Here is a 56608-nt window from a genome sequence, read left to right on the forward strand (position 1 = left end):
CGTAGGCTTCGCACACTTCCTTAGGCACTGGCAGCTTGGCCAGGTCTTTCAGGGCGATAGCAGCGGCGATCTTCATTTCTTCGTTGATGCGCTTGGCGCGAACGTCCAGGGCACCACGGAAGATGAACGGGAAGCCCAGTACGTTGTTGACCTGGTTCGGGTAGTCGGAACGACCGGTAGCCATGATCACGTCGCTGCGAGTGGCGTGCGCCAGCTCTGGCGAGATTTCCGGGTCCGGGTTCGAGCAGGCGAACACGATCGGGTTGGCCGCCATCGACTTCAGGCCTTCCGGGCTCAGCAGGTTCGGGCCGGACAGGCCTACGAACACGTCGGCACCGTCAAGGGCGTCAGCCAGGGTGCGCTTGTCGGTAGCGTGGGCGAACTGCGCCTTGTACTGGTTCAGGTCGTCACGGCCAGCGTGGATCACGCCGCTGCGGTCGACCATGAGGATATTGCTAGCGCCCGCGCCCATGCTTATAAGCAGCTTCATGCAAGAGATGGCTGCAGCGCCAGCCCCCAGGCAGACGATCTTGGCGTCCTCCAGCTTCTTGCCGGCGATTTCCAGGGCGTTGATCATGCCGGCCGCGGTAACGATGGCGGTACCGTGCTGGTCATCGTGGAACACCGGGATGTCGCACTGCTCGATCAAGGTGCGCTCGATTTCGAAGCACTCAGGGGCCTTGATGTCTTCAAGGTTGATGCCACCGAAGGTGATCGAAATGCGGCGAACGGTGTCGATGAACGCTTGTGGGCTTTCCGATTCGACCTCGATGTCGAACACGTCGATACCGGCGAATCGCTTGAACAGAACACCCTTGCCTTCCATCACCGGCTTGGAGGCCAGCGGGCCGAGATCACCCAGTCCAAGGATGGCGGTGCCATCGGATATCACCGCGACCAGATTGCCCTTGCCGGTGTACCTGTAGGCCAACTCAGCATCACGAGCAATTTCACGTACTGGCTCTGCAACACCTGGGCTGTAGGCCAAAGATAGGTCCCGGGCGGTGGCGGTAGGCTTCGAAAGCTCTACGCTGAGTTTTCCTGGTCGTGGCTGGGCGTGGTATTCGAGAGCGTCGTTTTTGAGACTCATTGCAGCATCCTAAAAGGGTCTGGCCCCGAGCATTCGGCTGCGCAGACTTGTTTTATTTTTATCAGGAGTTGCCGCGCAAGGACGCTACAGGTGTGCGTGGCACCCGTGTCACCCTCACGCGGCAAACGAGGTGCTTAGAAGATTCGGTCGCTTTTCGCGTAGTGTTCAACTACGTCGATCAACGCTTGGTGAACAACGCTGTGGTCTTGGGTGACCAAGGCCGTGTCCAGCTGGTTCATATACTCCAGCAGCTGGCGGTGGTTTCGTCTGGCGAAGTCAGCCTCTAGCGCTTGGTCTTCATAGATGAGCACGTATGTGCGGCAGAACCCGGCAATCAAGAACGCTGCACAGGATTGGAATGGCTCATTTTGGATGATGGCTTCGCAATGAGCGTTGGCGTGTTTGAACGAGTCGGTACCTGGGAGAGCGGCGGCGAATCGTTGCACCATTTCTGAAAAGTTCATGCTTACCTAAACCTCTTGTTGCTGCACTAAGCACGGTCAGCGCGGGGAGTGAAAGAAAGCCGCTGGCCACGTACCGAACCGTCTACCGCTGTCCCGTCCCACACACGCTCGCCATTTACAAAAGTGGCGACGATGCTCGAAGAAAATGCGGTGTCATCGAAAGGCGTCCAGCCGCACTTGGAAAGCACCTGATCATTGGTTACGTAGTGCGGACGCTGAGGGTCAACAAGAACCAGGTCCGCAGCGTAGCCTTCACGAAGGTAGCCGCGGCGGCTTACGCGGAACAGCTCAGCCGGCGCATGGCTCACGACTTCAACCAGTCGTTCGAGCGTCAGCGCTCCTTGGAATACACGCTCCAGAGCGGTTTGAAGTGCATATTGGACAAGCGGAATACCTGATGGCGCTTGGCTGTAGTTGCCTTGCTTCTCTTCAAGCAGGTGCGGCGCGTGGTCAGTCGCCAATACGTCGAGGCGGCCTTCAGCTAGCGCCCTCACGATGGCATCCCGGTCACGGGCAGTCTTGATGGCCGGGTTGCACTTGATCAAGAAACCGAGACGGTCATAGTCGTGCTCGGTGAAGTGCAGGAAATGCACACAGGTCTCAGCGGTAATGCGCTTGCTTGCGATTGGCCCTGGTTCAAACAGCTCAAGCTCTTCTGCGGTGGAGATGTGCAGCACGTGGAGCCGAGTACCGTGCTTGCGCGCCAACTCAATGGCCAGCCGAGTAGATTTGATGCATGCCTCGCGTGAACGAATCAGCGGGTGCTCTCGGGCTGGAATGTCGTCGCCGAAGCGCGCTTTGGCTTTTTCCAGTTCCGCGTTGATCATCGGGGTATCTTCACAGTGCGTGATGATCGGCACCGGGGACACACGGAAGATCTCGTTCAACACGTCTGGGTTGTCGACCAGCATGTTACCGGTCGAGGCGCCCATGAATACCTTCAGGCCGGGTGTGCTGGCCGGGTCGATGTCACGAATTGCGTCCAGGTTGTCGTTGCTTGCCCCCATGTAGAAGGCGTAGTTGACAACACTCGAGCCAGCCGCAATATCGTACTTCGCTTCCAAGGTTGCACGATCCAGCGCGGCTGGCTTGGTGTTCGGCATTTCCATGAAGCTGGTGATACCACCCGCTGCACAGGCGCGAGACTCACTGGCGATGTTAGCCTTGTGGGTCAAGCCAGGCTCCCGGAAGTGCACTTGATCATCAATCATTCCCGGTAACAACCACAGCCCAGTAGCGTCGATCAGTTCCTCTCCGGGCAGCTGTTCTAGGGCTTCGCCGATGGTATCGATGCGACCATTTCGCACTCGAAGATCACCGACCCAACGAAGTCCTTCATTGACCAGGGTTGCATTACGGATCAGCCAAGCGTTATCTCGAACGGTCATGGTTTCAGCTCCAATGTTGAGTGATACAGCACCTCTGTCGCTGCCAGGAAGTCGTCCAACCCCATCGCCTCGTGAGGGTTGTGGGACCCATGCTGGTTTCGGATGAAGATCATTGCGCTAGGGATGCCGACGTTTGCGAAAACCGCTGCGTCGTGGCCAGCACCACTAGGCGTGAGAACGCCTTTCCAACCCTTATCACGGGCTTGTCGAACGAAAACGTCCGTCCAGGGACCATGCATGGCGGCGGGGGCGGTATCGATCCGGTTGTCAAACTCGAATCGAACTTGGCGAGACGTCTCGATTGATTTGGCCTCGACCAGCGCAGCCGAGTAAAACGCCTTGAGCGTGTCATGATGCAGGCTGCGCATTTCGAGGCTGAAGCTGACTTCGCCTGGGATACGCGAGACAGCGTGGTGGGCAGCATTTGTACCCAGGGTACCAACGGTAACCACCAGGTCGCGCTCCGCCGCGACGTATTCACTCCACAGCTCGTCAATTCGAGCAACGAGCTCACTCACGGCAAATACGGCGTCGTGGCGGTCTTCGCGCGCGACGGCCCCCGAGTGGCCGTCTTCACCTAGGCAACGGACTTGGTTATGGCGGAAATTTCCGCGAATGCCGGGAACGATGCCCAGAGCTTGCCCCATACGTTCCAACGACTCGGCTTGCTCAATGTGGATTTCAAGGTAGCCGGCAAATTGCGAGCGATCGATAAGCCACTCTTGGCGCCGAATTGCCTCAAGGTCTGCGCCCACCGCCTCCATGGCTTCAGCAAGCGTGCGCTTGCTAAAGCGGTTGGTAAGGCAAAGGTCCTGATCAGTCAGCCCACCAAACAGCGCTCGTGATCCGATGTACGACTTGCCGTACCAGGCGCTTTCCTCGCCTCGCAAGCCGATTACACGAATGGGTCGCGCCGTCTCTACTTTTTCCTGGTCCATTCGGCACAGGCAAAGCAGACCCGCCACAACGCCGGCCAGCCCATCGTAATTACCACCTTGCGGGACGGAATCAAGGTGCGAGCCATACCACAAAGCAGGCTCACCATTGTCGCTCTTGCGTTTGAAGATCACGTTGCCAGCGCGGTCAGGCCCCACATCAAGACCATGCGTCAAAGCGAAATCGCTCAGGTAAGCGATGGTGTCGTTTTCGCCCGGGCCGTAGCTTTCACGAGTGATGCCTTCGTGGGGATCACGAGACAGTGATGCGACATCGTTGAACAGCTTTTCGGCCTGCTCACGCCATTGGGCAGTCATGGCAGGGCTCCGAAGGGTTCTGCAGGCGAGTCATCCAGAGCCCCGATCAGCGAACTAATAGAAGAAACACCTTTACGCTCACAGAAGGCCGCCAACTCACCCACCATCGTGTTCATGGTCTTGGGGTGAAGGAAGGTGGCCGTACCCACCTGAACAGCCGATGCGCCGGCATAGATGAACTCCAGAGCATCATCGGCCGTGGAAATACCACCGCAACCAATGATTGGGATTTCCAGAGCCTGGGCGCACTGATAGGTCAGACGCACCATCAGCGGTCGAATAGCGGCACCTGAGATACCACCCATGAAATTCCCGAGCCTTGCACGACCACGCTCGATGTCGATGGAGAGCCCGAGCAGCGTGTTACCGACCACTACGGCATCAGCACCGGAGTCTTGCGCAGCCAGGGCAACCGGTACGACTTCACCAGCATTAGGGGTCAGTTTGACCCACAGGGGGAGGGAGGTGGCCTGCCGCATCAGTGCGACAACATTACGTGTACTTTCGGCCTGCATGCCAAACGACTGGCCGTGGGCTTCCAGGTTGGGGCAGGAAATGTTGGCTTCGATACCCGCCACACCCGGCACGTCACTCAGCCGGGCAGCCAGCTCGGCGAAGCCTTGAGCCGTTGGCGCCGAGATGCTCACGATCAGCGGTGAATCGAAATTCCGGTAGAAGGGAACGACCTTGTCGATGAACAGATCTGCACCCTTACTTGGGATACCGATCGCGTTCATCATCCCGTCCGCCAGCTCACAAACGCGTGGCATCGGGTTTCCGGTTCGCTTATCCGAAGTGATGGTCTTGGTGACCAAGGCGCCAAGTTGGTTGAAATCCAGCAGGTGGATCAGCTCCTCTGCGAAGGTACCCGAGGCTGGCATTACCGGGTTTTTCAGGCGCAGTCCGCCCACTTGTACGCTGAGATCGATCATCACACCACCTCCGCCAGGTCAAATACAGGGCCTTCAAGGCATACCCGCTTACCCACCCTGAGCCCGTCGACTTCGAATACTTCGACGCAGCACTGGCACATCCCTAGGCCACACACCATTTGCTGCTCAAGTGCCACTTGGCCTACCAGGCCAAGCTCTGCGCTGAGCTTTTTCAGCAGACGGGTCAGCCGCTTCGAGCCGCAGGTAAAGAGCGCGCTGGTCTTTTCACGAGCGATGATTTGTCTGAGCAGGTGCTCCAGTTGGTCTGGTGCACTGCTGCCGTCTTCGTCCAGGACTACCTGTACGTCGGCGCCGAGCGAGGCGAATCGCTCACGCGAAAGCAGGCTTTTTTCGCTGCGGGCACTCAGCACGGCGGTCAGTCGGATACCCAGCTGATGCGCAGCTTCCGCCAGTGGTGCGAGCGTTGCCAAGCCGACACCGCGAGCCACGATGATCATGTGATCCCAGGAAGAGTCCAGGTCAAATCCCTTACCCAGTGGGCCCAGAATCTCCAACGTTTGCGCTTCGCGGAGTGTTTCCAGGCCGTAGGTGCCTTTGCCGGTCACCTTGTACAAGAATTCGACCTGACCCTTGCTGGGGTCTGCCTTGTAGGTGCTCATTGGCCGGCGGAAGTACGGTTTGTTGTCGCCTTCGTTTGGGCACAGCAGGTTGAAGAACTGCCCCGGCAGCGACTGGCATGCAGCACCGTCGGCTTGAAGCACTAGGCGCTTGTACTCATCGTTGACCCATTCGTTGGAGATGACGACCGCCAACGTGTCGTTAGGGGGGGTGATGGCAGTGGCCTGGCAGCAACCGGAAATCACGTTCATTGTGGGTGGCCTCGCATTTGTCTAATTTTTTATACAGCATGGTCAATAGAAATTGCCGCCTCAGTGTTGAGGCGGCGGGTAACTCGGTGTTTCAGGGATTGCGTGAGTTGAATCTACCGCAGTCGATTTATTCTGTCTAATTTTTGATACGAATCAGGCGAGGCAGGCTGATAGCCGGCTTCGATGATTAAGCCGGCTGAGCCTTTTTCAGCTGTTCACTCTGACAGGCAGGAAGCAGAAAGACCGTAGCGGCCATCGCCACGACGTAAAGCGACGAGAGCAACATGATCGCGGCAGTGAAGGAGTAATGAAGTGCTACCGCCCCCACAACTAATGGACCGAACCCGCCCGCAGCACGGCCAATGTTGAACAGCACGTTCTGGGCCGTGGCGCGTATCTGCGCCGGGTAGAGATCAGAGATCAACGCCCCATAACCGCCGATCATACCGTTCACAAAAATCCCCATGATCGCGCCGGCGAACAGCATGACGGTCGGGTTATCAAGGTTGGCATAAGCAATGACCATGATCGCTGCGCCTGCTTGGTAGAGCAGGAACATCTTCTTGCGGCCAAAGCGATCCGCCAGTTGGCCGAACAGCCAAATCCCGAATGCCATGCCCAGCACAGTGACTGCAGTCCAAGTACCAGATGCCATGAGCGAAAAGCCGAATTTCTTGGACAAGTAGCTGGGCATCCAGATCATCAGGCCGTAGTACCCAAAGTTCTGCACAGAAGTCAGGACCATCACCCCAACACTGGCCTTGGTGGTCTGCCGGTCTTTGAAAAGGTCAGTGAATCGCCGAGCAAACGGAACAGGATCAGCTGCAGCCTTCACGAACTCAGCCGGCTCACTCATCGTGTGACGGACAATCAAAGAAACGAAAGCAGGCAGCAAGCCGACCAGGAACATGCCACGCCAGCCGATGTAAGGCAGAAGCAATGGTGTGAGAAGAGCCGCCGCAAGAACACCGGCTTGCCATCCCATGCCCACATAAGAGGAGGCTCGGTTGCGCCGGTGTGCCGGCCAGGTCTCGGCGATCAGCGCCATGCCGATACCGAACTCACCACCCAAACCGAAACCGGCGAGGGTCCTGTAGATCAACAGATCCCAATAGCCCTGAGCGATTGCGCAGAGCCCCGTGAAGATGGAGAAGGTCAGGATGCACAGGGTCAGCATTCGAACCCGGCCATAGCGATCGCTCAATTGGCCAAATATCAGCCCGCCTGCCACAGCTCCCAATAACGTCCAAGTCACCAGCGAGCCGGCCTCCGATGATGTCAGCGCAAGGCCGATCGTAATCGCAGGCAGCATAAACCCGAGAATCAGTAAGTCGAAGCCGTCCATTGCATAACCCGTCACACTGGCTATCAAAGCCTTGCGCGGTGACGCATCCTTTTTTTGAACCATGTCGGACGAAGCCATCATGCTTTACCTCTTGTTTTTGTATAGTTTTTTAGACGACCTGACAGAGGGACTCGCCAGACCCGCCACCTGCTGGCACCTCAAGGGCTGACCACAGGTTACTGCTAGCGCCGGCTTTTGTCTAAATATTTAGATTTCACGAAGAGCCCGAAACAGCGAATGCACTAAAGGTGCCATTCGAGGTTGATGGAAAGTGCATCGACATCAATCCCATCGCCCGTGCGGTTGCCGAATTTGTTCCGCCAATACTCGTATCCGGGCCCAACCCAGAACACGTTCTTCTTGGCCCCGACGAGCTGACCTGCGTCGACCATCAAGGAGGTACGCATCAGTTGCTCATCTGCGGTGGGGTTGTTGCGGTAGTCATCACCCTTTTCAGTGTTGTAGCTGTAGAAGCCCTGGAATTTCATCGGCACACTGCCAACCGTGAACGGGACACCCCATGTCAGGTTCAGTTGGTAGAAGGGGTCGAACAGCATCGATGAGTGGTTCCCGGGTAGGTCACAGCTGTCTAGGCCGCAGTGGTTCCATTCCCGTGCGTAATACAGGCTCAGGTCGAGAAAACCCGCCGGCAGCGCAAATTTGAGGGTTGGACCGATCACCACCATTCGCTTGCGTGACTGGAATGCGTTGTTCTTTGTATTCCAGTCAAAACCCAGGGTCAGCGCGACATCCTTGACCGGGCCGAAGGCCAGGGGCTTATCGAAAATCCGGCCGTACTGCAGTTGATTGCGATAAGTCAGGTAGATTTCGGTGGCGCCACTGTCGCTGTCCTTTTTGGGGTCATTGTGATCTGACTTGAACACATCAAGGTTCGCAAATTGCTGGCCTAGCGCGTAGGTGCTGACATGGGTGAGCTGGACGATGTGCTTAGCCACGTCTTTCTTTTTGCCTGGGTCGGAGAAATGACTGCTGTAGCGATATCCAATGAAGGTATCGCTGAACGCTGGGGGTTGAGCTGCCATGACAGCTGGGGTCAAAAAAAGGGCGAGTACGGGCGCGCCGATTCTGGTCTTCATTACCGAAGCTCCAATCAGAGTGTTGTTATTACGCGTTGGGCAGGAAAAAACTGCCTAGCTGTCAGGTCCTAGGACCAAAGCCAAGCAAGCAGGCAAGGAAGTGCTACAAAACGGTGCGGAGTGTGTGCTGAGATACCCAGCCGCGGGTCGGCGCGAGGGGAGTTGAGTAGACATGAGCCGGCCTTTTTTTGTATTTTTTAGACGAACAACTTCACCTGTCTAAATATTGATACACTTGCAGCATGACTTCGTCAAGCCGATCTGGTCGGACACGCGACTCATCCAATAATGATAAGGATTCTCATTGAACCAGATTGATTACCAAGCAATCGGCGAACGTCTCAGGGCTTTTCGAATTGGCCGTCAGCTGAATGCCGATCAGGTTGCAGAAAAGCTCGGCATCTCGCGTGCTGCGGTTTATCGCCTCGAACTCGGCAAAATCGTAAAGCTCGAAACGCTGGAGCGGTTGGCGGAGCTGTTGAAGGTCTCGCTGACCAGCCTGCTGGGTTCAGACACGGAGTACTTCGACAATGCGCTGGGTTACTTCGAGCGCATGAGGCAGCTGGAAGCGAGGTCCAGCAGCATCATCTCCTACTTCGATCCGTTCTCTTATCTCCTGACAACGCCTGAGTACTCTGAGCTGTTCAAAACGATGCTCTACGAGGCCAGGCCTCGGGTTTTCAGCGGTGCTCAAGAAGCGATGGAAGACCAGATACTGAGTATCCTGGACGAGCGGAAATCCACCTTCTTCCGCCAAAAATTCGAGGTCAAGTCCATCGTCGGTCTGCGCCAGATCGAGCGCTATTTGCACATTGGCCTGGTAGGTCGTTTGGACTTACCGCCCAGTGTTCGTATGGAGCGGGCTTTGCTCGCCCGCCGAGAGATCGAAAACCTGATCAGCATCGTGGAATCGAACAGCGATCATCCGAACATCTATCTGATCGACGAAGCGCTCCCAAGCGCCACCTTCCAGATCTTCGAACAGAAAAACACAAGCTACGTAGCAGTCAGCCCCTACCGACTGGGCGAATTGCCCAATCTGCATGTAGGCATTGCTAGCGTGACGTCATCGGCCCAGGCGGTGGACATGTACAAAGCCATGTCTACCGACTTGTTGAGCCGAGCATATTCAGGCCGAGACGCTATGAGGAAGCTCCAGCAGCTGCTGGCAAAGTTGTAACTAGACGTGCGTCGCCCTGGCTTTCCTGGACACTTTTAAGCGACTGATTTTGGTCGTTAGCCAAGCTCGGCAAACGGCCACCTCAACGCCCAGAGGAAGTCAGTCGAGCTAAATCGAGGCTTCTGGGGCACGTATCTGATACCCGGCTCGGTTGCCCGGCGCCGGGTGGATTTGGGGAACGGGCATAGCCCACCAACTTGGCCCAAACATACGTCCGGGCCGGTGATGATTGGTGTTGACCGCTGCCCAAGGCCCCACTTACTTCAGCGGCACGTAGATATCCGTTTGCCACTGCTCCAGCGGCGTTTCCGGGTACACGCTCAGGTACTGGAAGAACAACGGATGGTCGCGCAATTCTTCATTGCTCGATGGCAGCCAGTCACGATAAAGCGGGTAGATGGTTTCGCCGATGTAGTCAGGCGAGCCGATATGCCGGATCACGGCGCAACGCCCGGCCGGGATGACCCGCTCATGCACGGCGAAATCGTTGGGCTGCACAGCCTCATCAATCTCACCGCAAACGGCAAAGCGAAAAGCGTCGGGCGGGGTGGTGTCGGGGTTGTCGTAGGGAATGCCGAACGTGCGGCTGCTGGCCACCGGCGACTGGCCGCTGTGCATGCGCCATTGGCGAAAACGCGCGACGCTTTCGCCGACCAGGCCGGGTGGCCCTCGGTGCTCGAGCGCGGCTACGCGGGTTTCGGCGAAATCCACGATACGGATCTGCATGGTGATACTCCTGGAAAGGTGTGGAACAACGAATACCGCACTCCAGGCCTGCCAGTTCGGCGCCTTGGCGAACACGCTGGGCGCCATGCCAAAGGCACGCTTGAACGCTCTGGAAAAGGCTTCGGGGCTTTCGAAACCGGCGCCGAATGCGGCTTCCAGGACGGGCATTGCGGGTGAGGCGACCAGCTGGTGCGCCGCGCGTCGAAGCCTCATCAGTTGCACATACCGCGAAACCGGAATGCCCATGTATGCCGTGAACTGCCGATGGAAGTGAAACGCCGAGAAGTTGGCGATGCGGCTCAGGGCATTCACCGACAGGTCGCCTTCAAGGTGGCTGTCGATGTAGGCAAGCACGGCTTGGAACCGCTTTGCGTAGGTAGGGTTGTGCTGTGAGTCAGTCAACGAACGGAATCTCCGGAAGGTGCGGTGAGCGCTAGCATCCGTTGTTCAGGCATCGAGGTGCCTAGCCGTGATTGCTCAATCGGGGATTGTCTTGACCATGCCGTGGATGACGCCAGTGTGGCCGGGTGTACCGCGCTACCGGCCAGTTAAGCAAGTTGGGCCGCAAAAGCGGCCCCTGTAACGCTAGCTGACAGGTGGGTCAATCCACCCGCACGAACTCGTTCTTGGCCATTTCACTGCCGCCGACGGCTTCCAGGCGCTTGCCGCCCTCCAGTACGCGCACATTGATCAGTGCAAGCCCGTCCTTGTTGCGCGCCGTGACCACATCATCCTTGCGCTCCCACTCTTCGACCTTGACCTTGCTGCCATTGGCGATGATGTAGTCCTTGGAGAACTCCCACTTTTGCTTGGGGCTTTTGAAACCCATCACCGTGGTGGTGGCTTCGTAAGTCCCTTCCAGGGCGTCGTTGCCGCAGCCGGCCAGTACAAAGAATGGCAGCGCTGCGAGTACCAGTTTGAATGTACGCATGTGATTTCCTTATCGGTTGGTTTTGATGGTGAGAGGCATCATGAAGGCGGAGTGCCTGTAGCAGGTCCATGGACATCCGCATGGGCGCTACGCCGCGGGATTATACAGACCGGGCCTGATCAGCAAAGTTGCATGCACCCGGGTGCTTGAAACCTTGACGAAGTTGTCTGGGCTGGTGGGGTAGAGCAGCCGTGTTTTTCAGGCAAGGCTGCAGGGTGAGTACCAGGGGGCCGCGGAATCGATGTGAACGTGTTTCTGCTTCTTGGGCAGGAACGGGGTATCAAGTGTGCCCAGGGCTATCGAAACCCAGTCGGCAAAATCACCTTGGGACCGTGACCAGAACAAGCTTGAGCCGCACGCGACGCAAAACTCGCGCACTACCGTCGGTGAAGAGGCGAAGGTCTTGATGTAGGTAGCACCGCGTAGTATTCGCAGCATATTGCGCGGCACGCTGCCGTACGAAGCGAATGCGGCGCCATGACCTTTACGGCATTGGCTGCAATGGCAATGGCTCACTGCCTTGGGTGGGGTGAGTAGCAGGTAACTGACCGCTGTGCATAGGCAGCTTCCTTGGTATACCTCTGTCATTGGTGCTTCCGTGCAGGAGGAAAACGCCAGCCTAAACGCCCAGGCTTGATCAGTCGACTGGCCATATCTGACGTCCATCGTGCAAAGGGTGCTTGACCCTGAAGTGGCTGTAACCCTCAGGCTGGTCGTTAGTTTGCCTCTACTAGGAATTCATCATGGACAACCGTATTCCTCCGCCCCTGGTTGCAACCCTGTTCGGTCTATTGGCGTGGTTCGCGGCTCGACACTTACCGGGAACCTTGGCGGTGACTGCCGAATGGCGCATTGGCCTGGCGCTCGTGGTATTGCTAGTAGGCGTAGCTGTTTGCCTGGCCGGCGTGCTTTCCTTCCGTCACGCACGCACCACGGTGAACCCGCTGAAGCCTGAAACAGCTTCGGCATTGGTCACCGGGGGCATCTACACATATACACGCAACCCCATGTACCTGGGCTTCGCCACAGCCCTGATAGCTTGGTCAATCTTTCTCGCCTGGCCGCCAGCACTGCTAAGCGTGCTGGGCTTCGTAATCTATATGAACCTCTTCCAGATCGGCCCGGAGGAACGGGCCCTTGCCAGTCGTTTCGGCAGAGCGTTCACGCAATACTGCAAACAGGTAAGGCGTTGGCTTTAGAAAACGAAACATCTGTCAGCCGAGGCGAGTCCTTGATGAGGTTGAGCCTTTTTCGTGCATCCGGTCAGTGCTGCGCGCTATCCACTGCGATGCCTTCGCCGGATACCTGGGTGTAGCGGGCACTGCGATCGGCAATGGCGTAATGAATCAACCCGCCCAAACCTGCCCCAAAGAACCACGAAAACTGCGACAGCGTATCGAACGCCGGCACCAGCGCCAGCACGATGGCGATCAGCGCAGCCGGGATGAACGCCGCTACAGCGCGCAGGTTGACCCCACGGTTGTAGTGATAGGCAGCCTCTGTACTTTCGCTGTACAGCTGCGGCAGGTTTACCCGGCTGCGGCGAACCAGGTAGTAGTCGGTGACGATGATTCCGTACAGTGGGCCGAGCAGGGCACCCAGGCCGCCGAGGAAATACACGATCACCGACGGGCTGTTATACAGGTGCCAAGGCAGGATCAGCACCGCGATGGCGGCGCTGAGCAAGCCGGCGCGGCGGAAGTTCAGCAGGTTCGGCGCGAGGTTGGCGAGCACGTAGGCCGGGGCGACGAAGTTGGCCATGATGTTCACCGCGACGGTGACGATCAGGAAGGCCAGGCAGGCCAGCACCAGGCCGGCGGTGTTGGGGATGGCGGCGACGATTTCGGTCGGTCCCTGCACCAGCTTGCCGTCGATGCTGAACTGCGCGCCGGCCAGTACCACGGCGATCAGCGCGAAGCCGAGCATGTTCACCGGCAGGCCCCAGAAGTTGCCCACGCTGATGGTGCGACGGTCTGGGCAGTTACGGGTAAAGTCGCAGAAGTTGAGAATCATGGTGCCGTACAGCGAGACCCACAGCGCGGCGGCGCCGAGCACTTTCAGCCACATAGTCGAACCGGTTGGCGCGTTGCCGCTGGACCATGAAATCGACAGGCCACTGCGCCAGTACATCCAGCCCGCCAGGCAGGCAAAGGCGACCAGAATGATCGGCCCGGTGATGGACTCGAAGCGGCGCACCATCTCCATGCCGTAGGCAAAAATCGCCACCTGCACGCACCATATGCCTAAGAAGGTGATCCAGCCCAGCGTCGACAGACCGAGGATCGAGTTCTGGTCGTAGGCTTTGAGGTCTGGAGCGATGGCGGTCAGCAGCACGCGCAGCACGACCGAGGCGAGGTAGGTTTGTATGCCGAACCAGGCGATAGCGATCACCGCGCGGATCAGTGCCGGGATCTGCGCACCATGAATGCCGAAGCTGATACGGCACATGACGGGGTAGGGCAGGCCGGTCTTCTGGCCCATGTAGCCCGACAGGTTCATCAGGCCGTAGATCACCAGCGCACCAAGCGCGAAGGCGGCGAGGATCTGCGCGCCGCTCATGCCCAGTGCGAACAGGCCGATGGCGAAGGAATAGTTGGCGATGTTATGCACATCGTTGGTCCACAGCGCGAACAGGCTGTAACGCCCCCAGGTGCGATTGGCCGCGCGGGTCGGGGCAAGGTCGGCACTGTACAGACGCGGGCTCAACGCCAGCTGATTGGGCTCGGCCGTATCGGCGGGGAGAACATCAAGCTGACCAACATCGGAACGTGAAATCGACGCCATCGGGACTCCATGATGGTTGTGTACTTTTATTATTGAATTTGTATACACACAAGATTCATACCAACCCACGCGTTCGGTTGAGGCCAGCCTTCTATAGCCTTCATTCGGCATTTTTGCGTGATACGCCTCGCCGAGAAGTGGGTATTTTGTGCACATTTTTTGTGCAAAGTTGTTACCGCACGCGCCAGGCGGGGATGCTTACCTGTTCACCAGGTTGAGCTGACGCGCTGAACGGGTGGCTTTCAAGGGAATGTTCGGACTAATCTGCCAGCAGGATTCTATGGGGGCTTTTCGATGTCGCATGTATCGCTCGGACTGGGTCTGTTACTTGCCGCTGCCTTGGTCGAAGCAGCCCCACTGCAGGTGCCCACCCCGGCCGCACTGAGGAGCCAGCTCGAAAGCCTCAAGCCTGGCCAGTTTCTCTGGTACCCGCAGGTTTCGCCGGTAGGGCCGGTGACCGTGGTGGTGAGCCTTACCGAGCAACGTGCCTACGTCTATCGCAATGGCATTGCCATTGGCGTCAGTACCGTGAGCAGCGGCAAGCCAGGCCGGGAAACCCCCACCGGGGTATTCAGCATTCTGCAGAAGAAGGTCGAGCACAAATCCAGCCTCTACAACAGCGCGCCGATGCCCTATATGGAGCGCCTGACGTGGGACGGCATTGCCTTGCACGCTGGCCATCTACCGGGCTACCCCGCTTCGCATGGTTGTGTCCGGTTGCCGATGGACTTTGCCAAGAAGCTGTACGAAGTCACCGGTTTCAGTTCGACGACTGTCATCGTTTCCGATACCAACAGTGCGCCGGTGGAGGTCTACCACCCCGGCGTGCTGGCGCCTACGGTCAGCGATGGCAAGGCCCAAGGCCCGCTGGTATTGAACAACCAACAGTTCTGGAACGACCCAGACCCGACGGCTGGGCCACTGTCGATCCTGATCAGCCGCGCCGACTTGCGGGCCTACGTGTTCCGCGGTGGCCAGTTGATCGGTTCGGCGCCGGCACTTTCGGCTGAAAGCGGCCAGCATCGCAGTGGCATGGCGGTGTATTCCCTGTTGCAAAAGCCATCCAGCTTGGCACTCGATGGCGGGCTACCCTTACGCTGGTCAGTGGTGGGCTTGAGCAACCCGGAGTATGGAAATACGCCTTATGAACAATTGGGGCAATTGAACATCAACCCGGAATTTCGCCGTCATCTACGAGCGGCAATGGACGTTGGCACGATGCTGGTGATCACCGACTGGGCGTCTACTCGGGATACCCGCAGCAATGGACAATTCACGGTGATCAGCACCGAGGGCAGTGAAGAATCTAAACCATTGGTCAAGAAATGATCGGCAATCTTCAGTAAATCAAGCAAAGTAGCGGTTTTTGGCTGCAAACAAGGCAGATAAGACACGTTTTCAACAGGGTACCCTATGTCGATGTTTGAACCTTTGCGCGGAGCCGTCCGGCTCTCGGTGGCCAGTATTGGCCTGTTTTTCTTGAGCGCCTGGCCTGCTGCCTACGCGCAATCTCTGCCTAGTGCTGCCGAGCTGCAGCAGTTGGCGCCGAACGCCAACCTGTCCACCTTGGCCCTGGCCCTTACTGCCTATTCATGCGCCAGTCACAACGACGCGAACAAGTTGCTGACGGTGATCGATTACTCCAAGGCCTCGCGTGACAAACGCCTGTGGGTGTTCGACCTGCGGGCCCGGAAACTGCTGTTCGAAGAGTGGGTCGCCCATGGCAAGAACAGCGGCGCCGATGTGCCGACCACGTTCTCCAACGCGCCGAACAGTTACCAGTCCTCCATCGGCCTGTATGAAACCGGCCAGACCTACAGCGGCAAGCATGGCCGCTCGCTGCGCCTGCAAGGGTTGGAGCCGGGGTTCAACGACAACAGCATGTCGCGGGCAATCGTGATGCATGCCGCCGCGTATGCCGACCCCAAGGTCGTGCCCGGCCTAGGGCGCCTGGGGCGCAGCCAGGGCTGCCCTGCCGTTCGGCCGGCCATTGCCGGCAAGCTGATCGAGACGTTGCAACGCGGTAGCTATGTGTTTGCCTATTACCCGCAGCAGAACTGGCTGAAAACATCACGTTTTCTCAACGCACAGAGCTGCCCGCTGGCAAATCAGTCGCTCGCCAGCAAGTAGAGGCAACGGTGGGTAGTTACTGATTACCCTTGGCCTGTTGCTCCAGGTGCACCTGCAACGTCGGATCGATTTGCAGTGCGCTGGCCAGTTCGTCCAGGTAGGCCCGCTCTGCGGGCTGCTGGTCATCCACCAGCATCACGCTAGCCAGGTACATTTCGGCAGCCATGGCGGGGTCTTGGGCAGACTGTGCCACCTCGGTTGCATCGAGTGGTTTGCTGACCTCCTCATCCAGCCATTGCTGCAGTTGCGGGTCGCTGGTGTGGCGTTTGATTTCGGCGTAGATCAACTGTTCTTCTTGCTCGTCGATGCGACCGTCAGCCTTGGCTGCCGCGATCAATGCGCGCAGTACCGCATGGCTATGGCCTTCGGCTTCGGCGCCCGACAGTTGATCGACCGTACGCATGGCCTGTTGCGGGGCGGCTGCCTGGCTGCGTTGCCAGCTTTGATAGGCCTGGAACGCCATCATGCCCAACGACGCCAGCGCGGCATAATTGGTGCCACCCGCAGAGCGGCCCTGGGTAGAGCCAAGCGCGCTGCCGCCACCCAAAAGCCCGCCCAGTAAACCACCAAGACCGCCAGCGCCACCCGTTGCACTGCCGCCGCCAAGCAGCCCTCCCAGCAAGCCGCCCAGGCCGTCTTGCGATGCCAGGCCGCCGTTCCCTTGTTGCGCTCGCGAGCCTTGTCCGGCGCGCAGCAGCTGTTCGAGTAGATCAGTCGTGTTCATGGCACCGCCCTCGGTCGGTAGTCGTTGCCCAGACAAGCAACGATAGCCCCCTCGAGGCGAACTGCCATGACCGTTTGGCAGACTTGGCCCAGAAGGGCCAAGGTCGGGTCAGGCACCCATATGGCAGGTGCTGCAGCCAGGGTACTGGCTCAGCCTCTCATCACTTCGTCCAATGCCTGCTCAAGGGTGCTGACCGTGCGCTCGATATTGTGCAGCTTTTCGAGCCCGAACAGGCCGATGCGGAAGGTCTGGAAGTCGGCTGGCTCGTCACATTGCAACGGAACGCCGGCGGCTATCTGCAGGCCGTGATCGGCAAATTTCTTGCCGCTCTTGATATCGGCATCATCGGTGTAGCTCACCACGACGCCCGGTGCCTGAAAGCCCGATGCAGCCACGCTCTTGATGCCTTTGCCAGTCAACAGGGCGCGCACCCGATCACCTAGCGCCTGTTGTTCCGCGCGGACCTTGTCGAAGCCGTAGGCTTGCATCTCGTTCACCACGTCGTTGAACCGTGCGAGCGAATCGCTGGGCATGGTCGCATGGTACGCATGCCCACCTTGCTCGTAGGCCTGCATGATCTGAAGCCACTTTTTCAGGTCGCAGGCAAAGCTGCTGCTCTGTGTGTGCTCGATGCGTTCGAGGGCCAACGCGCTGAACATCACCAAGGCGCAGCAAGGTGAGGCGCTCCAGCCTTTTTGCGGTGCGCTGATCAGCAGGTCGACCGCGCACTTGTGCATATCGACCCAAATCGTGCCGGAGGCGATGCAGTCCAGTACGAACAGGCCACCCACTGCATGCACGGCATCGCCGACGGCCCGCAGGTAATCGTCGGGCAGGATAATCCCTGATGAGGTTTCAACGTGGGGCGCGAAGACAATCTGAGGCTTGTGCGCCTCAATTGCCGCCAGCACTTGCTCCAGAGGCGGTGGCGCGTAGGCCGCCTGGCGCCCCGTGTCGACCGGTCGGGCTTTCAGCACCGTGGTGGCCGCTGGGATGTTGCCCGTATCGAGGATTTGGCTCCAGCGATAACTGAACCAGCCGTTGCGTATCACCAGGCATTGCTGGCCAGTGGCAAACTGGCGCGCAACTGCTTCCATGCCGAATGTACCGCTGCCCGGCACTACCGCAACAGCCTGGGCGCCATAGACCTGTTTCAGGGTCTTGGAAATGTTCTTCATCACGCCTTGAAATGCCTGAGACATGTGATTGAGCGAGCGGTCGGTGTACACCACCGAGTACTCGACCAGCCCCTCAGGATCAATACTGGAGTAGAGCGTTGACATGGGGTGACTCCTTGGCAGAGATGTCCGTGGTATCGACCCTGCCCTAAGCCCTGGCAAATGACAAGACGGGGCAGGGCGGTGTGCGGCTTCGGTCGACCTTATCAACAGCCTCACCGGTACCGGTGACCGCTAAACTTTGCTCTAACCGTAGATTAACTATTGCCTGTCTGTTGCTTCAGCCAGTGTTGCACGACGCCAAGCGACTCAGGCTGCTGCAGCTTGCGTGGCCACACCAGATAGAACGACTTGTCGAGCCTGAGCTGCTGAGCGAAGACTTGAATCAGCCTGCCGGCGACGATGTCATCACTGACGAACGCCAGGCTGGCCAACGCAATGCCCTGGCCACTGATGGCCGCATCAATGGCCAATGAGGTCTGATTGAACCGCAGGTTCTTGGCGGTCGGTTGCACGTGTTGCGGAAACACTGCAGCAAGGAACTGAGGCCAGAAGTTATGGGCATCGTGGAGCATGATGAAATCTTGCAGTTGCTCGAAGCTGGCGGGGACTTGGCTGCCCTCGAACAACGCAGGGCTGGCCACTGCGACGATGCGATCCGCCATCAACAGTTCGCTGTTCAGGCCTGCGCCGATTTCGGGCTTGCCATAGCGGACGGCGATATCCACGCCATCGGTGTTGAAGTGGGACAGTCGATCTGTAGCCAGCACACGTAAATCGATGTCCGGGTGGCTTTGCGCAAAACTGCCCAGCCTGGGAATAAGCCATTTGGAGGCAAAGGTCGGGGTAACGCTGACCGTAAGGTGCGCTGATTGTGGCCGCAGCAGGCGTGTCGCCTCATCGATCATGGCCAGGGCACTGCGGATGCTGCCGCTGTAACCCAGCCCTGCATCGGTCAGTGCCAGGCCCCGGGGCAGGCGCTCGAACAGGCGAAGGTTCAGGCTTGCCTCCAGCCCGCGTATCTGTTGTGCAACTGCCGCCTGGGTCACGCCCAATTCTTCGGCGGCCAGGCGGAAGTTAAGGTGGCGGGCGACCACTTCAAACACGCGTAGCGCATTAAGCGAGGGCAATTCAGGGAAACCGTTTGGCATGACGTTGGCAATGGCCGGGCTGGAAAAATTCATTGCCGAGGCTACTCCCTGAGCACCTTGAAAGAAACCCGCGCCAGCGCCTTCAATTCAAGCGCCTGAACCTCAAGCGCTCTTTTCGCGGCAGCGGTTTTTCATCGTGCAGCTTGACTCGTGAAATTTTTAGTGTAATTTTTCATGAAAAATAAACATAAAAATTTCACGGCAGTCCGAAACGATGAAGATGCACGAAGAGGTTGAAGCCCTCGCGATCCTTATTCACGACCTGCGCAAATTCAAGAACCTGACCTTGGGTGAACTGGCCGAGCGCATCAACCGCTCTGTCGGTTTTCTCTCCCAGGTCGAACGCGGTGTTTCACGCCCGACCGTGGCGGACCTCACCGCTATCAGCGAAGCGCTCGGCGTATCCACCGCGTACTTCTACAACCTGAGCAAGCCCCGCAGCATCGGCTGGGTCACGCGCCCCCATGAGCGGCGCACGCTGTACCTGGAGTCGGGCATTACCGACGTGCTGGCCTCGCCGACCATCGCCGGCGCGTTCGCCATGCTCGACAGCCATCTCGAGCCCGGCGCCACCAGTGGCGAGGACTACCTGAGCGATCGTTCCGAGCAGGGCTGTTTCGTGCTCGAAGGCGAGCTCACGGTATGGCTGGACCAGGGTGACGCCGTGACCCTGCACGCCAACGACTGCTTCCAGCTGCAACCCCACGCGCAATTCCGTTACGCCAACCTGACGGAAAAGACCACCCGTGTGCTCTGGGTCTTCAATTGAATTCGTTCACCTCACAAGGATAAGAAGATGAGTGTCATCTTTCCGGATCTGCTGGCTGAAGTGCGCTCGTTCCGAGCAGAACACCCGGCAATACGCTATGTCGACCTGATTGCACTGGATATCCCCGGGCATTTCTATGGCAAGCGCTACCCCATCGACATGCTGGAGAAAGTCGCAGCCGGTGCGCCTTTGAAGCTGCCGCAGAACTGCGTGCTGCTGGGCACCCAGGGTGGGCTCTACCCGATTGGTGACTACTGCTTCGCCGACGGCGACCCGGATGCCGCGCGGCGCCTGGTGCCGGGCACCCTCAAGCCGGTGCGCTGGGAAAAGGAAGTGATCGCCCAGATGCTCATCACCTCCGACGGCACTGCCAAGCCGATCGAGTTCGAACCCCGAGAGGTGCTGGCTCGCGTGCTTCAGCGCCTGGCCAAGCGTGGTATCCGCCCGGTGGTGGCGTTCGAACTGGAGTTCTACCTGTTCGACCGCAAGCTCGATAACGGCCTGCCGCAGTACCCGCGCGACACGGCGACCGGGGACGAAGACGACCAACCGAACATGCACATCGAGCGGCTGTCGCGCTTCTCGTCGGTGCTGCACGAGATGGTCGATGGCGCCAACGAGCAGGGCGTGCCGGCGAACGTGATCACCGCAGAGCTAGGCCCCGGCCAGTTCGAAATCAACTTCTCCCACAGCGACGATGCCCTGAGCGCGGCGGACTGGTCGGCGCTGTTCTGCCGCAGTACCCGGGGTATCGCGATGAAGCACGGCTACCGCGCCAGCTTCATGAGCAAGCCGTACCTGGACGCGCCAGGCAGCGGCATGCATGTGCATGTCAGCCTGTACGACGACGCCGGCAACAACATCCTGGCCGGTGCCGAGCAGCGCAAGCTGCGTCATGCGGTGGCAGGCTGCCTGGAGCTGCTGCCGCACTGCATGCCGATCTTTGCCCCCAACCACAATGCCTACCGCCGTTATGGCGCGATGGTCAACGCGGCGAGCAAGGCCAGCTGGGGTTTCGAAGACCGTGATGCGTGCATTCGCATCCCCGAGTCCGACCCGCGCAACCTGCGTATCGAGCACCGCCTCGCGGGCGCCGATGCCAACCCGTATCTGGTACTGGCGGCCATCCTGACCGGGATGGAGCATGGCCTGGACCGTGGCGTGGAACCCATTGCGCCGTTGAACGACAACCGCCAGAGCGGCATCGACTTCCCCAAGGATGCCCTCAGCGCCCTGGCCGCCATGCGTCACCACCCGGTGGTCAATGAAGGCCTGGGCAGTGAGTTCGTGATGGTCTATTGCGAAAACAAATACCAGGAGCAACTGGACTTCATGCGCCACATCGATGCCCGCGAATACCGCTGGTTCCTTTGACTGCTGCGGTCCGAACAGACGCTTTTTCAACGTTTGAATACCACGCGCAATACCGATTTGCCGGAGGAAGATATGCCACGTGTGCCCGTTATTGGCATTACCGCATGCACCAGCATGATTGAGCAGCATGCCACCCAGACCATCGCCGAGAAGTACGCACGCGCGGCCGCCAAAGCGGCGTGTGGGCTGCCCATCGTGATCCCCAGCCTCGGTGACTTGATGGACAGCGCCGATATTCTCGACGTGGTGGATGGGCTGATCTTCACCGGTTCGCCGTCCAACATCGAACCGTTTCACTACAACGGCCCGGCCAGTTCGGCAGGCACCCATCATGACCCTTTGCGTGATGCCACCACGTTGCCGCTGATGCGTGCGGCCATCGCCGCCGGTGTGCCGGTACTCGGTATTTGCCGTGGCTTTCAGGAAATGAACGTGGCGTTGGGCGGCACCCTGTACCAGAAGGTCCACGAGGCTGGGGTGTTCATGGATCACCGCGAAGGCAAGGGCGAGCCCATCGAAAAGCAGTATGGCCCGCGTCACACCATGCATGTGGAGCCCGGTGGCCTGCTCGACCGCATGGGCTTGCCGGCGATCTTCGACGTCAATTCCATCCACGGCCAGGGCATTGATGTACTGGCCCCGGGGCTACGGGTGGAAGCATTGGCACCTGATGGCCTGGTGGAAGCGATTTCGGTCGAGAACAGCAAGGGGTTTGCCCTGGCCGTGCAATGGCACCCGGAGTTCCAGGTCATGGACAACCCGCAGTACCTGGCCATCTTCCAGTCATTCGGCAAGGCCTGCCGGCAGCGCTCGGTGCTGCGCCAGAGGCTGTTGCTGTCCGCCTGAACAGCCACCTTGCCCACCTACGAAAATACCCGCGCAGCACCGCTGCGCAACTTGATGGAGTGAAGTCAATGAGTGAACAGAATTCGCAGACCCAGGCCTGGCAAGCGCTGAGCCGCGACCACCACCTGGCCCCGTTCAGCGATGTCAAACAACTGGCCGAGAAAGGCCCGCGCATTATCACCTCGGCCAAGGGCGTGTACCTCTGGGACAGTGAAGGTAACAAGATTCTCGATGGCATGGCGGGCCTGTGGTGCGTGGCGGTCGGCTATGGTCGCGACGAGCTGGCCGAGGTCGCCAGCCAGCAGATGAAGCAGCTGCCTTACTACAACCTGTTCTTCCAGACTGCCCACCCGCCTGCGCTGGAGCTGGCCAAGGCAATCGCCGATGTGGCGCCGCAAGGCATGAACCACGTGTTCTTCACAGGCTCCGGCTCCGAAGGCAACGACACCGTACTGCGCATGGTTCGCCATTACTGGGCGTTGAAGGGCAAGAAAAACAAGAACGTCATCATCGGCCGCATCAACGGTTACCACGGCTCTACCGTGGCGGGCGCGGCCCTGGGCGGCATGAGCGGTATGCACCAGCAGGGCGGGGTGATCCCGGATATCGTGCACATCCCGCAGCCCTACTGGTTCGGTGAAGGCGGCGACATGACCGAGGCCGACTTCGGCGTGTGGGCGGCCGAGCAGTTGGAGAAGAAGATCCTCGAAGTTGGCGTGGACAACGTTGCCGCCTTCATCGCCGAGCCGATCCAGGGCGCCGGCGGTGTGATCATCCCGCCGCAGACCTACTGGCCGAAAGTCAAGGAAATCCTGGCCAGGTACGACATCCTCTTCGTCGCCGACGAAGTCATTTGCGGTTTCGGCCGTACCGGTGAGTGGTTCGGTACTGACTACTACGACCTCAAGCCCGACCTGATGACCATCGCCAAGGGCCTGACTTCCGGTTACATCCCCATGGGCGGAGTGATCGTGCGTGACGAAGTGGCCAAGGTCATCAGCGAAGGCGGCGACTTCAACCACGGCTTCACCTATTCCGGCCACCCGGTAGCGGCTGCGGTGGGCCTGGAGAACCTGCGCATTCTGCGCGACGAGCAGATCATCCAGCAGGTGCACGATAAAACCGCACCTTATCTGCAGCAACGCCTGCGCGAACTGGCCGACCACCCGCTGGTAGGCGAAGTCCGCGGCTTGGGCATGCTCGGTGCGATCGAGCTGGTGAAGGACAAGGCCACCCGCGCCCGTTATGAAGGCAAAGGTGTCGGCATGATCTGCCGCCAACACTGCTTCGACAACGGCCTGATCATGCGCGCCGTGGGCGACACCATGATCATCGCGCCACCGCTGGTGATCAGTGTCGAAGAGATCGACGAGCTGGTGCAGAAGGCTCGCAAGTGCCTGGACCTGACGTACGAAGCTGTTCGGTAAGAAAGGGGCTGCTTCGCAGCCCATCGCCGGCAAGCCAGCTCCCACAGGGTTGAGACATGCATTGCAACTGTGGGCGCTGGCTTGGCTGACAGCCAGCGAACCCTGAAGCATTTTGCTTTGTGAGATGAATCATGTACTTTTCAGGGCATTCATCACCCATCCGAAAGTCGCGATTCAACTATGAAAGTGCACGAAGAAATCGAAGGCCTGGCAGTACTGATTCGCGACCTGCGCAAATTCAAAGGCCTGACATTGGGCGAGCTGGCCCAGCGCATCGGCCGTTCGGTAGGCTTTCTGTCCCAGGTCGAACGCGGCGTATCGCGCCCGACCGTGGCCGACCTCACTGCCATCAGCGAAGAGCTCGGTGTCTCGACCGCCTACTTCTACAAGCTGGACAAACCCCGCGAGCTCGACTGGGTCACCCGCCCTCACGAGCGCCGCACGCTGCATCTGGCCGGCGGCATCACCGATGTGCTGGCATCCCCCACGATAACGGGGGCGTTCTCCATGCTCGATAGCCATTTGCAGCCGGGGGCCAGCAGTGGCGAAGAGTACCTGGACGACAGCTCGGAGCAAGGCTGCTTCGTGCTCGAAGGCGAACTGACCGTCTGGCTGGACGGCGGTGAGCCGGTCACGCTGCGCGCCAGTGACAGTTTTCAGTTGCAACCCCATGCCAGTTTTCGTTACGCCAACCTCACCGACAAGCCCACGCGCGTGCTTTGGGTGTTCAGCTGAGGGGCTTGTGCGTCGCATCCGGCTGGCCGGGAAAGTTGGCCTGCAAGCAATATGCTGGCTGCATGGGGTATCCTTATGCCACGCAAACAACTTCGAAGCAGTGAATGAACGATGGGTTTTGAACAACTAGCTGAGCTACGTGACCGCCTGCGGGCGGAAAAAGGGCAGACCAAGGCCGATAGCCCGAAACCGCCCAAGCGCAAGTCGCCCGCGCAGGCGAAGCCGCGTGACCAGGACCCGGCGGTGGCAGCGATTTGGCCTCTGCAGAAGCATTTTCCCTTGGCTTTCCCGGTCAATCCTGCCCCCAAGGTGCCGCTCAAGGAGGGCATTTTCAAGGATGCCGAGCAACACTTGGAGCTGCTTGGGTTAACCCGTGAGCAGCTGAAACTGGGCATTTCTACGTGGTGCCGGGGTGCTCGATACTGGGCAAGCATGGTGGAAGATGCACCGCGTCTGGACCTGAACGGGCAGGCAGCTGGCGTTGTGACCGCCGCCCAGGCACTGCATGCGAAGCAGCAAGCCTCGCGGCAACGTAGCCAGGACCGCCGCAACCGGGCGAAGTCCAAAGCGCAGTCGCAGTCGCAGGCCTCCGCCGCCGACACCGCAGCAGTGCAGACTACCGACTGAATTAAGCCGCGCGTTGCCCTGTCGCCACGCTGGAGGGCAGCCCCTTGCGGGGGCTGCCGCCTGCGTTAGGTGTGTGGCAACTTACCTTCAGATCAAAAATCCTGGATTTACCCTGTTCCGGCCCGCCACGCACACTGCGTGTTCGGTCCAATCACTCAGGGTTTCTCATGGTTTTCGAGGGTGAACGCAATAGGGGCGTGTCAAAGCCCCTGTTCAGCGTGTTCTGTTTTGCCAGTTACTTGCTGTCGTTGTCTTATGGCTCGACCTTCCTGCTTGCATTGCTGGTGGCTACCCAAGGTGGCAACGAGCAGGATGCGGGCCATGTGATCTCAGCCGCCATGTTGAGTACGTTTGCTGCCGTGCTGGTTTCCGGGCACTTGTCAGATCGCCTCGGCGCTGCACTCTCGATTGCTTATTGCGGTCTGGCACTGGTGGCTGCGAACGTGGGGTTTGCCATGAGTGCCAGCCATACAAACCTGATGATGATGTTCGGCTTGCTGCTGGGCATAGGCTGGGGCGTTTTCTATACCCTGGGCCCGATCATCGTGGCAACGATCGTTCCCCCGGCACAGCGCTCGCGCTATTTTGCATTGCTCTCGGGCAGTATGATGAGCGGCATTGGCTCGGCGCCCTTGGTCGGGCGCCTGGCTAGCCAAATGGGTTTGCCGGTCACTGCCACCTTTTTTGTTGCAGCACTGGCTAGCCTGATCGGCGTAGTGCTGTTCTGGCGCATGGCCAATGCGTTCGTCCAATTACCCAATCGCTTTAGCGCGTCAGTGTCCAGACTGTCCTGGCAGGCAACGCAAAAAGTCCTGGGCTCAAGGGCTGTATTCCCGATCCTGATGGTAGGCCTGGGCGGTGCGATCTTTGGCGGGCTTTCAAGTTTTCAAACCAGCTATGCCCATGAAAAAGCCCTCGACTACTCGGTTTTCTTCATAGGTTTCATGAGTGCTGCCATTGCCGGGCGCATGTTTGTAGCGGGGGTGGTGGTAAGGCGCGATCCCTATCGGATGTCGTGTCTGCTGTCCGGGCTGATCGTAGTGGCGTTATTGATGTTCAAATACGTTGTTGCCGGGAACCTTGGGTACATCCTGGCAGCGGTCATTCTGGGCGTTGGCTATGGCCTGACCTATTCGGTGATCAACGGCCTCGCGGCGAACGAGGCACCAGAGGGCACAACCACGCAGTCTCTGCTGCTGTTCAGCCTTTCTTATTTTGTTGGTGTATTCGGGTTCCCGTTCCTTGCCGGCAAAATCATCATCGACAAAGGTTTGTCGATGATGCTGTTGATCCTGCTGGGGGTATCCGTGCTCAATTGGTCGATTACGCTCGGACGGCTGGTGTGGCGCAAGGGCAACTTGCACAACGCCATGGCGTAGACCTCACTCGATCAACTCAAGCCATGGCCAGCGCTCCCGGTAGCTGGCAGCTTTTGCCTTGAACAAGTCGGGGCGTGGATTCAGTTCGTTCATCCTCAAAAGGTTGTTCTGCAAGTCTTCCAGGCCATGGGTGCTGTACAACGAGCCCGTGAGCACATCGACGCCCAGGCAGGTCGAGCGGATCAGGTAGCGGTCAATGCCATCGGTAACCTTGTGCAATGCCGAGTAGGCGCCGCCGAATTTCGCTTGGTACCACAGGTGAACGCGGGCCTGATTGCGCACTTCGACGTTGACGCCCAGGTGCGCACACGCCTGCTGAACCTTGGTGATAACCCGGTCTTCTGCTTCCCAGGACAAGTCGGTGTCGAAATAGGCGATGTCGTAGTCCTTGATGCCCCACGCGACAGGCCGCCCGGCGCGTTGGTTCCAGAAGGTCTGGAACAGCGCGCCGGCCGTTAGCATGCAGTGAGGCATATCCAGCGTTGGCAAGATGGCCAGCAGTGCCCGGTTTATCGGGTTTTCCTGGATGGTCGCCAGAACCTGTTCATCAGTCAGTGAATACATGGGTGTCGTCCTTGAAGGCTGCTTGCCAAGGAGCGAGTTTACCCTGTGATAGTGGGCACATCCGCGAAGCATGCGATGCACGCAAGCAGCAGCTCCAGTGCTAGGCATCCACCCTCTGCCCCTTGTGCGCCTGGCGCCATTGTTTGGGGCTGACATCGAACCAGCGGCGAAACGCCCGCGAGAACGCGCTGATTTCCGAGTACCCCAGCAGCAATGCCAACTCGGAAATCGGCAGCGCCGACTGCTGCAGGTAATAGGTCGCCAACTCCTGGCGCACGGTGTCGACCAGGGTCGAAAAACTCAGCCCCTGCTCCTGCAGGCGGCGTTGCACGGTCCAGCTGGGCAGGCGCAATTGCTCGGCTACCTGCTCCAGGCTCGGGTAGCCGTCGCCCAACAGGGCGCGAACCTGGGTTTTCACATCATCGACAATGCCTGGGCGGTTGAGCGTGCCGGCCTGGCCGCGGAGCAGGTGCATGCTTTCGATGACGATGGCCAGCAAGCGTGGGTCGCGGCCGGGCATTGGCCGGTCGAGCACGCTGCGGCGAAACACCAGCGCATTGCGCTGCTGACCAAACAGCACCGGGGCGTCGAACACTTTGCAGTGCTCATGCCAGGCCTCGGGTTGCGGGTGCTCGAACAACACCTTTTCGGGTGCCCAGTTTTGCCCCAGCGCATGGCGCATCAGGTTGAAGAACATGCCCAGCGACAGTTCGGCGTCCTGCCGCTTGCGCAGGATGGCGCCGTATTGCACCTGGTAGTCCAGGCGGTAGAACTCGCCCATTTCCTCCAGCCGCAACAGGCTGCTCTGCTGGTGCACCGGGAAGGTGTTGACCACGTTGCGCAGGGCATCGCCCAAGGTGGCAGAGCACATGCCCACGTAGCCGAGCAGCCCGAGCGCGTCGGGCTTGAACTGCTGGCCGAAGCGCAGGCCGAAGTTGTCATTGCCGGTTTGCCGAGCCGCCTCCTCGAATACCTGGCAGTACTGGTTCAGGTCCAGGGTGAGGGTAGGGTGCTCCAGGCGCTCGCTGTCGATGCCGGCGCGCCCCAGGATGCGTTCGGCATCGCCACCTTGCTGGCCGATGAAGCCGACCAGGCCGGTCGCCGCCGAGGCCAGAATGCCTATCGAGTTGCCAGGCGGGGCACTCGCTGGTTGGCGCGAGCCTGTATGGATAACGTGCACGAAGCTTCCTCCTCGGTCGTTTACCGGCTGTTGCTGGGTAAATGAAGGAGCAATTTTCATTCCACGCCGGGCCAACGGCCGTACGCCAGCCTGTCGACCGCTCAAGGGCAACTCATTGCGGCGCTGCCGGGGCCCCTCATGGCGCAGGCTGCGCACCAGCACGGTGCGTAGCCTTTGGTTACAAAACTGTTTCGATCATGCCCGTGCGAGTGCGCCCACCGGCCGCTCCTGCAAGTAACGCTGGCACAGGCCCACGGTCTGCTCGACCCATTGCGGGCCCAGGCACTCCACTTGTGGCGTGCCGCGGTGGGTGCCGGTCCAGGCCAGCAGTTGCAGACGCCGCTGCATGATCAGCGTCGGCAGCATGGCGATGTCGCTGGCATCCAGGCTGGCCACGCTGCTGTAACCCGCCAGCCAGTTGTCGATCCACTGCGGCAGGTCGGGGTGGTGTTCGAAGAAGCTCAGGGCCGCTGCCAGGTCGTGCAGGTACCAGCCCATGCCGCAGTCGTCGAAGTCGATGATGCGGGTGCGATCACCTTGCACCAGCAGGTTGGTCAGGCGTAGGTCAGCGTGGATAAGGCCAAAGCGTGATGGGTCTTCGCCATAGCCGGCCAGGCGCGCGCCGATCACCTGTACCGCTTCGCTGATCAAGGCGCTGCCCCGGGCATCCAGGTAGGGCGCTTCGCGCCAGCTGCCCCAGTGGCCGTGCTCACCCAGCATGCTTTGGTGGTTCCAGGTCAGCCGTTGAAAATTGTCGGGGCGTTGCCAACTGCGGGCGTGGCGATGCAGGTGGGCATTGATGGCGCCAAGCCGGCGGAACGAAGCATTCAACTGTTGCTGGTCGGGCTCGCCGCCCTCTATCCAATGAAACAGCACCACGTAACGATGGCCAAGGCCGGGCAGCTCGACCCTTTGAATCGCTTCGCCGTCCACCCCGGCGATGGGCACTGGTACCTCCAGGCCGGCCTGCTCCAGCGCGGCCAGCCAGGCCAGTTCACTGGCGATGTCGGCGTGTTGGTGATAGCCGGCGCGGTGCACACGCATCACATACCGTTGCCGCAAGCCCCGTACCCGATACGTGGCGTTCTCGGAGTGCACCAGCAACTCGATCTGGCCCTGGTAGGTATCGGCATAGCCAGCCAGCGCGTGCTGGGCGAAACGTTCAAGCACGGCAGGGCTGGTGTGAGATGGGTGATCGTTGGTCATCAGGCACGCTCCGTTGGCAGGGGTCTGGCTGCCAGCATGAGTCGAGCCCCGCGCCACTGGCTTGACCGCAAACCGCGAAATCTTGACCACACGCCACAAGCCGCCTGGGCCGCTTCGAGAATTTGATCCTGCAGCCCTCAACTTGTGCCCTGCGGTCAAGTCGCCACCTGCCGGCCGGCCCACCATCGGCCCCCATCACTGGCGTAAACAGCGGATCGAGGGCTAGAGCATGCTGACTTCACTACAAGGCAAAAGCGTATTGGTCACCGGCGGTACCAGCGGTATCGGCCTGGGCATCGCCGTCGGCTTCGCCCGCCAGGGCGCCAAGGTGGCGATCAGTGGCCGGCACCGGGACAAGGTTGAGGCTGTCGCCAGCCGCTTGCGTGATCAAGGCCTGGCCGTCATCGGCCTGGTGGCCGATGTGGGTGACCGCGCGCAGGTGCTGCGGATGATCGAAGAGGTGGCGCAGGCCCAGGGCGGGCTCGATGTACTGTGCGCCAATGCCGGGGTCTTCCCCTCTGCCGCACTGGCCGAGATGAGCGATACCGACTGGGACAAGGTGCTCGGCACCAATGCCAAAGGCACCTTCCTCTGCGTGCAGGCGGCGCTGCCGTATTTGCGCAGGGCCGAGTACGGCCGGGTGATCCTGACCTCGTCCATCACCGGGCCAGTCACCGGCTTTCCAGGCTGGGCGCACTACGGCGCGAGCAAGGCAGCGCAGCTGGGTTTCATGCGTACCGCAGCGATCGAGCTGGCCCGCGATGGCATCACCATCAATGCCGTGCTGCCAGGCAACATCGTTACCGAAGGCTTGCAGGGCATGGGTGAGGACTACCAGGCCAGCATGGCCGCGTCCATTCCGCTCAAGCGCCTCGGCCAGGTCGAGGACATTGCCAATGCCGCGTTGTTCTTTGCTTCCAGAGAGGCCGGCTACATCACTGGGCAAAGCCTGATCATCGATGGTGGGCAGATCCTGCCCGAGTCCCTGCAAGCACTGGCCTGACCCTTTTCCACCAAAACCATAAAAGCACGGAGTGGATCCTGATGAGCGAGACCTACAGCGGTGAACTGGAGCGCCGGCTTGACAGCCAGGCACAGCCCCATGAGGTGCAGCGCCTGCGCAAGAATGCAGTGGGCTTGATGGGTGTGCTGTTCATGACGGTTGCCACTGCGGCGCCGATCACCGCCATGCTTGGCAACGTGCCGATCGCCATCGGCAGCGGCAATGGTCAGTACGCGCCGGCGGGCTACCTGGTGGCCACGATCATCCTGGCGCTGTTCGCCATTGGCTATGCACAGATGGCCAAGTACATCACCGCCACAGGGGCGTTCTACGGCTTCATTTCCCATGGCTTGGGCCGGGTGGTGGGCATGGCCTCGGGGCTTGCCGTAACGCTGACCTACATCGTTTTCGAAGCGGCGTTGGTGGGCATTTTCGCCTTCTTCTGTGAAGACCTGCTGGCCAGTGTCGTCGGCCTGCATGTGCCATGGATCGTGTTTGCCCTGGCCATGCTATTGGCCAACGGCGTGCTCAGCTACTTCGACATCTCCCTCACTGCCAAGGTGCTGGGGCTGTGCCTGGTGCTGGAGATCCTGATGCTGGGGCTGATGGCCTTTGCCGTGCTGTTCCACGGCGGTGGGCCGCAGGGCATGGCGGTGGAGTCGATCAACCCGCTCAACGCCTTCCGGCCAGCCGAGGGGGTGATAGGTGCGAACGCTGGCATCGGCCTGTTCTTCGCCTTCTGGTCCTGGGTGGGTTTCGAGTCCTCGGCCATGTACGGCGAGGAATCGCGCAACCCGAAAAAGATCATCCCCTTGGCGACGCTGCTCGCGGTGATCGGCATCGGCGTGTTCTATGTGTTCGTCTCGTGGATGGCCATCGCCGGTTCCGGCCCTGCCGAAGCCATTCGCCTGGCGCAGGACCCGGCCAGTGCCGCCGAGGTGTTCTACGGGCCGACCCGCCTGTACCTGGGCGAGTGGGCCGTGAGCCTGTTCAAGCTGTTGGTGGTGACCGGCTCGTTTGCCTGCGGCATGGCCTTCCATAACTGTGCCGCGCGCTACCTCTATGCCCTGGGCCGGGAGAACCTGTTCGTGTTCCTAGGCCGCACCGTTGGCCGTACTCATGCCCGCCATGGCTCGCCGCATGTAGCCTCGACCGTGCAAAGCGTGATCGCCACGCTGATCGTGCTGGCGTTCCTGCTCACCGGTAAAGACCCGTATGCCGACTTGTATGCCTTGCTGGCAATCCTCGGCACCATGGGCATTCTGATCGTCCAGGCGCTGTGCGCCTTCGCCGTGATCTGCTACTTCCATGTCGGCACCCAACGCCGTGCCCAGGCCCATTGGTTCAAGACCTTCCTCGCGCCCCTGCTGGGCGGCATCGGCATGCTGTACGTGGTTTACCTGCTGTTCGCCAACCTCAGCTTCGCCGCTGGCAGCGCGGCCGAATCGCTGTTGTTCCGGCTGATCCCGTGGATCGTCGCCGCCAGCTTCGCGTTGGGTGGCTCGATCGCCTTGTACTTCCGTTACTTCGACCGCCGCAAGTACCACATCATCGGCAGCATCGTCATGGACGACGCCCGCCAGGACACCTGAGGAGACCGACCATGTTGAAAGTAAATGCCTTCCAGCCCGAGCAGGCTGCTGCCCTGGATGCCGCCGAGCGCCGCCTGATCGAGCGCCGCCAACGCCTGCTGGGGCCGGCCTACCAGCTGTTCTACGACAACCCGCTGCACCTGGTGCGCGGCGCGGGTACGTGGCTGTACGACACGGCAGGGCGGGCCTACCTCGACCTGTACAACAACGTCGCCTCGGTGGGCCATAGCCACCCTCGTGTGGTCGAAGCCCTGGCCGGGCAGGCGGCTGCGCTCAATACCCATACCCGCTACCTGCATGAAGGCGTACTCGATTATGCCGAGAAGCTGCTGGCGACCATGCCGGCGCAGTTGGGCAACGTGATGTTCACCTGCACCGGCAGTGAGGCCAATGACCTGGCCCTGCGCATTGCCCGGGACTACACCGGGGGCACAGGCGTGATCGTTACCCGCTATGCCTACCACGGTATGACGGCGGCCATCGCCGAGCTGTCGCCGTCGGTGGGCGACTACGTGCCGCTGGGCCGTGATATCCGCGTGGTCGACGCCCCGTTGCACCTGCCGCACGCCCCGCACCAGGTTGGCCAGCAGTTCGCCGCCCAGGTGCGTGCTGCGCTGGCCGACATGCAGCGTCATGGCATCCGCCCGGCTGCGTTGTTGGTCGACACGTTGTTCACCAGCGATGGCGTGTTCGCCGACCCTGCCGGCTTTCTTGTCGAAGCGGTGGAGGCGGTGCGCGCTGCGGGTGGCCTGTTCATCGCCGACGAGGTGCAGCCAGGTTTTGGCCGCACCGGCACGCACATGTGGGGCTTCCAGCGCCATGGCCTGGTGCCCGACCTGGTGACCATGGGCAAACCGATGGGCAATGGTCACCCGCTGGCAGGTTTGACGGTGCGCCCTGAAATCCTGGAGCGCTTCGGCCGCAACGCCAGTTACTTCAACACGTTTGGCGGCAACCCGGTGTCTGCGGCCGTGGGCCTGGCAGTGCTGCAAGTGATCGAGGACGAAGGCCTGCAGGAGAATGCCCGGCAGGTGGGGGGCCAACTGAAGGAGGGCCTGGAGGGCCTTGCACGCGAGCATGCCTGCCTTGGCCAGGTACGTGGCGCGGGGTTGTTCATTGGGGTGGATGTGGTAGCGCCGTCGGGCGCTGCCGATGGCGCCACGGCGCGGCGTATCGTCAACCTGCTACGGGAAGAAGGCATGCTGATCGGCGTGTCGGGGGCCGACAACAATGCCCTGAAGATCCGCCCGCAGTTGTGCTTCTCGGCGCAGAACGTCGAGCAGTTCCTCAGCGCCTTGCAGCGTGTGCTGCACCAGCTGTGACGGTGTGACCCCGGTTGTACGCGCGCCCCGCCAAGGTTTGCCTTGGCGGGGTTTGTTTTTTCAGCCTGGTCAGTGCCCGGTGGCAGCCTTGCGTCCCTGGGCGGCGTCATAGCAACCTGCCTGTTCGAACACCGCGCGCACTTCATCCAGCACGGCCGGGTCTTCGATGGTCGCAGGCATGGCCACTTCGGGGTTGGCGGCCAGGCTGCGCAGGGTCTTGCGCAGAATCTTGCCAGAGCGGGTCTTGGGCAGGCGCTTGAGGATGAACACCCGCCGTAGCGAAGCGACAGCGCCGACCGCATCGCGCACCCTGGCGACCAGTTCGCGTTCCAGCAGCGCCGGGTCGGGCTGCTGGCCGTGCTTGAGCACCACGAACCCCACCGGCACCTCGCCCTTGAGCTCCTCGGCCAGTGCCACCACCGCGCACTCGGCAACGGCCGGGTGCTCGCCCAGGGCTTCTTCCAGGCTACCGCTGGACAGCCGGTGCCCGGCCACGTTGATCACATCGTCCACCCGGCCCATGACGAACAGGTAGCCGTCTTCGTCCAAGTAGCCGCCGTCGCCGCTGCAATAGTAGCCGGGGAAGCTGCTCAGGTAGCTGTCGGCAAAGCGCTGCGGGTCGCCCCACAGGGTGGTCAGGGTGCCGGGCGGCAATGGCAGGCGCAGGGCGATGTTGCCCGGCTGGTTGCAGGGGACAGGCTGGCCTTCGTCGTCCAGAATGTCCAGCCGGTAGCCCGGCATCGGTACGCTGGCCGAGCCGGTCTTCATCGGCAAGTCATCCAGCCCGCGCGGGTTGCCGGCAATCGCCCAGCCGGTCTCGGTCTGCCACCAGTGGTCGACAACCGGGCAGGGCAGAAACCCCTGCAGCCATTGGCTGGTTGGCGGGTCCAGGCGCTCGCCGGCCACGTACACGGCCTTCAGGCAGGACAAGTCGCGACCGGCGGCCAGCTGTACCTGCGGGTCTTCGCGCTTGATGGCGCGGAAGGCAGTGGGGGCAGTGAAGAACACATTCACCTGGTGTTCGGCGATCACCCGCCAGAACGCCCCGGCGTCGGGCGTGCGCACCGGCTTGCCCTCGTACAGCAAGGTGGTGCAGCCACGGATCAGCGGGGCATAGACGATGTACGAATGGCCCACGACCCAGCCGATGTCCGAGGCGGCCCAGAACACCTCGCCGGGGTGTGCGTCGTACAGGGCCTGCATGCTGAAGTTGAGCGCCACGGCATGCCCGCCGTGGTCACGCACTACTCCTTTGGGTTTACCCGTGGTGCCCGAGGTATAGAGGATGTACAGCGGGTCAGTGGCATTCACTGGCACCGCAGGTACGGCTTCGGCTTGGGCCTGCAGTTGTTGCCAGTCGTGCTCGCGGGGGCCGTGCAACGGGGCCAGGGCCTGTTCGCGTTGCTCGATCACCAGGTGCGGGCTATGCCCGTTGGCCAGTTGCAGGGCCTGGTCGAGCAGCGGCTTGTAGGGCACCACCCGGTCGTACTCGATGCCGCAGCTGGCGCTGAGCAGCACCTTGGGCTGGGCATCGCGGATTCGCACCGCCAGCTCGGCGGCGGAGAAACCGCCAAACACCACCGAATGCACGGCACCCAACCGCGCACAGGCCAGCATGCCGACGAGCGCCTGGGGGATCATCGGCATGTAGATGATCACTCGGTCACCACGCCCCACCCCAAGGGCGCGCAGCATACCGGCGCACCGGGCCACGCGCGCTTGCAGCTGCTGGTAGCTGATGCGCTCCTGCACGCCTGTGGCGGGTGAGTCGTAAAGGATGGCGCAGCGCTCGCCTGCGCCATCCGCGACGTGGCGGTCCACGGCCAAGTGGCAGGTGTTCAGTTGGCCATCGGCGAACCAGCGGCCGCTGCCATCAGCCTGGGCAGTGAAGATCTGTTGCGGAAAGCGATGCCAGTCCAGTGCGGCGGCCTGTTCGCGCCAGAAACCTTCGGGGTCGTCGGCAGCGCGGGCATAGGCCTGCAGGTAGCTAGTCATGGGGTTCTCCTGGTTGCTGTTATTGTTTTGCCGGCCTTGCGGCCTGCTGTAATCCTCCCAGTCAGCGCGGAGAGTCGCTTGACCATCGGGCACAATTACTTGACCGCCGAGCGCTTGGCTGGCGCCTTCTGGCGTGCTGTTGCAGGGGCAACAGTGGTTTTACAGTCTGCTGTCTGCCATGCACTCGGACAGCAGGCGAACTTCGTGCAACTTGTTGATATTTTTGGGTTTGTCGATTGGCACGGTTGCTGCTCCTGTCTCCTCGAACCCCAAGGACTCTCAAGGAGCCTCCCCATGAGCCACGCCCCAATCAAGTTCGCCTACTGGGTCCCCAACGTCAGCGGTGGCCTGGTGGTCAGCACCATCGAGCAGCGCACCAGCTGGGACATCGACTACAACCGCAAGCTTGCGCAAATTGCTGAAAAGGCCGGCTTCGACTACGCCCTGTCGCAAATCCGTTTCACAGCCGGTTACGGCGCCGACAACCAGCATGAGTCGGTCACCATCAGCCACGCGCTGCTGGCTGCCACAGAAAAACTCAAGGTTATCGCCGCCATCCTTCCAGGCCCCTGGAACCCGGCGCTGGCGGCCAAGCAGCTGGCCAGCATCGACCACTTCACCCATGGCCGTATCGCCATCAACGTGGTCTCGGGCTGGTTCAAGGGCGAGTTCCATGCCATCGGTGAGCCTTGGCTGGACCACGACGAGCGCTATCGCCGTTCCGAAGAGTTCATCCGCGCGCTGAAGGGCATCTGGACCCACGACAACTTCACCTTCAACGGCGACTTCTATCGCTTTCGCAACTACAACCTCAAACCCAAGCCGCTGCAGCAGCCACACCCGGAGATTTTCCAGGGTGGTAGCTCGCGTGCTGCGCGGGACATGGCGGCGCGCGTGTCGGACTGGTACTTCACCAACGGCAACAGCGTCGAGGGGATCAAGGCCCAGGTCGACGATATCCGCGCCAAGGCGGCGGCCAACGGCCACTCGGTAAAGATCGGGGTCAATGCCTTCATCATCGCCCGCGACACCGAGGAACAGGCGCGCGCAGTGCTGCAGGAAATCATCGACAAGGCCAACCCCGAAGCGGTGCGGGCGTTCGGTCAGGAAGTGAAGCATGCGGGGTCGGCCAGCCCGGAGGGCGAGGGTAACTGGGCCAAGTCCAGCTTCGAGGACCTGGTGCAGTACAACGATGGTTTCAAGACCAACCTGATCGGCACGCCTCGGCAGATTGCCGAGCGAATCGTTGCTCTGAAGGCGGTGGGCGTCGACCTGATCCTTTCCGGGTTCCTGCATTTTCAGGAAGAAGTGGCGTATTTCGGTGAGCACGTGCTGCCATTGGTGCGCGAGCTGGAAGCCACGCACGGCGCGGAAAAAGCGGTGGCCTGAAGCCGGGGCAGGGCGGCCTTGGCACCCTGCCAGTATTGTCGGATTGTCGTGCAGGGGTTAGGTTTGCCGGCTCACTTCAAGGAAGACAACCCCATGAAACGGACCTTACCGCTGCTGTTCGCCTGCGCGATTTTCCCCCTGCAAGCCTGGTCGGCGCTTGAAGTCGGCCAGTTCACCCTGGGCATGCCCAAGCCCCAGGTCCTCGCCATTCTGCAGCAGCAGTTCGGTGAGGTAGAGCAATTCACCGGCTATCACTATCAGGTGCCTACCGAGTTTTTTCAGGGGGCCGGCCCGAAGGGAAATTACAACCTCGGCGGTATACCCGTCTCGAAAGTGAAGGCGTCCTTCAACGAGGCCGACCAGCTTCGCCAGGTGCAGGTGCAGTTGGACACCACCGACGAGGCGCGGGTCCAGCAGTTGCTGCCGATGACCAAGGACGCCAAGCGGGTGCCGCGTTCCGGTGGCCGGCTAGAAGCGTTTTCCGCAGACGGTGAGTTGGTTTACTGGGTGTCCAAAGACTGGGGCTGGACAGTGGTGACCATCGCCGACAAGGCCAGCTCGGCGAACAACATCAAGGCGCGGGCCAAGAGCGATGAGACCTTTGCCCAGCTCAATCGCAAGTTCGACAAGCTGATTGAAACGGCCAAGGCGGTGGAGGGGAAGGGCACGCCTTGAACTTTTGTGGGCATTGCTTTGTGTCGCGATGGGCTGCGTAGCAGCCCTCGTTGACCGTCAATACCGCTGCAGGTGCTCGGCGAACGTAGCCCCCTGATAGCGCTCACGGAACAACCCACGCTCCACCAGTCGCGGCACCACCTCATCCAGAAAACTGTACACCGAGCCAAACGAGCCTCCTGGCGCGGCGATAAAGCCATCCATTACCCCTGCCTCAGCCCAGTCGGCAATCTCGGCCACGGCATCATCGACCGTGCCGATCACCTGCCAGTGCGCCGCCGACAGCACTTCCGGGCGCATCAGCAGTTCTTCTGGCAATAGCGACTCGCGCTCGATCAGCCGGCGCAGCAGGCTTACATGGGTGCGGCTGGCACCGGGCAGCAACTGTAGCGGCGGCAGGTCGGCCGCTTGAATGCGCCGGTCGCTCGGCCAGTTGGTCAGGTCGATGCCGATCATCTTCTCGATAGCAGCAAACTTGCGCGGCTTGTCCACCTGGGCGTGGGTGTCCATGAACAGCTCGCGGGCCTGCTGACGGGTGGGCGCCAGGTACAGACTCAGGCCTGGCAGCAGGCGAATGTCATCGGCCTGGCGACCATGCTTTTGCGCACGGCGCGACAGATCGCGGCGCAGGTCGGCGGCGGCGGCCTGGTCGGGGGTAGGGGCAAACACGATGTCCGCGACGCGGGCGGCAAAGTCGCGGCCGCTGTCGGATGCACCCGCCTGGATCAGTGGAATGCGCGCCCCCTGTTCGGGCAAGTTCAGTGGGCCCTGCACCTGCAGGAAGTCACCTTGGTGGTTGATCGGCAGGACCTGCGCCGGGTCGGCATACATCCCGTTCTCGCGGTCGATGCGCAGGGCCTGCTGCGGGAAGCTGCGCCATAGCCGCTGGACCACTTCGGTGAACTCGGCGGCGCGGGCGTAGCGTTGTTCTGCGCAGGGCATGGCCGCCAGGCCGAAGTTTTCGTGGCCCTGCAAGGCTGTGACGATGTTCCAGCCAACCCGGCCCTGGCTCAGCCAGTTCAGCGACTGTAGCTGACGCGCGACCAGGTAGGGCGGGAAGAAAGTGGTCGAGACCGTGGACACCAGGCCAATATGGTGGGTCTCGCGGGTAAGCGCGGCCAGTAGCACGGTGGGGTCGAGGCTGGTAAAGCCCGAGCCACTTGCCAGGGCATCGGCGACTACGCAACTGACATCAGGGCGGAACACGAAGTCCAGGTGCGCGGCTTCCGAGCGGCGCGCGATGTCCATGGCGAAATCGCTGCCGAACAGGGTTTCGACGCGGCTGTCGACGCGCCGCCAGCCCTCGCCGCTGAGCCAGGTGGGGGCGAGCGACATGCCGATGTGCAGGCCTTTTTTCAATTTCATCAGGGTCTCCGGTTGCTGGCTGTTGCGGGTTGGGGCCGCGAAGCGGCCCGGTTGACATCAGAAGGCGCCTTTGACACCCACTCCCACGGTACGCGGCTCGGTCATGCTCGCTTCGATACCGCCTATCCCCCGGTTGGTTTGCATATAGGTAGGGGTGCGTTCGTCGAACACGTTTTTCACGTAGGTGTACACCTGCACCTGGTCGCTGAAGCGGTAGCTCATGCGCGCGTCGGCCACGGTGTAGCCGTCGATGGCATAGCTTTTGGTGTTGGCAACGTCCGAGTAGTAACCGTCGATGTGCCGCACCTGGGCATTGAGGTTGACGCGGTCAGTGATGTCCCAGCTCGGGCCGAAGCTGACGGTGTAACCGGGCGAACGGGCAAATTCGTTGCCGGCATAGCGGTTGTTGGCGTCGATGTCGTCGATGCGGGTTTGCAGGGCACCCGCGCTGGCCTTGAGGGTCAGGTTATCCAGCACGCGGTAGTCCGCCGACAGCTCGAAGCCATAGGCATGGGCCTTCTCGGCGTTGATGGTGTAGGACTGGGTCAGGCCCGAGGCCAGCACCACCGGGATGTTGTACTGGGCATCTTGCATGTCCATGTAGAACAGGTTGGCGTTCAGGTGCAGGCGGTCGTCCAGCAGGCTGGCGCGGGCGAACAGCTCGTAGTTCCACATGCGCTCATCGTCGAACGCCTCGAAGCGCTTGCTGCTTAGGTTGAGCGACACACCACCCGGGTTGTAGCCGCGGCTGACCATGCCGCCGACGGTCCATTGCGGGGTCAGGGCGTAGGCCAAAGACACCTTGGGTAGGAGCGCGGTGAAGGTCTTGTCGTAGTCCAGCCCATTGGCGGCGAACGGCGAAGTGCCGCTGCGCTGGATCTGGTCCTGCTGCAGGCGCAGGGCAGTGGTGAGCGTCCAGCGGTCATTGAGGCGGTAGCTGACCTCACCGAATACGCCCAGGTTGCGCTTGGTGTCGTCGAAGTCCGAGATGCCGCCGTAATACAGGATTTCGTCCGAGTCGGTGCGCGCCAGGTACAGGCCAGCCATACCGCTGAGGGTGTCCTGTTGCTCGCCGAAGGTGATGCGGCTTTCGTTGGAGAAGTTTTTCTGGCGAATGTCGGCATCTCCGCCGTTCGCCACGCCAATCACCCGATGCACGTTGGACAGCGAATACTGGGTCTGGTTGAACAGCTTCATGCCGTTGTCCAGTTCGTAATCCACGTCGACGATGTGCGTGTTGCTCTGTTGGTGCCAGCTGGGCATGGTGGCGCCGGTGTGGTCCAGCTTGTGGAACGGCCGCGAGGCTGCTTCCTGGGTGGGGCGATTGGAGTCGCCGTGGGCGAAGGTGTACTTCAGACCCAGGCCGGGCACCGCATCAGGCAGCCACAGCAGCTTGCCACGCAGGTTCAGGGCGCGGAAATCCTGGTCGGTGTTGTGGCTGGCAAACGAGGGGTTGGTGTAGTCGATGAAGGTGTCGCGCGCTGCATAGTCCAGTGCCAGGCGCCCGGCCAGGTTGTCGCTGAGTGGGCCGGAGACTGCCAGCGAAGAGCGCCGTGAGTGGTAGCTGCCGATCTCGGCCTGGTAGGCCGCCTCCGGGGTGAACGTCGGGTCCTTGGTCTTGACCACGATGGCGCCGGCAATGGCGTTGGCACCCTGGCTGGTGGTCTGCGGGCCGCGGTACACCTCGATGCTGTCCACGTCCCACACCGATGGCGCGCCAAAGTACATCTCGTTGTAGTTCAGGTAGTGCCCGTCAAGGTTGATGGTGGCGCGCGGCACAGTACCGCCCCAGAACACGTTGGCGCCGTTGTTCGGGCCCTGGGTGTCCTGGCCGCGAATGATCGGCGCGCCCACCGTGTCGGTGTAGATCACATTGGGGACGTCATTGAGCACTTCGTGTACCGAGGCATTGCCGGTCTTGAGGCTGTCGATTTCGCTGGCGCTTTTCACCGACACCGACGAAGCGGTGTTGCGCAGGTCACGTTCGACCTTTTCGCCGCTGACCAGCACGGGGGTGAGCACCAGCTGCGAGCTGCCGGCAGTGGTGGGCTGGTCGGCCAGGGCGTGGGGGGCTGCGAGCAGGGTAGACAGGGTCAGCACACCGAATCCATGGCTGAACGAGCGTTGCGCAGGGTACTTCAAGACAACCTCCAAATGAGAACGATCCTCGTTTGCGCTGCAAGGTATCACGGTGCCATTGCGTTCCGCAATAAAGAATATATTCCTCAGAGTGGTATGCTGATGCTTGGCCTAGCCGGCGTGCGCGCCAGGCCGGGGCCGCTGGCGGTATGATGGGCAGCCGCGCTTGCCGGCCACCCTAGTGATGCCTGGCGGAAAAACCAGAAATGAGGAGATAGCCCCGTTGAACACTTTGCAGTCCCCCGCCGACACGGAGCCGGAGCGCCCGGGCGAGAAGCGTTCCGGCACCATTCAGTCGGTGTCTATCGCTGCGCGGTTCCTGAATGTACTGGCCAATGCGGAGAATGAACTGAGCCTGGGTGAGGTGGCCCGGCGCACAGGCACCGGCGGTTCCACGGCGCACCGCTACCTGCAGAGCCTGGTCAAGGAGGGGCTGGCCAAGCAGGACCCGGCCAGTGCGCTGTATGACCTGGGCCCGGCCGCGCTCAGCATCGGTATCGGCGCCCTCAAGCGTGTGGATGCCGTGGAAATTGCCGCCCAGCACATGAAGGGGCTGGCCCAGCGGCATGCCGCCAGCGGCGGGGTGGCGATCTGGACCGACCGGGGCCCGACACTGGTGCGTTGGTACCGCAGCGCTTACTTCTCGATCAACCCCCTGGCTCTGGGCGATATCCTGCCGATCGACAACACGGCCTGCGGGCTGATTTTCCAGGCGTTCCTGCCCAAAGCTACCATCGAGGCGGCGCGCAAGCTGCAGCCGGCGCATTTTCGTGGCACCCCGCCCAGTGCCAAAGTGCTGGAGCAGATCCGCCAGCATTGCTGGGCCGAATTGACCAGCCACTTGCTGTCCAGCGTGACCGGGCAAGCGGCGCCGGTGTTCGATGCGCAGCAGGAGATTGTTTGTGTGATGACTACGGTGACCGACCTGGGGCAGTTGCGTACACCGGAGGATCGCCAGGCGTTGTTCCATGAGGCAGGGTTGGTCAACCAGGCGACCGGTGGGCGCATGCTGGGTGCGCCGGCGCCGGTGCTGCCGGCATGAGCGCAGGTCTTACTGTTCGTCGGGTTGAGGCTCGCGTCGCCCTCGTGGCACCAGCATAGGCGTCCCGCTCACCGGGTCGTCAATCACTAGCCCGGATAACCCAAAGACCTGCTGCACCAGCGCCTCGGTGAAGATCTGCGCCGGCGCCCCCTGGGCGACGATGGCGCCTTCACGCATGGCCACCAAGTGGCTGGCATAACGGCAGGCCTGGTTCAGGTCGTGTAGCACCGCCACGATAGTGCGCCCCTGTCGGTTCAGGTCGCGCAGCAACTCCAGCAATTCATACTGGTGGGCGATATCCAGGTAAGTGGTGGGCTCATCCAGCAGCAACAGTGGGGTGTCCTGCGCCAGCACCATGGCAATCCACACGCGCTGGCGCTGGCCGCCAGACAATGCCTGCACCGGGCGCTCGGCCAGCGCCTCGATGCCGGTCGCATGCATCGCGCGCTGTACCGCCTGTTCATCCTCGGGTGACCACTGTTGCCACAGACGCTGGTGCGGATAGCGGCCGCGCGCGACCAGTTCGGCTACGCGAATGCCGTCCGGTGCGCTGGCACTTTGCGGCAGCAGGGCCAGGCGCCGGGCCACGTCCTTGGCCGGGCGCTGCTGAATGTCCTGGCCATCGAGCAGCACCTGGCCGCAGCTGGGCACCAACAGCCGCGACAGTGCTGCCAGCAGGGTCGATTTACCGCAGGCGTTGGGGCCGATTATCACAGTGAAGGCACCGTCCTGGATGTCCAGCGACAGATCGTGCGACAGGGTTCTTTGGTCGCGGCGCAGGGTCAGCGCGCGGGCTTGCAGGCGAGGGCTCATGGCGGGTCCTTGGCAATCCGGTATTTTGCGGAACGTATTCTACATGATGGAATTATCTGTATGAGAAGTATTATCATGCGCAGCTGATTCCCTCTGAGCGAAGCCGAGCAATGAAGCGTTTTCGAATTTGTGCAGCACTGGCCGCCGTCGCCCTGGCGCTGGCTGGGGTGATCCCGAGTGCAATAGCCGCGCCCGCGCGAATCGTCTCTACCACACCGAGCGTGACCGGCATCCTGCTGGCCATGCAGGCCCCCTTGGTGGCCAGCGCCGCCGCCACGCCTAGCCGCCTGACCGATGACAAGGGCTTCTTCTCGCAATGGGCAGCTGTGGCCGACCAGCGTGATGTGCAGGTGCTGTACCGTAACCTGCAGTTCGACATCGAGGCCGTGGTGGCCAGCGCCCCCGACTTGCTGGTGGTGTCTGCCACCGGTGCCGACAGCGCCGCGCCGCACCTGGCCGAGCTGAAAGCCCAGGGCGTGCCGACGCTGGTGGTCAACTACTCCAACCAGTCCTGGCAGGACCTGGCTACCGAGCTTGGAGAAAAGACCGAACTGCAACAGCAGGCCAAGGCGGTGATCCAGCGGTTCGACGACTACACTCGCGAAACGGCAGCCCGCCTGACCCCCTCGCCAAGGCCGGTCGTCCTGATCGGCTACAACATCGGTGGCAGTTATTCCATCGGCCGCACATTCAGCCCGCAGGCAAGGCTGCTGACCGCACTCGGCTTTCAAGTGCGTGAACTGCCCGAGGCGATGGCGGGGCAGGTGATTCGCGCCACCGAATTCCAGTTCATTTCCCGCGAAAACCTGGTCGCCGCCATCGGTGATGCAGATGTGTTCCTGCTCAGCGCCGACGACAAAGATGCCCAAGCCTTCCTCCACGACCCAGTGCTGGCCAACCTGCGCGCGGTGCAGCACAAGCGCGTGTACCCGTTGGGGCCCAGTTCGTTCCGCATCGACTACTATTCCGGGCGGCAGATGCTCGACACCGTCGCCGGCTACTTCCACTGACCATGGCTGGCCCGACTTTGCGCCCTGCGCTGCTGGCAGGGCTATTGCTGCTGTTCATGGCGGCGCTGGCGAGCCTGCTGATTGGCTCGCATCCGATTACCGTCGGCGTGGTATTCGACGCCCTCTACCAGCCCGACCTGCTGAACGATGAGCACCTCATCGTGCGTGAGTTACGCGTGCCACGCACGTTGGTGGCGCTGCTGGCTGGCCTCGCGCTGGGGGCAGCGGGTACTTTGATGCAGGCACTGACACGCAACCCGCTGGCCGAACCGGGGCTGCTGGGCGTGAATGCCGGCGCCGCGCTCGCGGTCATCCTAGGCGTAGCATTGTTTGGTCTGACCCAGGTCAGCCAGTACATCCCGCTGGCCTTTTTCGGCGCTGGCATCGCCGGAGTTGTCGTGTTTCTGCTTGGCCAGGCCGGCGCTGCCGACAGCAGCCCGGTGCGCCTGGTACTGGCCGGGGCAGGGCTGAGCATGCTGCTGGCCTCGCTCACGGCCATCCTCGTGCTCAACACCCCACCTCAGGTCTATGACCATTTCCGCAATTGGGCGGCCGGCTCGTTGGCCGGCAGCAGTACGGCTGCGCTGCCATTGCCGGCCTTGGCGATCGCCTTGGGCCTGGCCCTGGCCGCCGCCTTGATGCCACAACTCAATGCCTTGGCGCTGGGCCGAGATCTGGGCCGGGCGTTGGGCGTGAATGTGCGCCTGACCTGGGCGCTGGCCTGCGTGGCGCTGATGTTGCTGGCCGGCAGTGCTACCGCCATTGCCGGGCCGATCGGTTTCGTCGGGTTGGTGGCGCCGCACCTGGCACGATCGCTGGTGGGGCCGGACTACCGGCGCATGCTGCCCTATGCCGCGCTGATCGCTGCGCTGTTGCTGCTGGGCGCCGACCTGCTGGGCCGCGTGCTGGCGGCACCCGCGGAGCTGGCCGCCGGGACCCTGGCGCTGTTGCTTGGTGGGCCGGCCTTTATCGTATTGATTGGCAGGTTTCGCCTATGTCAGCTGTGAATGGGTTGCGTGTGCTTCGATGCGGGCCCCTGAGCCTGCGTTTCAGTTTGCGGGCCGTGCTGGTCGGCAGTGCACTGTCGCTGTTGGTGATGGGCCTGGCGGTGTTGCTGCTGGGTACGGGTAGCCTGCCGATCCATGCAGGCCAGGTGTTGACCAGCCTGTTTGGGCAGGGTGACAACGAGATGGCCAGCCGCATTGTCATCCGCGTGCGTTTGCCGCGGGTACTCACGGCAATGCTGGTGGGCGCGGCGCTGGGCATGGCTGGGGCAATCTTCCAGTCGATCGCGCGCAATGCTCTGGGTTCGCCCGATGTCATTGGCTTTACCACAGGCGCTGCGAGTGGTGCCATCGTGCAAATCATCCTGTTCGATGCCGGCCCGTTGGCCACGGCGTTGGCCGCTGTTGCAGGCGGCATGCTTACCGCGTTGCTGGTGTTGCTGTTGGCGCGTCGCGGGCAGGGCGGCCAGGGTTACCGGCTGGTGCTGGTGGGTATAGGCATGGGCGCCACGCTGTCGGGCCTCAACCAGCTGCTGCTGGTCACCGGCGACCTCGACCAGGCACTGTTCGCCCAGCTGTGGCTGGCCGGTTCGCTCAACACTCGTACCTGGGCCCATGTGTTGCCTGCCACGCTGGGGTTGGCACTGATGGTACCGGTGGCCCTGCTGTACAAGCGTGAACTGGCTCTGATGGAAATGGGCGATGGCATGGCTGGCCAGTTGGGCGTGGCGGTGGAGCGTTCGCGGTTGCGCCTGGTGCTTGCAGCGGTAGGGCTTACTGCCATTGCCACTGCCGCAGCCGGGCCGATTGCTTTCATCGCCCTGGCTGGCCCGCAATTGGCGCGGCGGCTTACGCGTACTGCGGGGGTGCCATTGCTGTGTGCCGCCTTGATGGGCGCGGCGCTGCTGCTGGTGGCCGATTGGCTGAGCCAACGCCTGGCGGCCACGGCGCAGTTGCCGGTGGGGTTGGTGACCGGAGTATTGGGTGGTTGCTACCTGCTGTGGCTGATTACGGCTCAGCGTCAAGGGTCTGGAGCAGGGTGAAGCCTGGCTGGCCGGCCTCCTGACCACAGGTCGGTTTCAGGATGCGCCTGGTCGCTCGCACGCAACCCCTCGACGCCACAAGTGCCATGCTTGCAGGATGCCCAGGGACCAGCGCGCGCAGATGTGCGGCCGTGGGCAAGGAGGCCGCCAGTACCACGCAACCGTGACGTGGCCGGCGCGCCGCAGCAGAACACGCCGGACACCTGCCCTCACAATCATTCAGGCAGGGTCCGTGATGCCGAGGTCCGCTGTATGCCTGATGAATTGCTCCACCTGCCCGATATCCAGCGCATTCTGGCCCGCGACAAGGCCACCCCGGGGGCCCTGTTGCCGATCCTGCATGCCATCCAGCACGACATCGGTTACATCCCCGATGCGGCTGTCCCCGAAATCGCTCATGCCCTGAACCTTAGCCTGGCCGAGGTGCGCGGGGTGATCAGCTTCTACCACGATTTCCGCACCGCGCCGCCTGCCCGTCATACTCTGCGCCTGTGCCGCGCCGAGTCGTGCCAGAGCCGTGGCGCCGAGGCCCTGGCCGCGCAGCTGCGTGAACAGCTGGCACTGGACGATCATGGCACCAGCGCCGACGGCGCCATCAGCCTTCGGCCGGTGTATTGCCTGGGCGCCTGTGCCTGCTCGCCGGCGCTGGAGCTGGACGGCCAAGTGCACGCGCGCCTCACCCCCGAGCGCCTGCGCGCCCTGGTCAATGGTTGCCGGGAGGACGCTGCATGCTGACCCTGTACATTCCCTGCGATTCGGTCGCCCGCGCCGTGGGTGCCGATCAGGTCGTCGAGGCCTTGCAGCGCGAGGCCGAGCGCCGCCAGTTGCCTCTGGACATCCAACGCACCAGCTCACGCGGGTTGTACTGGCTGGAGCCGCTGATCGAGTGCGACAGTGCGCAAGGGCGCCAGGGCTTCGGCCCGGTTACCCCGCAGGACGTGCCGTCCCTGCTCGATGCCCTGGCCGGTGATCCTGGTGGCCACTCACTGGCACTGGGCGCGGTCGAAGAAATACCTTACCTCAAGACCCAGCAGCGCCTGTTGTTCGCCCGCGCCGGCATCACCCGCCCGTTGTCGCTGGATGACTACCGCGCCCACGGCGGTTTCGCAGGGCTGGAGGTAGCCGTGGCCCTGGACGGTGCCGACGTGGTCGCTGCGGTACTCGATTCCGGTCTGCGTGGCCGTGGTGGCGCGGCGTTCCCGGCCGGCATCAAGTGGCGCACCGTGCGTGACGCCGATGCCGGGCAAAAATACGTGGTGTGCAACGCTGACGAGGGTGACTCCGGCACCTTTGCCGACCGCATGCTGATGGAGGGCGACCCCTTCCTGCTGATCGAGGGCATGATCATTGCCGGCCTCGCCGTCGGGGCCGACAAGGGATACATCTATGTACGCTCGGAATATCCCGACGCTATCCGCTCGCTTGACCAGGCCTTCACCATTGCCCGTGATGCGGGGTACCTCGGCACTGACGTAGCCGGCAGTGGCCAGGCGTTCGACCTGGAAGTGCGAGTGGGCGCCGGCGCCTATATCTGCGGCGAAGAAACCGCGTTGCTCGAATCCATCGAAGGCAAGCGCGGCATCGTCCGCGCCAAGCCCCCACTGCCCGCGCTGCAAGGCCTGTTCGGCTTGCCGACGCTGGTGCACAACGTGCTTACCCTGGCTTCGGTGCCCATCATTCTGGCCAAGGGCGCGGCGTTCTATCGCGATTTCGGCATGGGCCGCTCGCTGGGCACCATGCCGTTCCAGCTGGCCGGTAACATCCGCCAGGGTGGCTTGGTGGAGCGTGCGTTCGGCCTGACCCTGCGCGAACTGGTGGACGGTTACGGCGGTGGCACGGCCAGTGGCCGGCCGCTGAAGGCCGCGCAGGTCGGGGGGCCGCTTGGTGCCTGGGTACCCCCCAGCCACTTCGACACGCCGCTGGACTATGAAGCCTTCGCCGCCATGGGCGCGATGCTCGGCCACGGCGGTGTAGTGGTGGCCGACGACACCCTGAACATGGCCAGCATGGCGCGTTTCGCCCTGCAGTTCTGCGCCGAGGAGTCCTGTGGCAAGTGCACCCCATGCCGCATCGGCTCGACGCGGGGCATGGAAGTGGTCGACCGGCTGATCGCCAGCAGCGACCTCGCTGAACGCCACGACCAGGCGCTGTTGCTGCGCGACCTGTGCGACACGATGCAGTACGGCTCGCTGTGCGCCATGGGGGGCATGACCGCTTACCCGGTGGCCAGTGCGCTCAAGTACTTCCCTGCCGATTTTGGGCTGACCACCACGGAGGCCGCGCAGTGATCAATTTCTTCGACCCCGCTTCTGATAAAAACAGCGACCTCGGCACCCCGGCCCGTGACAGCGACGTGCAGGTCAGCCTGAGCATTGACGGCCGCGCCATCAGTGTGCCCGCCGGCACCTCGGTGATGCGCGCCGCCGCGATGCTCGGCACCAGCATCCCCAAACTGTGCGCCACCGACAGCCTTGAAGCCTTCGGCTCGTGCCGCATGTGCATGGTGGAAATCGAAGGCATGCGCGGCTACCCGGCGTCCTGCACCACGCCGGTCAGCGAAGGCATGGTGGTACGTACCGAAACCCCGCGCCTGGCCGGCCTGCGCCGCAACGTGATGGAGCTGTACATTTCCGACCACCCGCTGGACTGTCTGACCTGCTCGGCCAACGGTAACTGCGAGCTGCAGACCGTGGCTGGCCAGGTGGGCCTGCGCGAGGTGCGCTATGGCTATGACGGCGCCAACCACCTGGCCGAGAAAAAGGACGTTTCCAACCCGTATTTCGACTACGAGCCGAGCAAGTGCATCGTTTGCAGCCGCTGCGTGCGCGCCTGCGAGGATATCCAGGGCACCTTTGCCCTGACCATTACCGGGCGTGGTTTTGAATCGCGGGTAGCGGCAGCGGGTGGTGATGACTTCCTCACTTCCGAGTGCGTGTCGTGCGGCGCCTGCGTGCAGGCCTGCCCGACTGCGACCCTGACGGAAAAGAGCCTGGTGCAACTTGGCCAGCCTGAGCGTTCGGTCATTACCACGTGCGCCTACTGCGGCGTTGGCTGTTCGTTCCGCGCCGAAATGAAGGGCGACCAGCTGGTGCGCATGGTCCCGGACAAGAACGGCGGCGCCAACCATGGCCACGCCTGCGTCAAAGGCCGCTTCGCCTGGGGTTATGCCACCCACCCGGACCGCATTACCAAGCCGATGATTCGCAAGCGCCTGGAAGACCCGTGGCAGGAAGTGAGCTGGGACGAGGCGGTGACCTATGCCGCCAGCGAGTTCCGCCGCATCCAGCTCAAGTACGGGCGCGACGCCATTGGCGGCATCACCTCCAGCCGCTGCACCAACGAAGAAGCCTACCTGGTGCAGAAATTGGTGCGCACGGCATTCGGCAACAACAACGTCGATACCTGCGCGCGGGTGTGCCATTCGCCCACTGGCTATGGCCTGAAGCAGACCCTGGGTGAATCGGCGGGCACGCAAAGCTTCGATTCGGTGATGCAGGCCGACGTGGTGCTGGTGATCGGCGCCAACCCCACCGATGCTCACCCGGTGTTTGGTTCGCAACTCAAGCGTCGCTTGCGCCAGGGGGCTCGGCTGATCGTGATCGACCCACGGCGTATCGACCTGGTCGACTCGCCGCACGCCCGTGCCGAGCTGCATCTGCAACTGCGCCCAGGCACCAACGTGGCCATGCTCAACGCCCTGGCCCACGTGATAGTCACCGAGGGCCTGCTGGCTCAACGCTTCATCGATGCCCGCTGCGAAACCGAAGACTTCGCCCGCTGGCGCGACTTCGTCAGCCTGGCAGACAACGCCCCCGAGGTGCTCGGCCCGGTCTGTGGTGTGCCTGCCGAGCAGATCCGCGCCGCTGCGCGGTTGTATGCCACCGGCGGCAACGCAGCCATCTATTACGGCTTGGGCGTGACCGAGCACAGCCAGGGTAGTACTGCGGTGATGGGCATCGCCAACCTGGCCATGGCCACCGGCAATATCGGCCGCGAGGGGGTAGGGGTGAACCCGTTGCGCGGGCAGAACAACGTGCAGGGTTCGTGCGACATGGGTTCGTTCCCCCACGAGCTGCCCGGCTACCGGCATATCTCCAACGAGGGCGTGCGCGCCGAGTTCGAACGAGCCTGGGGCGTGACCCTGCAGCCCGACCCTGGTCTGCGCATTCCCAACATGTTCGAGGCTGCGTTGGACGGCAGCTTCAAAGCGTTGTACTGCCAGGGTGAGGACATCGCCCAGAGCGACCCCAACACCCAGCACGTCACGGCAGCCTTGCACGCCATGGAGTGCGTGGTGGTGCAGGATATTTTCCTCAACGAAACCGCCAAGTTCGCCCATGTGTTCCTGCCGGGCAGTTCATTCCTTGAAAAGGACGGCACTTTCACCAATGCCGAGCGGCGCATTTCGCGGGTGCGCAAGGTCATGGAGCCGCTGGCCGGCAAGGCCGACTGGGAAGCCACCGTGGCCCTGGCCAACGCCCTGGGCTACCCGATGAACTACCGCCACCCGTCCGAGATCATGGACGAGATCGCTCGCCTGACGCCGACCTTCCGCCGGGTAAGCTACGCCGAGATCGACCGCCATGGCAGCCTGCAATGGCCATGCAACGATGCTGCACCCGATGGCACACCGACCATGCACATCGACCAGTTCGTGCGTGGCAAGGGCCGCTTCATGCTTACCGGCTACGTGCCCACCGACGAAAAGGTCAACAACCGCTATCCGCTGCTGCTGACCACCGGGCGCATCCTCAGCCAGTACAACGTCGGGGCTCAGACCCGGCGTACCGGCAACGTCGCCTGGCATGACGCCGACCGTTTGGAGATCCACCCGACCGACGCCGAAAGCCGTGGCATTCAGGACGGTGACTGGGTGGGAATCGGCAGCCGCGCCGGGCAGACCGTGCTGCGTGCCAAGGTCAGCGCACGGGTGGCGCCGGGCGTGGTGTACACCACGTTCCACTTCCCTGAATCGGGGGCGAACGTGATCACCACCGACAACTCCGACTGGGCCACCAACTGCCCCGAGTACAAGGTGACGGCTGTGGAAGTGGTGAAAGTGTTCCAGCCATCACAATGGCAAAAGCGCTACCAGGACTTCAGTGATGAACAGCGGCGGCTGCTGATAGAGCGCCGCACAGCGGAAAAAGCCGAGGTGCGCCGATGAGCAGTGACAACCTGGTCAAGATGGCCAACCAGATTGCCCATTACTTCGACAGTGAGCCAAACCGGGCGCTGGCGGTGCAGGGGGTGCGGCAGCATTTGCAAAGCTTCTGGACGCCGGCCATGCGCCGGCAACTGGCGGAGTGGATCGAGGCCAACGCAGGGGAGGGCCTGGACCCGAAGGTGCGCGAGGCGATGGCCTAGCGGGCCTGCGCGGTCCCTGTAGGAGCGGCCTTGTGTCGCGAAAGGGCCGCGAAGCGGCCCCAGATTTCAGCTTTGATGCATAAATTTCTGGGGCCGCCTTGCGGCCCTTTCGCGACACAAGGCCGCTCCTACAGGGACCGCGCCAATCGTGGCAATTGCGTCAGCCGCGGGCCAGTTCGGCCTGGTGGGCGATGGCTTCTTCGCTCTTGAGCACCAGCACATCGCCCTCCAGTTCATCCAGCACCACCTCCGAAGTATTGCCAATCAACGCCCCGGAAATCCCCGTGCGGCATACGGTGCCGATCACCGTCACCACCGCATCAAGCTTCTTCTCGGTAAACGGGATCAGCACATCCGCCGGCCCTTCAGCCACATGCAGGCAGTCTTCGCTGATGCCGTATTCGGCCTGGAACGCCTTGCAGGCTTCGCGGTAGCGGTTTTCGATGGTCTCGCTCAACTGGTACGTCGGGTCCGAGGCCGACAGCATTGGCGACGGGTGGGCACTGATGACATGCAGTTCGCCCTTGGCCAGCCCGGCGATGGCATAGCCATGGTCGATGATGCTCGCATGCAGGCGGCGGTGGTCGTCGTCCTGGTTGCCCACGTCCACCGCAGCCAGAATCTTGCCCCCGGTCCACGGCCGTTCGCTCTTGACCATCAGCACCGCACACGGGCACTGGCGCAGCAGCTTCCAGTCACTGGGGGTGAGCAAGGCTTTTTTCAGCGGGTTGTCCGGGCGGTGTTCCTTGATCACCAACTCGCAGCCCTCGGCCTGCTGCACATAGATGATGGTGTCGTGCAGGTTGTCGCGCCAGGCCTCCTCGTGGGTGACGTTGTCGTACCCGTCATCGTGCAACTGGCTGCTCAGCAAGCTAAGCAGTGCGTGGTGGTCATGCTTCTTGTCGCACATCAGCAGGTGCAGGCGTGCGCCAGTGACGCCGGCAATCAGCTTGGCCCGGGTCAGCGCCCGGCTGTGGGCGTGCTCAGGGTCGAGGACGACGAGGATGCTGCGGACGGCTTGCATGGGCGTGAACTCCCTCAAAGGTGGCGACCAATGCCTGACTATAGTCGGCGCTTCCCCCGCTGGCGCTTGATATACGTCAAGCATAGTCACTGGCGCCACCCGCCGCCGTCGGTATAATCGCCGCCTCTGCCTGTTCCTGTGGTTGCACGTTTATGTCCCTGATCCCCGAAATCGACGCTTTTCTTGGTTGCCCGACGCCAGATGCCTGGATCGAAGCGGCGCTCGCCGACCAGGAAACCCTGCTGATCGACCACAAGAACTGCGAGTTCAAGGCCGCCAGCACGGCCTTGAGCCTGATGGCCAAATACAACACGCACCTTGATCTGATCAACATGATGTCGCGCCTGGCCCGCGAGGAGCTGGTGCACCATGAGCAGGTGCTGCGCCTGATGAAGCGCCGTGGTGTGCCGCTGCGCCCGGTGTCGGCGGGGCGCTATGCGTCGGGGCTGCGCCGCCTGGTACGTGCCCACGAGCCAGTGAAACTGGTGGATACGCTGGTGGTGGGGGCGTTCATCGAGGCGCGCAGCTGTGAGCGCTTCGCTGCGCTGGTGCCGCACCTGGATGAAGAACTGGGCCGCTTCTACCACGGTTTGTTGAAAAGTGAAGCGCGCCACTATGAGGGCTACCTGAAACTGGCGCACAACTACGGCGATGAGGCGGACATCGCCCGCCGTGTGGAACTGGTGCGCGCTGCGGAAATGGAACTGATCCAGTCACCGGACCAGGAGCTGCGCTTCCACAGCGGTATACCCCAGGCGCTGGCCGCCTGAGTCGCAACAGGCGGCCCTGGGTTCAGTCGCGCCGGCCCAGCAACAGGCCGATCACCAGGCCGAGGCCGGCGGAAATGGCCACGGTCTGCCAGGGGTGGCCGCCAATATAATCCTGAGTGGCGTCCACCACCGGTTGCGCCTTGTCCCGCACATTGCCTGCGGCCTGGCGCGCCTGTTTCAGTTTGAGGCTGACCTGCGCCCGCAGGGTTTCTGCTTCTTCGCCCACCAGGGCGGCACTGTCGTTCAGCAGTTTTTCCGATTCTTCGATCAGCGATTGCAGTTCGCTGAATACCTGGTCCTTGATCTGATCGCTGTCCGCCAGCGTGGCGTTTTTCCGGGCCATGAACTCGTCCTCGTCGATGGGGGGTGTGAACAATGGATACCGCCACGTCGGGAAAGTTGCGGCGGCTTTCCGATGTTGCGTTGCCTGGGTGTAAGATAGCGGCCATTTTCAAACCTGCAGGTACCTTCATGAGTTTCAATCTGGCCAACATGAGCTTCGAGGAACGGGCGCAGATCGAGGCAGAGAAGGCTCGGCTGTTCGAGATGTGGCAGAACAACCTGGGCAAGGCCAAGGGCGATGCGGCCCGGCTGATTGCCGAAAAGCCACGGCGCAAGGGCAAGTGGGCCGAGTGGGTACGCGCCGAACTGGACGCCATGACGCCGCCCGAGTACGCCAGCATGGTGCGCAGCGAAGTCAACAAGCTGATGGCCGCGGCCAGCGCCAACCGCTGAGCACACCCCACCGGGCGTTTACCAGTAAGCGCCCTTGGGCAGGTCCAGCTTGCCCTCGTCGGTAAAGCGCACGGTGCCCAGCGGCCCGCCGGCCAGCTTGCCGCGCAGCGTGTAGGGCAAACCCTGCAGCGACTCTACCTTGCCCAGCCCATAGGCCTGGCGCAGGAAGGAAAACGCCGTGATGCTGACGGGCACCACGATTACCGCTTCGTCATATCGGCCAATATGGCCCTGCTGGTCGCTGACCCCGGCCGCTAGCGGCTGGCCGTTGACTTCCAGGTTGATGGCGACACCGTTGTAATCGATCGGCGCCTCGTTGGGGTTCTGTACCCGCATTTTCACCGCCATGCGCAGCTCCAGCTCCTGGCCGGGCAGTGGCTCGATGCCGATCACGCTGATGTTGACCGGGTCGCGTGGCTGGAACAGGGCGCAGGCTCCTAGGCCATACGCCATCAGCAGGACGAGAAACAGGCGGATACAGTGGTGCAGGCGGGCAGTCATTGAGGGCGACCTTGCCAAAGTGAGCGAACGGTCAGTGTGGCAAATGCGCGTCGGCGTTGAAAGTATCCTCGCAGATGAAAGATACTGTTTCTCATTAACGCCCGATAACTCATCTTACTGGCAGTTTCCAAACCCATGCTGACGTCACCCGTGTCGGGCCTGCTGGCGACTTTCCAGGAGCACTACGACGACCTGTTGCAGTTCCTGACCCGGCGCATGAGCGACCGCCAGCGCGCCGCCGACGTGGCGCAGGAAACCTATCTGAAACTGGTGAACATCGACGAGCAGGCGGTGCCGGTGTTGCATGCGCGCAGTTTCATCTTTCGCGTGGCCGGCAACCTGGCAATCGATGCCTTGCGCCGCGAGAAGCGCATCGCCGCCAGCCACGACGACAGTGACGGCGCCTGTGAGGTGGCCTGCCCGGCACCGGCGCCCGAGGCGGCATTGCTGGCCCGCGAGCGCCTGCGGATTCTTGACCAGGCGCTGTTGCAACTGCCCGACAACGCCCGCCGGGCGCTGTTGCTCAACCGCGTCGAAGGCCTGACCCAGAAGCAGATCGCGCAACGCCTGGGCGTTTCCGAGAGCATGGTGGCGAAGTACATCGGCCAGGCGCTGCGCCATTGCCGCGGTTGGCTTAAGCAGGCGGGTGTGGCGGCGTCCGTGGTGGTGCTGGTCGCCGCCGTGGCGGGTTGGCGGCAGGCGCCGATGCTGCTGGCGGATTACCACACTGCTGTCGGCGAGCGGCAGATCATTACGTTGGCTGATGGTACGCGGGTGACGCTGAACAGCGCCAGTGCCATGAGCGTCGTTTTCAGTGAGCATGAGCGGCGTGTGGTGCTTGATGCCGGTGAAGCATTGTTCGAGACCGCTGCTGATTCACGGCCGTTTGTGGTCGATACCGCCGGTGAGCGGGTGCAGGGCACTGCCGCGACCTTCAGCGTGCGCCGCGATGGCCACGTGGTGTTGGCGCACGGTGAGGCCAAGGTAGGTCAACGCGAACTGGCGGTAGCGGCCGATGCCGGCATGCAAATGGCCTGGCAGCGCGGCAAGCTGATCTTCAACGGCAAGCCGCTGGGGCAGGTACTGGAGGAGCTTGAGCGATACCGCCATGGGCGCATTGTGCTGTCCGACAGCAAGCTGGCAGCGATGGAGGTGAGCGGGGTATTTGATCTGGATGAGCCTGAGGCCCTGTTGCGGACGCTGGAGCAGCGATATGGCCTGAAGGTTACCTACCTGCCGTGGTTGGCCGTGGTGTATTGATCGGCCTGCAGCGACCTCGTCGCAGTACAGAAATAAAAATATTTTTCATTTGGCACTGCAAGTTCGTGCAAGCCAGATCGTCGTAGTGGGACTGATCAGCAACCCATTCTCATTTACGACTTGTCAGGAAGCTCATACGTGCCTCTGATGCTCAAGCCCTTGCACCGCCGTCGCGGTTCTCTTCACCACGCCCTGATGTCCTGCAGTGCCCTGGCCATGCTGGTCGGTCCGCTGCATGTGTGGGCCGCGACGACCACCGAACAGACCCAGATGCAGGCTCGCCAGGTTCAGCTCGACGTGCCAGCCCAACCGTTGGGCCAGGCCCTGACCACTTTCGCCGACCAGGCTGGCCTGCACCTGTTGTTCACCACGGGTGATGTCGCAGATCAGGCCAGCCCGGCGTTGCAGGGCAGCTACAGTGTCGAGCAGGCCCTGCAGCAGCTGCTGGCCGGCAGCGGCATGAGTTGGCAGTTCAGCGATGCCCGTACGGTCACCCTGCGTAAAACCGAGGCCTCGCCGCAGGCGGTCAACCTCAAGCCGATCGAAGTCAGCGTGGCCTCGCGCACCAGCACCGCAATCAGCGAAATCCCCGGCACCGTCTGGGTGGTCGAGCAGCAGCAGTTGCGCGAGCAGATCGACAGCGGTGTCAGCCTGAAGGAAGCCATCGGCAAGCTGGTGCCGGGCCTCGACCTGGCGCCGGAAGGGCGCACCAACTACGGCCAGAACATGCGCGGGCGCAACGTGCTGGTGATGATCGACGGGGTCAGCCAGAACAGCTCGCGCGGCCTGTCGCGCCAGTTCGACAGCATTTCGCCGTTCAACGTCGAGCGCGTCGAAGTGTTGTCGGGTGCCAGCGCCATCTACGGCGGTGGCGCCACCGGCGGCATCATCAACATCGTGACCAAGAAGGGCGAGCCCGGCCCGGCGCGGTTCGAGACCCAGCTGGGCGCCAGCAGCGGCTTCAACAACAGCGACGACCTGGCCACTCGCTTCGCCCAGTCGATCAGCGGCGGCAACGAGCGGGTCAATGCCCGGCTGGGTATCTCCGGTGAGCAGAACGAAGCCTTTTACGATGGTGCAGGCGACCAGATCTTCATCGACAACACCCAGACCGACCTGCAGTACAACCGCACCATCGATGTGCTCGGTACCTTGGGCCTGCAGTTGAACGACCAGCAGAGCCTCGACCTGTTGGCCCAGTACTATGACTCGGGCAACCACGGCAGCACGGGTATCTACTTCCCCAACC

53 protein-coding genes (1 of these 53 cut by a window edge) are annotated in these 56608 nt (G+C 61.9%); 28 read left to right on the forward strand and 25 right to left on the reverse strand.

The window, feature by feature from the left end; all coding sequences use genetic code 11:
- The 8 genes from DM807_RS24545 to DM807_RS24580 all read right to left on the reverse strand — a co-directional run.
- Positions 1-1090 (reverse strand): malic enzyme-like NAD(P)-binding protein (locus DM807_RS24545; RefSeq protein ID WP_179028071.1); only part of this gene is annotated, 1090 nt, incomplete at its 3' end.
- 134 nt (positions 1091-1224) lie between these two features.
- A complete protein-coding gene (locus DM807_RS24550; protein ID WP_012271428.1) occupies positions 1225-1554 on the reverse strand; it encodes a hypothetical protein in 330 nt (109 codons plus the stop codon).
- A 26-nt stretch (positions 1555-1580) separates the two neighbouring features.
- Positions 1581-2942, reverse strand: coding sequence for a dihydroorotase (locus DM807_RS24555; protein WP_179028072.1), 1362 nt, complete (start codon positions 2940-2942; stop codon positions 1581-1583).
- Positions 2939-4195, reverse strand: a complete 1257-nt coding sequence (locus DM807_RS24560) for a Zn-dependent hydrolase (RefSeq protein ID WP_179028073.1) — start codon at positions 4193-4195, stop codon at positions 2939-2941. Before DM807_RS24560 ends, DM807_RS24555 begins: the two co-directional genes overlap by 4 nt.
- Positions 4192-5127 (reverse strand): dihydroorotate dehydrogenase, encoded by a 936-nt coding sequence (locus DM807_RS24565; protein WP_012271431.1) that lies wholly within the window; start codon positions 5125-5127, stop codon positions 4192-4194. Before DM807_RS24565 ends, DM807_RS24560 begins: the two co-directional genes overlap by 4 nt.
- Complete coding sequence (locus tag DM807_RS24570; protein ID WP_012271432.1) at positions 5127-5957, reverse strand: dihydroorotate dehydrogenase electron transfer subunit; 831 nt, start codon at positions 5955-5957, stop codon at positions 5127-5129. The genes DM807_RS24565 and DM807_RS24570 overlap by 1 nt, the downstream gene beginning before the upstream one ends.
- A gap of 187 nt (positions 5958-6144) precedes the next feature.
- Positions 6145-7383 carry an MFS transporter gene (locus DM807_RS24575; protein ID WP_012271433.1) on the reverse strand — a complete coding sequence of 413 codons (1239 nt, stop codon included), beginning with the start codon at positions 7381-7383 and terminating at the stop codon, positions 6145-6147.
- Positions 7384-7544: 161 nt separating this feature from the next.
- Positions 7545-8399 carry a hypothetical protein gene (locus DM807_RS24580; protein WP_060493932.1) on the reverse strand — a complete coding sequence of 285 codons (855 nt, stop codon included), beginning with the start codon at positions 8397-8399 and terminating at the stop codon, positions 7545-7547.
- Positions 8400-8703: 304 nt separating this feature from the next.
- Between DM807_RS24580 and DM807_RS24585 the strand changes: the two genes are divergently transcribed.
- Positions 8704-9579 carry a helix-turn-helix domain-containing protein gene (locus DM807_RS24585; protein ID WP_012271435.1) on the forward strand — a complete coding sequence of 292 codons (876 nt, stop codon included), beginning with the start codon at positions 8704-8706 and terminating at the stop codon, positions 9577-9579.
- A 258-nt stretch (positions 9580-9837) separates the two neighbouring features.
- On the opposite strand, the gene DM807_RS24590 is transcribed toward DM807_RS24585, so the two are convergent.
- The 3 genes from DM807_RS24590 to DM807_RS24600 form a co-directional block, all read right to left on the reverse strand.
- Complete coding sequence (locus DM807_RS24590; RefSeq protein WP_179028074.1) at positions 9838-10707, reverse strand: AraC family transcriptional regulator; 870 nt, start codon at positions 10705-10707, stop codon at positions 9838-9840.
- Positions 10708-10906: 199 nt separating this feature from the next.
- Positions 10907-11236 carry a hypothetical protein gene (locus DM807_RS24595; protein ID WP_012271437.1) on the reverse strand — a complete coding sequence of 110 codons (330 nt, stop codon included), beginning with the start codon at positions 11234-11236 and terminating at the stop codon, positions 10907-10909.
- Positions 11237-11434: 198 nt separating this feature from the next.
- The gene (locus DM807_RS24600; protein WP_071984316.1) at positions 11435-11824 is read right to left on the reverse strand and encodes a GFA family protein; all 390 of its coding nucleotides are present in this window, start codon (positions 11822-11824) and stop codon (positions 11435-11437) included.
- A 155-nt stretch (positions 11825-11979) separates the two neighbouring features.
- On the opposite strand from DM807_RS24600, the gene DM807_RS24605 reads away from it, so the two are divergent.
- Positions 11980-12435, forward strand: coding sequence for a methyltransferase family protein (locus DM807_RS24605; protein ID WP_060515368.1), 456 nt, complete (start codon positions 11980-11982; stop codon positions 12433-12435).
- A gap of 64 nt (positions 12436-12499) precedes the next feature.
- On the opposite strand, the gene DM807_RS24610 is transcribed toward DM807_RS24605, so the two are convergent.
- Positions 12500-14020: an NCS1 family nucleobase:cation symporter-1 gene (locus DM807_RS24610; RefSeq protein WP_179028075.1), complete on the reverse strand. Its 1521-nt coding sequence runs from the start codon at positions 14018-14020 to the stop codon at positions 12500-12502.
- A gap of 294 nt (positions 14021-14314) precedes the next feature.
- On the opposite strand from DM807_RS24610, the gene DM807_RS24615 reads away from it, so the two are divergent.
- Positions 14315-15349: a L,D-transpeptidase gene (locus DM807_RS24615; RefSeq protein WP_060493929.1), complete on the forward strand. Its 1035-nt coding sequence runs from the start codon at positions 14315-14317 to the stop codon at positions 15347-15349.
- An 84-nt stretch (positions 15350-15433) separates the two neighbouring features.
- Positions 15434-16150 (forward strand): murein L,D-transpeptidase catalytic domain family protein, encoded by a 717-nt coding sequence (locus DM807_RS24620; protein ID WP_060515366.1) that lies wholly within the window; start codon positions 15434-15436, stop codon positions 16148-16150.
- Between the two features lie 16 nt (positions 16151-16166).
- Here DM807_RS24620 and DM807_RS24625 read toward each other — a convergent pair whose 3' ends face one another.
- From DM807_RS24625 to DM807_RS24635, 3 genes are all read right to left on the reverse strand, one after another.
- The gene (locus tag DM807_RS24625) at positions 16167-16874 is read right to left on the reverse strand and encodes a tellurite resistance TerB family protein (protein WP_179028076.1); all 708 of its coding nucleotides are present in this window, start codon (positions 16872-16874) and stop codon (positions 16167-16169) included.
- Between the two features lie 149 nt (positions 16875-17023).
- Complete coding sequence (locus tag DM807_RS24630; protein WP_060515364.1) at positions 17024-18157, reverse strand: aminotransferase class V-fold PLP-dependent enzyme; 1134 nt, start codon at positions 18155-18157, stop codon at positions 17024-17026.
- A gap of 152 nt (positions 18158-18309) precedes the next feature.
- Positions 18310-19203, reverse strand: coding sequence for a LysR substrate-binding domain-containing protein (locus DM807_RS24635; RefSeq protein ID WP_069943108.1), 894 nt, complete (start codon positions 19201-19203; stop codon positions 18310-18312).
- 214 nt (positions 19204-19417) lie between these two features.
- On the opposite strand from DM807_RS24635, the gene DM807_RS24640 reads away from it, so the two are divergent.
- The 7 genes from DM807_RS24640 to DM807_RS24670 all read left to right on the forward strand — a co-directional run bounded on the left by DM807_RS24640 (position 19418) and on the right by DM807_RS24670 (position 26360).
- On the forward strand, positions 19418-19972 hold the full coding sequence (locus DM807_RS24640) for a helix-turn-helix domain-containing protein (RefSeq protein ID WP_012271446.1): 555 nt from the start codon (positions 19418-19420) through the stop codon (positions 19970-19972).
- A 27-nt stretch (positions 19973-19999) separates the two neighbouring features.
- Complete coding sequence (locus DM807_RS24645) at positions 20000-21346, forward strand: glutamine synthetase family protein (protein ID WP_060493927.1); 1347 nt, start codon at positions 20000-20002, stop codon at positions 21344-21346.
- Between the two features lie 72 nt (positions 21347-21418).
- Positions 21419-22192, forward strand: coding sequence for a gamma-glutamyl-gamma-aminobutyrate hydrolase family protein (locus DM807_RS24650; protein WP_179028077.1), 774 nt, complete (start codon positions 21419-21421; stop codon positions 22190-22192).
- Positions 22193-22260: 68 nt separating this feature from the next.
- Entirely contained in the window at positions 22261-23619 is a 1359-nt protein-coding gene (locus DM807_RS24655; RefSeq protein WP_012271449.1) for an aspartate aminotransferase family protein, read from the forward strand.
- Between the two features lie 180 nt (positions 23620-23799).
- Positions 23800-24354, forward strand: coding sequence for a helix-turn-helix domain-containing protein (locus tag DM807_RS24660; RefSeq protein ID WP_012271450.1), 555 nt, complete (start codon positions 23800-23802; stop codon positions 24352-24354).
- A 111-nt stretch (positions 24355-24465) separates the two neighbouring features.
- Positions 24466-24981: a ProQ/FinO family protein gene (locus DM807_RS24665; protein ID WP_179028078.1), complete on the forward strand. Its 516-nt coding sequence runs from the start codon at positions 24466-24468 to the stop codon at positions 24979-24981.
- Positions 24982-25148: 167 nt separating this feature from the next.
- The gene (locus DM807_RS24670; RefSeq protein ID WP_179028079.1) at positions 25149-26360 is read left to right on the forward strand and encodes an MFS transporter; all 1212 of its coding nucleotides are present in this window, start codon (positions 25149-25151) and stop codon (positions 26358-26360) included.
- A 3-nt stretch (positions 26361-26363) separates the two neighbouring features.
- Here the strand turns inward: DM807_RS24670 and DM807_RS24675 are convergent, their stop codons facing one another.
- The 3 genes from DM807_RS24675 to DM807_RS24685 form a co-directional block, all read right to left on the reverse strand.
- A complete protein-coding gene (locus tag DM807_RS24675; RefSeq protein ID WP_179028080.1) occupies positions 26364-26924 on the reverse strand; it encodes a nucleotidyltransferase family protein in 561 nt (186 codons plus the stop codon).
- Positions 26925-27024: 100 nt separating this feature from the next.
- On the reverse strand, positions 27025-28104 hold the full coding sequence (gene qhpR, locus DM807_RS24680) for an AraC-like transcriptional regulator QhpR (RefSeq protein WP_012271454.1): 1080 nt from the start codon (positions 28102-28104) through the stop codon (positions 27025-27027).
- 195 nt (positions 28105-28299) lie between these two features.
- Positions 28300-29310, reverse strand: coding sequence for a phosphotransferase enzyme family protein (locus DM807_RS24685; RefSeq protein ID WP_060492989.1), 1011 nt, complete (start codon positions 29308-29310; stop codon positions 28300-28302).
- A 229-nt stretch (positions 29311-29539) separates the two neighbouring features.
- Here DM807_RS24685 and fabG point away from each other — a divergent pair, with 229 nt between their 5' ends.
- Genes fabG through DM807_RS24700 form a run of 3 tightly spaced genes read left to right on the forward strand, consistent with a single transcriptional unit; the run spans position 29540 to position 33227 of the window.
- On the forward strand, positions 29540-30313 hold the full coding sequence (gene fabG, locus DM807_RS24690) for a 3-oxoacyl-ACP reductase FabG (RefSeq protein WP_179028081.1): 774 nt from the start codon (positions 29540-29542) through the stop codon (positions 30311-30313).
- A gap of 41 nt (positions 30314-30354) precedes the next feature.
- A complete protein-coding gene (locus DM807_RS24695) occupies positions 30355-31905 on the forward strand; it encodes an APC family permease (RefSeq protein ID WP_060492987.1) in 1551 nt (516 codons plus the stop codon).
- Between the two features lie 11 nt (positions 31906-31916).
- Positions 31917-33227 carry an aspartate aminotransferase family protein gene (locus DM807_RS24700; protein ID WP_060492986.1) on the forward strand — a complete coding sequence of 437 codons (1311 nt, stop codon included), beginning with the start codon at positions 31917-31919 and terminating at the stop codon, positions 33225-33227.
- Between the two features lie 69 nt (positions 33228-33296).
- On the opposite strand, the gene DM807_RS24705 is transcribed toward DM807_RS24700, so the two are convergent.
- A complete protein-coding gene (locus tag DM807_RS24705) occupies positions 33297-35222 on the reverse strand; it encodes an AMP-binding protein (RefSeq protein WP_060515360.1) in 1926 nt (641 codons plus the stop codon).
- Between the two features lie 294 nt (positions 35223-35516).
- Here DM807_RS24705 and sfnG point away from each other — a divergent pair, with 294 nt between their 5' ends.
- Both sfnG and DM807_RS24715 read left to right on the forward strand, forming a co-directional pair.
- Positions 35517-36611, forward strand: coding sequence for a dimethylsulfone monooxygenase SfnG (gene sfnG, locus DM807_RS24710; protein WP_179028082.1), 1095 nt, complete (start codon positions 35517-35519; stop codon positions 36609-36611).
- Between the two features lie 93 nt (positions 36612-36704).
- The gene (locus DM807_RS24715; RefSeq protein ID WP_041166440.1) at positions 36705-37286 is read left to right on the forward strand and encodes a hypothetical protein; all 582 of its coding nucleotides are present in this window, start codon (positions 36705-36707) and stop codon (positions 37284-37286) included.
- Positions 37287-37343: 57 nt separating this feature from the next.
- Here the strand turns inward: DM807_RS24715 and DM807_RS24720 are convergent, their stop codons facing one another.
- Both DM807_RS24720 and DM807_RS24725 read right to left on the reverse strand, forming a co-directional pair.
- Entirely contained in the window at positions 37344-38651 is a 1308-nt protein-coding gene (locus DM807_RS24720; RefSeq protein ID WP_179028083.1) for an NtaA/DmoA family FMN-dependent monooxygenase, read from the reverse strand.
- 57 nt (positions 38652-38708) lie between these two features.
- The gene (locus DM807_RS24725) at positions 38709-40793 is read right to left on the reverse strand and encodes a TonB-dependent receptor (RefSeq protein WP_012271463.1); all 2085 of its coding nucleotides are present in this window, start codon (positions 40791-40793) and stop codon (positions 38709-38711) included.
- A 220-nt stretch (positions 40794-41013) separates the two neighbouring features.
- On the opposite strand from DM807_RS24725, the gene DM807_RS24730 reads away from it, so the two are divergent.
- Positions 41014-41832: an IclR family transcriptional regulator gene (locus DM807_RS24730; RefSeq protein ID WP_060492981.1), complete on the forward strand. Its 819-nt coding sequence runs from the start codon at positions 41014-41016 to the stop codon at positions 41830-41832.
- Positions 41833-41841: 9 nt separating this feature from the next.
- Here DM807_RS24730 and DM807_RS24735 read toward each other — a convergent pair whose 3' ends face one another.
- Entirely contained in the window at positions 41842-42645 is an 804-nt protein-coding gene (locus tag DM807_RS24735) for an ABC transporter ATP-binding protein (protein WP_012271465.1), read from the reverse strand.
- Between the two features lie 110 nt (positions 42646-42755).
- On the opposite strand from DM807_RS24735, the gene fepB reads away from it, so the two are divergent.
- From fepB to DM807_RS24770, 7 genes are all read left to right on the forward strand, one after another.
- Positions 42756-43655 carry a Fe2+-enterobactin ABC transporter substrate-binding protein gene (fepB, locus tag DM807_RS24740; RefSeq protein WP_179028084.1) on the forward strand — a complete coding sequence of 300 codons (900 nt, stop codon included), beginning with the start codon at positions 42756-42758 and terminating at the stop codon, positions 43653-43655.
- A 2-nt stretch (positions 43656-43657) separates the two neighbouring features.
- Positions 43658-44662 (forward strand): FecCD family ABC transporter permease, encoded by a 1005-nt coding sequence (locus DM807_RS24745; protein WP_179028085.1) that lies wholly within the window; start codon positions 43658-43660, stop codon positions 44660-44662.
- Positions 44659-45702 (forward strand): FecCD family ABC transporter permease, encoded by a 1044-nt coding sequence (locus DM807_RS24750; protein ID WP_123108947.1) that lies wholly within the window; start codon positions 44659-44661, stop codon positions 45700-45702. The genes DM807_RS24745 and DM807_RS24750 overlap by 4 nt, the downstream gene beginning before the upstream one ends.
- A gap of 252 nt (positions 45703-45954) precedes the next feature.
- Positions 45955-46437 (forward strand): formate dehydrogenase subunit gamma, encoded by a 483-nt coding sequence (locus DM807_RS24755; protein WP_012271469.1) that lies wholly within the window; start codon positions 45955-45957, stop codon positions 46435-46437.
- Positions 46431-47990, forward strand: a complete 1560-nt coding sequence (locus DM807_RS24760; protein WP_179028086.1) for a formate dehydrogenase beta subunit — start codon at positions 46431-46433, stop codon at positions 47988-47990. The genes DM807_RS24755 and DM807_RS24760 overlap by 7 nt, the downstream gene beginning before the upstream one ends.
- Positions 47987-50869: a formate dehydrogenase subunit alpha gene (fdhF, locus tag DM807_RS24765; RefSeq protein ID WP_012271471.1), complete on the forward strand. Its 2883-nt coding sequence runs from the start codon at positions 47987-47989 to the stop codon at positions 50867-50869. The genes DM807_RS24760 and fdhF overlap by 4 nt, the downstream gene beginning before the upstream one ends.
- Positions 50866-51069, forward strand: a complete 204-nt coding sequence (locus DM807_RS24770; protein WP_012271472.1) for a formate dehydrogenase subunit delta — start codon at positions 50866-50868, stop codon at positions 51067-51069. Before fdhF ends, DM807_RS24770 begins: the two co-directional genes overlap by 4 nt.
- Before the next feature lie 160 nt (positions 51070-51229).
- On the opposite strand, the gene DM807_RS24775 is transcribed toward DM807_RS24770, so the two are convergent.
- Positions 51230-52093: a universal stress protein gene (locus DM807_RS24775; protein WP_060515246.1), complete on the reverse strand. Its 864-nt coding sequence runs from the start codon at positions 52091-52093 to the stop codon at positions 51230-51232.
- Positions 52094-52245: 152 nt separating this feature from the next.
- Here DM807_RS24775 and DM807_RS24780 point away from each other — a divergent pair, with 152 nt between their 5' ends.
- Positions 52246-52863, forward strand: a complete 618-nt coding sequence (locus DM807_RS24780) for a MiaE family protein (RefSeq protein ID WP_179028087.1) — start codon at positions 52246-52248, stop codon at positions 52861-52863.
- A gap of 22 nt (positions 52864-52885) precedes the next feature.
- Here DM807_RS24780 and DM807_RS24785 read toward each other — a convergent pair whose 3' ends face one another.
- Positions 52886-53206, reverse strand: coding sequence for an ElaB/YgaM/YqjD family protein (locus tag DM807_RS24785; RefSeq protein WP_012271475.1), 321 nt, complete (start codon positions 53204-53206; stop codon positions 52886-52888).
- 128 nt (positions 53207-53334) lie between these two features.
- On the opposite strand from DM807_RS24785, the gene DM807_RS24790 reads away from it, so the two are divergent.
- Positions 53335-53598, forward strand: coding sequence for a hypothetical protein (locus tag DM807_RS24790; RefSeq protein ID WP_012271476.1), 264 nt, complete (start codon positions 53335-53337; stop codon positions 53596-53598).
- An 18-nt stretch (positions 53599-53616) separates the two neighbouring features.
- On the opposite strand, the gene DM807_RS24795 is transcribed toward DM807_RS24790, so the two are convergent.
- Positions 53617-54099 carry an LEA/WHy family protein gene (locus tag DM807_RS24795; protein WP_012271477.1) on the reverse strand — a complete coding sequence of 161 codons (483 nt, stop codon included), beginning with the start codon at positions 54097-54099 and terminating at the stop codon, positions 53617-53619.
- A gap of 135 nt (positions 54100-54234) precedes the next feature.
- On the opposite strand from DM807_RS24795, the gene DM807_RS24800 reads away from it, so the two are divergent.
- Both DM807_RS24800 and DM807_RS24805 read left to right on the forward strand, forming a co-directional pair.
- Positions 54235-55359, forward strand: coding sequence for a sigma-70 family RNA polymerase sigma factor (locus DM807_RS24800; RefSeq protein ID WP_012271478.1), 1125 nt, complete (start codon positions 54235-54237; stop codon positions 55357-55359).
- Positions 55360-55506: 147 nt separating this feature from the next.
- Positions 55507-56608, forward strand: the beginning of a protein-coding gene (locus tag DM807_RS24805) for a TonB-dependent receptor (RefSeq protein ID WP_179028101.1). It continues 1325 nt past the right edge of the window; only the first 1102 of its 2427 coding nucleotides appear in the window; it begins with the start codon at positions 55507-55509; the stop codon falls past the right edge of the window.

The sequence above is a fragment of the Pseudomonas hunanensis genome, from assembly GCF_013393325.1.
GTDB lineage: Bacteria > Pseudomonadota > Gammaproteobacteria > Pseudomonadales > Pseudomonadaceae > Aquipseudomonas > Aquipseudomonas putida_P.

What these genes read in the sequence shown, in the direction of transcription:
- DM807_RS24780 (WP_179028087.1), top strand. Translation starts at nt 52,246, where the DNA reads ATGTCCCTGATCCCCGAAATCGACGCTTTTCTTGGTTGCCCGACGCCA.
- DM807_RS24745 (WP_179028085.1), top strand. Translation starts at nt 43,658, where the DNA reads ATGGCTGGCCCGACTTTGCGCCCTGCGCTGCTGGCAGGGCTATTGCTG.
- DM807_RS24655 (WP_012271449.1), top strand. Translation starts at nt 22,261, where the DNA reads ATGAGTGAACAGAATTCGCAGACCCAGGCCTGGCAAGCGCTGAGCCGC.
- DM807_RS24755 (WP_012271469.1), top strand. Translation starts at nt 45,955, where the DNA reads ATGCCTGATGAATTGCTCCACCTGCCCGATATCCAGCGCATTCTGGCC.
- DM807_RS24575 (WP_012271433.1), bottom strand. Translation starts at nt 7,383, where the DNA reads ATGATGGCTTCGTCCGACATGGTTCAAAAAAAGGATGCGTCACCGCGC.
- DM807_RS24685 (WP_060492989.1), bottom strand. Translation starts at nt 29,310, where the DNA reads ATGACCAACGATCACCCATCTCACACCAGCCCTGCCGTGCTTGAACGT.
- DM807_RS24670 (WP_179028079.1), top strand. Translation starts at nt 25,149, where the DNA reads ATGGTTTTCGAGGGTGAACGCAATAGGGGCGTGTCAAAGCCCCTGTTC.
- DM807_RS24790 (WP_012271476.1), top strand. Translation starts at nt 53,335, where the DNA reads ATGAGTTTCAATCTGGCCAACATGAGCTTCGAGGAACGGGCGCAGATC.
- DM807_RS24665 (WP_179028078.1), top strand. Translation starts at nt 24,466, where the DNA reads ATGGGTTTTGAACAACTAGCTGAGCTACGTGACCGCCTGCGGGCGGAA.
- DM807_RS24795 (WP_012271477.1), bottom strand. Translation starts at nt 54,099, where the DNA reads ATGACTGCCCGCCTGCACCACTGTATCCGCCTGTTTCTCGTCCTGCTG.
- DM807_RS24650 (WP_179028077.1), top strand. Translation starts at nt 21,419, where the DNA reads ATGCCACGTGTGCCCGTTATTGGCATTACCGCATGCACCAGCATGATT.
- sfnG (WP_179028082.1), top strand. Translation starts at nt 35,517, where the DNA reads ATGAGCCACGCCCCAATCAAGTTCGCCTACTGGGTCCCCAACGTCAGC.
- DM807_RS24715 (WP_041166440.1), top strand. Translation starts at nt 36,705, where the DNA reads ATGAAACGGACCTTACCGCTGCTGTTCGCCTGCGCGATTTTCCCCCTG.
- DM807_RS24695 (WP_060492987.1), top strand. Translation starts at nt 30,355, where the DNA reads ATGAGCGAGACCTACAGCGGTGAACTGGAGCGCCGGCTTGACAGCCAG.
- DM807_RS24595 (WP_012271437.1), bottom strand. Translation starts at nt 11,236, where the DNA reads ATGCGTACATTCAAACTGGTACTCGCAGCGCTGCCATTCTTTGTACTG.
- DM807_RS24700 (WP_060492986.1), top strand. Translation starts at nt 31,917, where the DNA reads ATGTTGAAAGTAAATGCCTTCCAGCCCGAGCAGGCTGCTGCCCTGGAT.
- DM807_RS24560 (WP_179028073.1), bottom strand. Translation starts at nt 4,195, where the DNA reads ATGACTGCCCAATGGCGTGAGCAGGCCGAAAAGCTGTTCAACGATGTC.
- fepB (WP_179028084.1), top strand. Translation starts at nt 42,756, where the DNA reads ATGAAGCGTTTTCGAATTTGTGCAGCACTGGCCGCCGTCGCCCTGGCG.
- DM807_RS24735 (WP_012271465.1), bottom strand. Translation starts at nt 42,645, where the DNA reads ATGAGCCCTCGCCTGCAAGCCCGCGCGCTGACCCTGCGCCGCGACCAA.
- DM807_RS24570 (WP_012271432.1), bottom strand. Translation starts at nt 5,957, where the DNA reads ATGAACGTGATTTCCGGTTGCTGCCAGGCCACTGCCATCACCCCCCCT.
- DM807_RS24580 (WP_060493932.1), bottom strand. Translation starts at nt 8,399, where the DNA reads ATGAAGACCAGAATCGGCGCGCCCGTACTCGCCCTTTTTTTGACCCCA.
- DM807_RS24630 (WP_060515364.1), bottom strand. Translation starts at nt 18,157, where the DNA reads ATGTCAACGCTCTACTCCAGTATTGATCCTGAGGGGCTGGTCGAGTAC.
- DM807_RS24635 (WP_069943108.1), bottom strand. Translation starts at nt 19,203, where the DNA reads ATGCCAAACGGTTTCCCTGAATTGCCCTCGCTTAATGCGCTACGCGTG.
- DM807_RS24800 (WP_012271478.1), top strand. Translation starts at nt 54,235, where the DNA reads ATGCTGACGTCACCCGTGTCGGGCCTGCTGGCGACTTTCCAGGAGCAC.
- DM807_RS24720 (WP_179028083.1), bottom strand. Translation starts at nt 38,651, where the DNA reads ATGAAATTGAAAAAAGGCCTGCACATCGGCATGTCGCTCGCCCCCACC.
- DM807_RS24785 (WP_012271475.1), bottom strand. Translation starts at nt 53,206, where the DNA reads ATGGCCCGGAAAAACGCCACGCTGGCGGACAGCGATCAGATCAAGGAC.
- DM807_RS24565 (WP_012271431.1), bottom strand. Translation starts at nt 5,127, where the DNA reads ATGATCGATCTCAGCGTACAAGTGGGCGGACTGCGCCTGAAAAACCCG.
- DM807_RS24625 (WP_179028076.1), bottom strand. Translation starts at nt 16,874, where the DNA reads ATGAACACGACTGATCTACTCGAACAGCTGCTGCGCGCCGGACAAGGC.
- DM807_RS24675 (WP_179028080.1), bottom strand. Translation starts at nt 26,924, where the DNA reads ATGTATTCACTGACTGATGAACAGGTTCTGGCGACCATCCAGGAAAAC.
- DM807_RS24600 (WP_071984316.1), bottom strand. Translation starts at nt 11,824, where the DNA reads ATGACAGAGGTATACCAAGGAAGCTGCCTATGCACAGCGGTCAGTTAC.
- fabG (WP_179028081.1), top strand. Translation starts at nt 29,540, where the DNA reads ATGCTGACTTCACTACAAGGCAAAAGCGTATTGGTCACCGGCGGTACC.
- DM807_RS24615 (WP_060493929.1), top strand. Translation starts at nt 14,315, where the DNA reads ATGTCGCATGTATCGCTCGGACTGGGTCTGTTACTTGCCGCTGCCTTG.
- DM807_RS24555 (WP_179028072.1), bottom strand. Translation starts at nt 2,942, where the DNA reads ATGACCGTTCGAGATAACGCTTGGCTGATCCGTAATGCAACCCTGGTC.
- DM807_RS24550 (WP_012271428.1), bottom strand. Translation starts at nt 1,554, where the DNA reads ATGAACTTTTCAGAAATGGTGCAACGATTCGCCGCCGCTCTCCCAGGT.
- DM807_RS24605 (WP_060515368.1), top strand. Translation starts at nt 11,980, where the DNA reads ATGGACAACCGTATTCCTCCGCCCCTGGTTGCAACCCTGTTCGGTCTA.
- DM807_RS24705 (WP_060515360.1), bottom strand. Translation starts at nt 35,222, where the DNA reads ATGACTAGCTACCTGCAGGCCTATGCCCGCGCTGCCGACGACCCCGAA.
- DM807_RS24610 (WP_179028075.1), bottom strand. Translation starts at nt 14,020, where the DNA reads ATGGCGTCGATTTCACGTTCCGATGTTGGTCAGCTTGATGTTCTCCCC.
- DM807_RS24760 (WP_179028086.1), top strand. Translation starts at nt 46,431, where the DNA reads ATGCTGACCCTGTACATTCCCTGCGATTCGGTCGCCCGCGCCGTGGGT.
- DM807_RS24645 (WP_060493927.1), top strand. Translation starts at nt 20,000, where the DNA reads ATGAGTGTCATCTTTCCGGATCTGCTGGCTGAAGTGCGCTCGTTCCGA.
- DM807_RS24660 (WP_012271450.1), top strand. Translation starts at nt 23,800, where the DNA reads ATGAAAGTGCACGAAGAAATCGAAGGCCTGGCAGTACTGATTCGCGAC.
- DM807_RS24770 (WP_012271472.1), top strand. Translation starts at nt 50,866, where the DNA reads ATGAGCAGTGACAACCTGGTCAAGATGGCCAACCAGATTGCCCATTAC.
- DM807_RS24775 (WP_060515246.1), bottom strand. Translation starts at nt 52,093, where the DNA reads ATGCAAGCCGTCCGCAGCATCCTCGTCGTCCTCGACCCTGAGCACGCC.
- DM807_RS24620 (WP_060515366.1), top strand. Translation starts at nt 15,434, where the DNA reads ATGTCGATGTTTGAACCTTTGCGCGGAGCCGTCCGGCTCTCGGTGGCC.
- DM807_RS24640 (WP_012271446.1), top strand. Translation starts at nt 19,418, where the DNA reads ATGAAGATGCACGAAGAGGTTGAAGCCCTCGCGATCCTTATTCACGAC.